Source organism: Geminocystis herdmanii PCC 6308, assembly GCF_000332235.1.
In the GTDB taxonomy this organism is placed as follows: domain Bacteria; phylum Cyanobacteriota; class Cyanobacteriia; order Cyanobacteriales; family Cyanobacteriaceae; genus Geminocystis; species Geminocystis herdmanii.
The window spans coordinates 1,695,573-1,753,243 of record NZ_CM001775.1 but is presented as its reverse complement, the minus strand read 5'-3'; the positions used below and the strand labels follow the sequence as shown (position 1 = coordinate 1,753,243).

The 57,671-nt window shown below is 34.4% G+C and carries 62 protein-coding genes and 1 pseudogene (2 of these 63 cut by a window edge); 29 read left to right on the top strand and 34 right to left on the bottom strand.

Annotation, left to right across the window (positions count from 1 at the left end):
- Positions 1-834 carry the 5' portion of a leucyl aminopeptidase gene (locus SYN6308_RS08825; protein WP_017294075.1) on the bottom strand. The gene continues 639 nt to the left of window position 1, outside the view, so only the first 834 of its 1,473 coding nucleotides appear in the window; the start codon lies at positions 832-834; the stop codon falls past the left edge of the window.
- A gap of 236 nt (positions 835-1,070) precedes the next feature.
- Between SYN6308_RS08825 and SYN6308_RS08820 the strand changes: the two genes are divergently transcribed.
- From SYN6308_RS08820 to SYN6308_RS08790, 7 genes are all read left to right on the top strand, one after another.
- The gene (locus tag SYN6308_RS08820; protein WP_017294074.1) at positions 1,071-1,352 is read left to right on the top strand and encodes a DUF4258 domain-containing protein; all 282 of its coding nucleotides are present in this window, start codon (positions 1,071-1,073) and stop codon (positions 1,350-1,352) included.
- Between the two features lie 14 nt (positions 1,353-1,366).
- On the top strand, positions 1,367-1,597 hold the full coding sequence (locus tag SYN6308_RS08815; RefSeq protein ID WP_017294073.1) for a type II toxin-antitoxin system MqsA family antitoxin: 231 nt from the start codon (positions 1,367-1,369) through the stop codon (positions 1,595-1,597).
- Between the two features lie 210 nt (positions 1,598-1,807).
- A complete protein-coding gene (locus tag SYN6308_RS08810; RefSeq protein WP_017294072.1) occupies positions 1,808-2,446 on the top strand; it encodes a microcompartments protein in 639 nt (212 codons plus the stop codon).
- A 31-nt stretch (positions 2,447-2,477) separates the two neighbouring features.
- Positions 2,478-3,014 carry a pentapeptide repeat-containing protein gene (locus tag SYN6308_RS08805; RefSeq protein WP_040467167.1) on the top strand — a complete coding sequence of 179 codons (537 nt, stop codon included), beginning with the start codon at positions 2,478-2,480 and terminating at the stop codon, positions 3,012-3,014.
- A gap of 59 nt (positions 3,015-3,073) precedes the next feature.
- Positions 3,074-3,766, top strand: coding sequence for a C40 family peptidase (locus SYN6308_RS08800; RefSeq protein ID WP_017294070.1), 693 nt, complete (start codon positions 3,074-3,076; stop codon positions 3,764-3,766).
- A 76-nt stretch (positions 3,767-3,842) separates the two neighbouring features.
- Positions 3,843-4,037: a hypothetical protein gene (locus tag SYN6308_RS08795; protein WP_017294069.1), complete on the top strand. Its 195-nt coding sequence runs from the start codon at positions 3,843-3,845 to the stop codon at positions 4,035-4,037.
- A gap of 681 nt (positions 4,038-4,718) precedes the next feature.
- Positions 4,719-7,673: a glycosyltransferase gene (locus SYN6308_RS08790; RefSeq protein WP_017294068.1), complete on the top strand. Its 2,955-nt coding sequence runs from the start codon at positions 4,719-4,721 to the stop codon at positions 7,671-7,673.
- A gap of 85 nt (positions 7,674-7,758) precedes the next feature.
- On the opposite strand, the gene SYN6308_RS08785 is transcribed toward SYN6308_RS08790, so the two are convergent.
- The gene (locus tag SYN6308_RS08785; RefSeq protein ID WP_017294067.1) at positions 7,759-8,925 is read right to left on the bottom strand and encodes an ABC transporter permease subunit; all 1,167 of its coding nucleotides are present in this window, start codon (positions 8,923-8,925) and stop codon (positions 7,759-7,761) included.
- 268 nt (positions 8,926-9,193) lie between these two features.
- On the opposite strand from SYN6308_RS08785, the gene SYN6308_RS08780 reads away from it, so the two are divergent.
- Complete coding sequence (locus tag SYN6308_RS08780; protein ID WP_017294066.1) at positions 9,194-9,745, top strand: thioredoxin family protein; 552 nt, start codon at positions 9,194-9,196, stop codon at positions 9,743-9,745.
- Positions 9,746-9,794: 49 nt separating this feature from the next.
- Here SYN6308_RS08780 and SYN6308_RS08775 read toward each other — a convergent pair whose 3' ends face one another.
- On the bottom strand, positions 9,795-11,420 hold the full coding sequence (locus tag SYN6308_RS08775) for an MFS transporter (RefSeq protein WP_017294065.1): 1,626 nt from the start codon (positions 11,418-11,420) through the stop codon (positions 9,795-9,797).
- A 313-nt stretch (positions 11,421-11,733) separates the two neighbouring features.
- Between SYN6308_RS08775 and SYN6308_RS08770 the strand changes: the two genes are divergently transcribed.
- Positions 11,734-12,207 carry a TspO/MBR family protein gene (locus SYN6308_RS08770; RefSeq protein WP_017294064.1) on the top strand — a complete coding sequence of 158 codons (474 nt, stop codon included), beginning with the start codon at positions 11,734-11,736 and terminating at the stop codon, positions 12,205-12,207.
- A gap of 35 nt (positions 12,208-12,242) precedes the next feature.
- Here SYN6308_RS08770 and SYN6308_RS25490 read toward each other — a convergent pair whose 3' ends face one another.
- From SYN6308_RS25490 to SYN6308_RS08745, 6 genes are all read right to left on the bottom strand, one after another.
- A complete protein-coding gene (locus SYN6308_RS25490) occupies positions 12,243-12,485 on the bottom strand; it encodes a hypothetical protein (RefSeq protein ID WP_237741273.1) in 243 nt (80 codons plus the stop codon).
- Entirely contained in the window at positions 12,448-13,842 is a 1,395-nt protein-coding gene (locus tag SYN6308_RS22170; protein ID WP_237741272.1) for an Hsp70 family protein, read from the bottom strand. Before SYN6308_RS22170 ends, SYN6308_RS25490 begins: the two co-directional genes overlap by 38 nt.
- A gap of 20 nt (positions 13,843-13,862) precedes the next feature.
- The gene (locus SYN6308_RS08760) at positions 13,863-14,276 is read right to left on the bottom strand and encodes a type II toxin-antitoxin system VapC family toxin (protein ID WP_017294063.1); all 414 of its coding nucleotides are present in this window, start codon (positions 14,274-14,276) and stop codon (positions 13,863-13,865) included.
- Positions 14,273-14,539 carry a hypothetical protein gene (locus SYN6308_RS08755; protein WP_017294062.1) on the bottom strand — a complete coding sequence of 89 codons (267 nt, stop codon included), beginning with the start codon at positions 14,537-14,539 and terminating at the stop codon, positions 14,273-14,275. Before SYN6308_RS08755 ends, SYN6308_RS08760 begins: the two co-directional genes overlap by 4 nt.
- 81 nt (positions 14,540-14,620) lie before the next feature.
- Positions 14,621-15,211: a nucleotide exchange factor GrpE gene (locus SYN6308_RS08750; RefSeq protein ID WP_017294061.1), complete on the bottom strand. Its 591-nt coding sequence runs from the start codon at positions 15,209-15,211 to the stop codon at positions 14,621-14,623.
- 73 nt (positions 15,212-15,284) lie between these two features.
- Positions 15,285-15,503 carry a DUF2997 domain-containing protein gene (locus SYN6308_RS08745; RefSeq protein WP_017294060.1) on the bottom strand — a complete coding sequence of 73 codons (219 nt, stop codon included), beginning with the start codon at positions 15,501-15,503 and terminating at the stop codon, positions 15,285-15,287.
- Between the two features lie 186 nt (positions 15,504-15,689).
- Between SYN6308_RS08745 and SYN6308_RS08740 the strand changes: the two genes are divergently transcribed.
- The gene (locus SYN6308_RS08740) at positions 15,690-15,902 is read left to right on the top strand and encodes a type II toxin-antitoxin system Phd/YefM family antitoxin (protein WP_017294059.1); all 213 of its coding nucleotides are present in this window, start codon (positions 15,690-15,692) and stop codon (positions 15,900-15,902) included.
- Between the two features lie 16 nt (positions 15,903-15,918).
- On the opposite strand, the gene SYN6308_RS08735 is transcribed toward SYN6308_RS08740, so the two are convergent.
- The 4 genes from SYN6308_RS08735 to SYN6308_RS08720 form a co-directional block, all read right to left on the bottom strand.
- Positions 15,919-16,125: a hypothetical protein gene (locus SYN6308_RS08735; protein WP_017294058.1), complete on the bottom strand. Its 207-nt coding sequence runs from the start codon at positions 16,123-16,125 to the stop codon at positions 15,919-15,921.
- A gap of 39 nt (positions 16,126-16,164) precedes the next feature.
- Positions 16,165-17,670 (bottom strand): pentapeptide repeat-containing protein, encoded by a 1,506-nt coding sequence (locus SYN6308_RS23330; protein WP_017294057.1) that lies wholly within the window; start codon positions 17,668-17,670, stop codon positions 16,165-16,167.
- Positions 17,671-17,748: 78 nt separating this feature from the next.
- Positions 17,749-18,123, bottom strand: coding sequence for a DUF1257 domain-containing protein (locus SYN6308_RS08725; protein ID WP_017294056.1), 375 nt, complete (start codon positions 18,121-18,123; stop codon positions 17,749-17,751).
- Between the two features lie 161 nt (positions 18,124-18,284).
- The gene (locus SYN6308_RS08720) at positions 18,285-19,232 is read right to left on the bottom strand and encodes a hypothetical protein (protein WP_017294055.1); all 948 of its coding nucleotides are present in this window, start codon (positions 19,230-19,232) and stop codon (positions 18,285-18,287) included.
- Between the two features lie 133 nt (positions 19,233-19,365).
- Here SYN6308_RS08720 and SYN6308_RS08715 point away from each other — a divergent pair, with 133 nt between their 5' ends.
- Both SYN6308_RS08715 and SYN6308_RS08710 read left to right on the top strand, forming a co-directional pair.
- Entirely contained in the window at positions 19,366-19,617 is a 252-nt protein-coding gene (locus tag SYN6308_RS08715; RefSeq protein ID WP_017294054.1) for a UPF0175 family protein, read from the top strand.
- The gene (locus SYN6308_RS08710) at positions 19,610-20,098 is read left to right on the top strand and encodes a DUF3368 domain-containing protein (protein ID WP_017294053.1); all 489 of its coding nucleotides are present in this window, start codon (positions 19,610-19,612) and stop codon (positions 20,096-20,098) included. Before SYN6308_RS08715 ends, SYN6308_RS08710 begins: the two co-directional genes overlap by 8 nt.
- A gap of 237 nt (positions 20,099-20,335) precedes the next feature.
- Here SYN6308_RS08710 and SYN6308_RS25990 read toward each other — a convergent pair.
- From SYN6308_RS25990 to SYN6308_RS24865, 4 genes and pseudogenes are all read right to left on the bottom strand, one after another.
- A pseudogene (locus SYN6308_RS25990) lies at positions 20,336-21,502 on the bottom strand (ISKra4 family transposase).
- Positions 21,503-21,556: 54 nt separating this feature from the next.
- Positions 21,557-23,182, bottom strand: coding sequence for an AAA family ATPase (locus SYN6308_RS08695; protein WP_017294051.1), 1,626 nt, complete (start codon positions 23,180-23,182; stop codon positions 21,557-21,559).
- 39 nt (positions 23,183-23,221) lie between these two features.
- Entirely contained in the window at positions 23,222-24,547 is a 1,326-nt protein-coding gene (locus SYN6308_RS22150; protein ID WP_017294050.1) for a pentapeptide repeat-containing protein, read from the bottom strand.
- Positions 24,548-24,833: 286 nt separating this feature from the next.
- Positions 24,834-25,001 (bottom strand): hypothetical protein, encoded by a 168-nt coding sequence (locus SYN6308_RS24865; RefSeq protein ID WP_158412751.1) that lies wholly within the window; start codon positions 24,999-25,001, stop codon positions 24,834-24,836.
- Between the two features lie 30 nt (positions 25,002-25,031).
- Here SYN6308_RS24865 and SYN6308_RS08680 point away from each other — a divergent pair, with 30 nt between their 5' ends.
- From SYN6308_RS08680 to SYN6308_RS08655, 6 genes are all read left to right on the top strand, one after another.
- Positions 25,032-25,604 carry a cytochrome b gene (locus tag SYN6308_RS08680; RefSeq protein ID WP_017294048.1) on the top strand — a complete coding sequence of 191 codons (573 nt, stop codon included), beginning with the start codon at positions 25,032-25,034 and terminating at the stop codon, positions 25,602-25,604.
- 73 nt (positions 25,605-25,677) lie between these two features.
- Positions 25,678-25,866, top strand: coding sequence for a type II toxin-antitoxin system HicB family antitoxin (locus SYN6308_RS08675; protein WP_017294047.1), 189 nt, complete (start codon positions 25,678-25,680; stop codon positions 25,864-25,866).
- On the top strand, positions 25,866-26,045 hold the full coding sequence (locus tag SYN6308_RS08670; protein ID WP_017294046.1) for a type II toxin-antitoxin system HicA family toxin: 180 nt from the start codon (positions 25,866-25,868) through the stop codon (positions 26,043-26,045). The genes SYN6308_RS08675 and SYN6308_RS08670 overlap by 1 nt, the downstream gene beginning before the upstream one ends.
- 149 nt (positions 26,046-26,194) lie before the next feature.
- Positions 26,195-27,556 carry a ribosome biogenesis GTPase Der gene (gene der, locus SYN6308_RS08665; protein WP_026101992.1) on the top strand — a complete coding sequence of 454 codons (1,362 nt, stop codon included), beginning with the start codon at positions 26,195-26,197 and terminating at the stop codon, positions 27,554-27,556.
- Positions 27,557-27,779: 223 nt separating this feature from the next.
- Positions 27,780-28,574 (top strand): ABC transporter permease, encoded by a 795-nt coding sequence (locus SYN6308_RS08660; protein ID WP_017294044.1) that lies wholly within the window; start codon positions 27,780-27,782, stop codon positions 28,572-28,574.
- Between the two features lie 87 nt (positions 28,575-28,661).
- Positions 28,662-28,955, top strand: coding sequence for a hypothetical protein (locus tag SYN6308_RS08655; RefSeq protein ID WP_017294043.1), 294 nt, complete (start codon positions 28,662-28,664; stop codon positions 28,953-28,955).
- A gap of 60 nt (positions 28,956-29,015) precedes the next feature.
- On the opposite strand, the gene tsaB is transcribed toward SYN6308_RS08655, so the two are convergent.
- The 4 genes from tsaB to btpA form a co-directional block, all read right to left on the bottom strand.
- The gene (gene tsaB / locus SYN6308_RS08650; RefSeq protein WP_017294042.1) at positions 29,016-29,645 is read right to left on the bottom strand and encodes a tRNA (adenosine(37)-N6)-threonylcarbamoyltransferase complex dimerization subunit type 1 TsaB; all 630 of its coding nucleotides are present in this window, start codon (positions 29,643-29,645) and stop codon (positions 29,016-29,018) included.
- A gap of 21 nt (positions 29,646-29,666) precedes the next feature.
- Positions 29,667-30,488 (bottom strand): hypothetical protein, encoded by an 822-nt coding sequence (locus SYN6308_RS22145; protein WP_017294041.1) that lies wholly within the window; start codon positions 30,486-30,488, stop codon positions 29,667-29,669.
- A 255-nt stretch (positions 30,489-30,743) separates the two neighbouring features.
- A complete protein-coding gene (glmU, locus tag SYN6308_RS08640) occupies positions 30,744-32,090 on the bottom strand; it encodes a bifunctional UDP-N-acetylglucosamine diphosphorylase/glucosamine-1-phosphate N-acetyltransferase GlmU (protein WP_017294040.1) in 1,347 nt (448 codons plus the stop codon).
- A 103-nt stretch (positions 32,091-32,193) separates the two neighbouring features.
- Positions 32,194-33,021, bottom strand: a complete 828-nt coding sequence (btpA, locus tag SYN6308_RS08635; RefSeq protein ID WP_017294039.1) for a photosystem I biogenesis protein BtpA — start codon at positions 33,019-33,021, stop codon at positions 32,194-32,196.
- Positions 33,022-33,285: 264 nt separating this feature from the next.
- On the opposite strand from btpA, the gene SYN6308_RS08630 reads away from it, so the two are divergent.
- On the top strand, positions 33,286-34,128 hold the full coding sequence (locus tag SYN6308_RS08630) for a pentapeptide repeat-containing protein (RefSeq protein ID WP_017294038.1): 843 nt from the start codon (positions 33,286-33,288) through the stop codon (positions 34,126-34,128).
- 81 nt (positions 34,129-34,209) lie between these two features.
- Here the strand turns inward: SYN6308_RS08630 and SYN6308_RS08625 are convergent, their stop codons facing one another.
- From SYN6308_RS08625 to petC, 4 genes are all read right to left on the bottom strand, one after another.
- Entirely contained in the window at positions 34,210-34,599 is a 390-nt protein-coding gene (locus tag SYN6308_RS08625; RefSeq protein ID WP_017294037.1) for a PIN domain-containing protein, read from the bottom strand.
- Positions 34,586-34,831 (bottom strand): AbrB/MazE/SpoVT family DNA-binding domain-containing protein, encoded by a 246-nt coding sequence (locus tag SYN6308_RS08620; RefSeq protein ID WP_017294036.1) that lies wholly within the window; start codon positions 34,829-34,831, stop codon positions 34,586-34,588. Before SYN6308_RS08620 ends, SYN6308_RS08625 begins: the two co-directional genes overlap by 14 nt.
- A 137-nt stretch (positions 34,832-34,968) precedes the next feature.
- Entirely contained in the window at positions 34,969-35,949 is a 981-nt protein-coding gene (gene petA / locus SYN6308_RS08615) for a cytochrome f (RefSeq protein ID WP_017294035.1), read from the bottom strand.
- A gap of 83 nt (positions 35,950-36,032) precedes the next feature.
- On the bottom strand, positions 36,033-36,572 hold the full coding sequence (petC, locus tag SYN6308_RS08610) for a cytochrome b6-f complex iron-sulfur subunit (RefSeq protein WP_017294034.1): 540 nt from the start codon (positions 36,570-36,572) through the stop codon (positions 36,033-36,035).
- A gap of 428 nt (positions 36,573-37,000) precedes the next feature.
- On the opposite strand from petC, the gene SYN6308_RS08605 reads away from it, so the two are divergent.
- The 6 genes from SYN6308_RS08605 (at position 37,001) to SYN6308_RS08580 (ending at position 42,309) form a co-directional block, all read left to right on the top strand.
- Positions 37,001-38,503: a hydroxysqualene dehydroxylase gene (locus SYN6308_RS08605; RefSeq protein ID WP_017294033.1), complete on the top strand. Its 1,503-nt coding sequence runs from the start codon at positions 37,001-37,003 to the stop codon at positions 38,501-38,503.
- A 113-nt stretch (positions 38,504-38,616) separates the two neighbouring features.
- On the top strand, positions 38,617-38,943 hold the full coding sequence (locus SYN6308_RS08600; RefSeq protein ID WP_017294032.1) for a hypothetical protein: 327 nt from the start codon (positions 38,617-38,619) through the stop codon (positions 38,941-38,943).
- Between the two features lie 189 nt (positions 38,944-39,132).
- Positions 39,133-39,795, top strand: a complete 663-nt coding sequence (locus tag SYN6308_RS08595) for a TIGR00266 family protein (protein WP_017294031.1) — start codon at positions 39,133-39,135, stop codon at positions 39,793-39,795.
- Positions 39,796-39,798: 3 nt separating this feature from the next.
- Positions 39,799-40,476 (top strand): TIGR00266 family protein, encoded by a 678-nt coding sequence (locus SYN6308_RS08590; protein WP_017294030.1) that lies wholly within the window; start codon positions 39,799-39,801, stop codon positions 40,474-40,476.
- A gap of 99 nt (positions 40,477-40,575) precedes the next feature.
- Complete coding sequence (locus SYN6308_RS08585; protein WP_017294029.1) at positions 40,576-41,280, top strand: TIGR00266 family protein; 705 nt, start codon at positions 40,576-40,578, stop codon at positions 41,278-41,280.
- Between the two features lie 213 nt (positions 41,281-41,493).
- Positions 41,494-42,309: a M48 family metallopeptidase gene (locus SYN6308_RS08580; RefSeq protein ID WP_017294028.1), complete on the top strand. Its 816-nt coding sequence runs from the start codon at positions 41,494-41,496 to the stop codon at positions 42,307-42,309.
- Between the two features lie 359 nt (positions 42,310-42,668).
- Here the strand turns inward: SYN6308_RS08580 and SYN6308_RS25755 are convergent, their stop codons facing one another.
- The gene (locus SYN6308_RS25755; RefSeq protein ID WP_017294027.1) at positions 42,669-43,421 is read right to left on the bottom strand and encodes a calcium-binding protein; all 753 of its coding nucleotides are present in this window, start codon (positions 43,419-43,421) and stop codon (positions 42,669-42,671) included.
- A complete protein-coding gene (locus tag SYN6308_RS25470) occupies positions 43,381-48,075 on the bottom strand; it encodes a S8 family serine peptidase (RefSeq protein ID WP_017294026.1) in 4,695 nt (1,564 codons plus the stop codon). Before SYN6308_RS25470 ends, SYN6308_RS25755 begins: the two co-directional genes overlap by 41 nt.
- A gap of 644 nt (positions 48,076-48,719) precedes the next feature.
- Between SYN6308_RS25470 and SYN6308_RS08560 the strand changes: the two genes are divergently transcribed.
- Positions 48,720-49,088 carry a GIY-YIG nuclease family protein gene (locus tag SYN6308_RS08560; protein WP_017294025.1) on the top strand — a complete coding sequence of 123 codons (369 nt, stop codon included), beginning with the start codon at positions 48,720-48,722 and terminating at the stop codon, positions 49,086-49,088.
- Positions 49,089-49,095: 7 nt separating this feature from the next.
- Positions 49,096-49,302, top strand: a complete 207-nt coding sequence (locus tag SYN6308_RS08555) for a hypothetical protein (RefSeq protein ID WP_017294024.1) — start codon at positions 49,096-49,098, stop codon at positions 49,300-49,302.
- Positions 49,303-49,400: 98 nt separating this feature from the next.
- Here SYN6308_RS08555 and SYN6308_RS25895 read toward each other — a convergent pair whose 3' ends face one another.
- Both SYN6308_RS25895 and SYN6308_RS08540 read right to left on the bottom strand, forming a co-directional pair.
- Positions 49,401-49,667: a hypothetical protein gene (locus tag SYN6308_RS25895; protein ID WP_017294022.1), complete on the bottom strand. Its 267-nt coding sequence runs from the start codon at positions 49,665-49,667 to the stop codon at positions 49,401-49,403.
- Positions 49,668-49,715: 48 nt separating this feature from the next.
- A complete protein-coding gene (locus SYN6308_RS08540) occupies positions 49,716-50,375 on the bottom strand; it encodes a hypothetical protein (RefSeq protein WP_017294021.1) in 660 nt (219 codons plus the stop codon).
- Between the two features lie 342 nt (positions 50,376-50,717).
- Between SYN6308_RS08540 and SYN6308_RS08535 the strand changes: the two genes are divergently transcribed.
- Both SYN6308_RS08535 and SYN6308_RS08530 read left to right on the top strand, forming a co-directional pair.
- Positions 50,718-51,059 (top strand): hypothetical protein, encoded by a 342-nt coding sequence (locus SYN6308_RS08535; RefSeq protein ID WP_017294020.1) that lies wholly within the window; start codon positions 50,718-50,720, stop codon positions 51,057-51,059.
- Positions 51,056-51,244, top strand: a complete 189-nt coding sequence (locus tag SYN6308_RS08530) for a hypothetical protein (protein ID WP_237741271.1) — start codon at positions 51,056-51,058, stop codon at positions 51,242-51,244. The genes SYN6308_RS08535 and SYN6308_RS08530 overlap by 4 nt, the downstream gene beginning before the upstream one ends.
- A 202-nt stretch (positions 51,245-51,446) precedes the next feature.
- On the opposite strand, the gene SYN6308_RS08525 is transcribed toward SYN6308_RS08530, so the two are convergent.
- The 5 genes from SYN6308_RS08525 to SYN6308_RS08505 form a co-directional block, all read right to left on the bottom strand.
- Positions 51,447-52,418 carry a DUF4351 domain-containing protein gene (locus tag SYN6308_RS08525; protein WP_017294018.1) on the bottom strand — a complete coding sequence of 324 codons (972 nt, stop codon included), beginning with the start codon at positions 52,416-52,418 and terminating at the stop codon, positions 51,447-51,449.
- Positions 52,419-52,490: 72 nt separating this feature from the next.
- Entirely contained in the window at positions 52,491-53,198 is a 708-nt protein-coding gene (locus tag SYN6308_RS08520) for a WecB/TagA/CpsF family glycosyltransferase (RefSeq protein ID WP_017294017.1), read from the bottom strand.
- Between the two features lie 168 nt (positions 53,199-53,366).
- Positions 53,367-55,226, bottom strand: coding sequence for a ribonuclease J (locus tag SYN6308_RS08515; protein ID WP_192816151.1), 1,860 nt, complete (start codon positions 55,224-55,226; stop codon positions 53,367-53,369).
- 474 nt (positions 55,227-55,700) lie between these two features.
- Entirely contained in the window at positions 55,701-56,594 is an 894-nt protein-coding gene (gene dapA / locus SYN6308_RS08510) for a 4-hydroxy-tetrahydrodipicolinate synthase (protein ID WP_017294015.1), read from the bottom strand.
- Between the two features lie 158 nt (positions 56,595-56,752).
- On the bottom strand, positions 56,753-57,671 hold the end of the coding sequence (locus SYN6308_RS08505) for a phosphoketolase family protein (RefSeq protein ID WP_017294014.1). Its footprint extends 1,490 nt past the window's final position; the window shows 919 of its 2,409 coding nt (coding positions 1,491-2,409); the start codon falls outside the window, past its right edge; the stop codon is at positions 56,753-56,755.

Genomic DNA, 57,671 nt, shown 5'->3' with positions numbered 1-57,671 from the left:
AATTCCGCTACCACTAACCTTGAGGTTTAAACCACCAGAATCGAAGGTTAAACCCTTACCAACTATTGCCAATTTGCGTTTAGGAGTGTTTTGAGGTTTATAGACGAGATGGATAAATTTCGGGGGTAAATCGGAGGCTTTGGCTACCCCTAAAAATGCACCCATGCCCAATTTTTCGCAGTCTTCTTGTTCTAAAATGGTTAATTCTAAACCGTATTCTGAGGCTAAATTTTCAGCCATTTCTGCCATAGTAACAGGATTGAGGGCATTAGCAGGAGCGTTGACTAATTCTCTGGCTAAAATGACTCCTGATGCAATTTTTTCCGCTTTTTCGATGGCTTGAGGAGAGGCAGGTAAGTCTAATAATTCTATCGTTTCAAGGGTGATTTTTTGATTTTCTGTGTCGGATTTGAAACGGTTGTCTTGATGTAAAGCTAAAATTACTCCTTCGCTGATGACTTGGGCAAGTATCTCATTATCATAACCATCATGGTTAAGGGCGATCGACAAGGTTTTTAACTTAGCTTGTTTTGCTACCCTAGCGATGCTTCCTCCTGCTTGACGAAAAGAGTCGAGGGTGAGGTCTTCTTCTTTACCTAAACCGACTAAAATAATTTTGCGCAGAGCATTTTTGCCACCTATACGCTCGATCGAAGTAGTACCAGATTTGCCTTTAAACTCAGTTTCAGCAATTAATTCACTAATAGTACCATCTAATTTTTGATCTAATAATTTTAAATCCCCCGTCAATTCTACTTTGTCGGCAAAAAATCCGATGGCTAAAGCGTCACCACTCCAATTCAATTTAGAAATATTGCTAATTTTAATTTCCATAATGCAGTTTAAGCTCAATTAATATAACGTTAAAAATGTCGATTATTTTACTAATTTAGCTTAGATAGGGCATTTTTACTTAGAGTTTGCCCAAAAAGTTAAACGGGGAGGTACTTAGTACAGGAATAATTTGATCAGAAATAATTTATTATACTCAAAGTAAGAGAACAATTTTTCTTTTATTGAACATTATATATCGGGTTTTCTTACCCTTTTATATTGGGAAAAAATTAATCATGTACGAAGAAATTTTAAAGAAAATTAAATCAAAAATTCAAACTTTAGATTATGTTGTTACTATTCATGCTGAAGAAGAAATAAGCAATGATTATTTAAGTATTTATGATGTAGAAAATGGGATTAAAACAGGGAAAATTGTCGAGCGTCAACCTGATAAAATAACAGGAGAGTATAAGTATCGTATTCGTGGTTATAGCCTTGACAATGAAATGATCGAAACTATTGTCAAATTTAGTTTGACAGATAAAATTGTTATCATTACAGTATATGCACTATAAAAAATATTATTATTATGAAATGTGATCTTTGTGATTCAAAAAAAGCTAAAATTCGTTATATTTCTCGCAGTTATGGTAATGATGAAGAACTTTTTGTTATTGAAAATATACCTTTAATAAGTTGTCCAGATTGTGGAGAAAGTTATTTTACGGCTGAAACCATGAAAAAAATTGAGGCTATTAAACAACAGAAAACATCAATCTCTGTTGCTAAAAATATACTTGTAGCAAAATTTGCATCCTAAAATAAATTATAGAAATTTCTATCCTTATGATGCTCATTATTTAACTTTAGCTAATCGTTTTAGTGTGGAATTATGAATTGTCGATTCTCGATTATATAATGCTGTTTCTGATTCTTTACCTTGAGGTGAAGTCTTGCATCAAACTCAGGTACGGTTAAATGGTATAATTTGCCTTTGATTTTATCATTTTACCTCTAAAAATATTCAAACATGAGTGTTGAACTCCGAAGTTACGTTTATTTAGATAGATTACAACCTCAACACGCTTCCTATATTGGTACGGTTGCATTAGGTTTTTTACCATTGCCGGGGGATGCTTCTCTCTGGATTGAGATTTCTCCGGGTATCGAAATTAATCGCATTACCGATATAGCCTTGAAATCTGCTGTCGTACGTCCCGGAGTTCAATTTGTAGAAAGGCTTTATGGTTTGTTAGAGATTCATTCTAGTAATCAAGGGGAAACGAAAACCGCAGGAAAAGCTATTTTAGATGCTTTGGGGGTGAGTGAAAAAGATTGTTTAAAACCTGAAGTAGTCTCTAGTCAAATTATTCGTAATATTGATCCTTATCAAGCACAAATTATTAACCGTAATCGTCGTGGGCAAATGTTGTTAGCGGGGGAGACGTTATACGTTTTAGAAGTAAAACCTGCGGCTTATGCGGCATTGGCTGCCAATGAGGCGGAAAAATCGGCTTTAATTAATATTCTATCAGTTCAAGCGGTGGGGAGTTTTGGTAGGGTATATTTAGGAGGCGCGGAAAGGGATATTAAAGCTGGTGCGGCGGCGGCTTTGGAGGCTATCGCTAATGTGGGGGGAAGGATTTTAGGGGATGAAATTAAAGAGTAATAATTTAATAATTTTTGAGGAGGAGAAATCGATGGATAATCAGGAATACTGGGGAAATTTAATCAAAAATGTGGACAAATGGAATCAATGGCGATTCTATAATCAGGATGTTTCGATCGATCTTTCGGGGATGAGTTTTAGTAGTTATAATCTGGAAGGGATTAATCTAAGTAATTGTAACTTGACGGAGGCGAATTTTATCGGTGCTAATTTACGATTTGCTGATTTAAGCAATGCTGACTTAACGAAAACTAATTTGATTGGTGCTAATTTACGGTTAGCTAATTTAAGAAATGCAATATTACTTAATACTTTTTTAAGTCGATCGAACTTGAGTGAAGCTAATCTTAATCATAGCACGATCGTAGAATCTGATTTAAGTAACGCTATTTTCTACGAAACAGAATTAGGAGAAGCGTTAATATTAAAAAGTAATTTTACGAATGCTCAACTGATTAATACCCATTTAATTAAAGCAAATTTAGTTTTAAATAACTTTGAGAATACTGTTATTAAAAATGCTGATTTTCGTTGGGTAAAAAGTATCAAAAATAATTTGCTGAGTTAAGACTAAAAGTCAATCATTAATTCCTAAGCATTATTACCTCATAAATAACCTTAATAAATATGAATTTAGAGTTTTTACCACCTTCTAAATCTGGAGAATATTTAGCCACAAAAAATATTAATTTATATGCTAAACCAAACAGTGAAGAATTAGCAACCCAAATGGCACAAGGAAGACAGTTAAAAGTGATTTCTTCCTCGATTATTGAAGGCTCGATCGAGATTTGTTTATGTGAAGATAATTACATAGCATGGCTTTCAGTGGAAGATTTAACTTACTTAAAACCAGCGGAAAATCCTTATATTTCTCATGCAATATCAGAAGCAAAAATTGCTGATTTAATACCGCAAATTATTGAATTTACCTATCAGGCAATGAATACTCCTAATTACTATCTTTGGGGAGGTACAGTAGCTCCGAATTACGATTGTTCGGGTTTAATACAATCTGCTTTTGCTAGTGTCGGGGTTTGGATTCCTAGAGACTCTTATCAACAAGAAAACTTTGCTACTAAAATCCCTATTACCGAATTAAAAGCAGGAGATTTAATCTTTTTTGGCAAACAACGAGTTACCCATGTTGCTTTATATTTAGGTGATAATCAATACATTCATAGTTCGGGTAAGGAAATTGGTAATAATGGTATTGCTATTAATTTTATTAAACCAGAGTTTCCTCTCGATGATCAAGTTAGCCGTAATTATTATGCACAATTTTGGAGTTGTGGCAGAATCACTCAGAATCTTACTTAAATCTAAGTTTTGTCATAAAAATTCATATTTAGCGAAAATATGTATTAAAATAGATGAAACCTTAATTTGTTAAGAAATGTTAATTCCGATTCTGATTTTTGATGTTGCTCTTGTAGCTTGGTCATTGCATTTAATGCAACAAGCCTTTGATCATCGTGAATTTTCCTTAATGTTAGCAGGTGCATTAGTTGCTTTGTGTGCGGCGGCGATGATGGTAGTCTATTTTTTAGTCAACAATTGTTTATCTTATTTGGCTCATAGTAGTTTATAGTTGATTTTTTAATCACTTATTTTTTTAATACTATTATTATGAATAACCAATGATTTTCTCCTCATTTAATCATCCAGTTAGTTATAATTAAAGGTTGCTGAAAAAGTTTTCTGATCAAACGAAAGAATAGGCATTAATATTCTTGCTCATAATATTAGGTTATCTCACTTTGATTGTGATAAATTATAGCTTTTTTACTTTGAGTATGATAAATTATGTCTAAAAAAAGGTATTAAGTGAAATGCAAACCATAAATTTATAATAATTGCATTTTTAAAATACTAAAATTATTATATATCAAAGATTTTATTGGTTATTTATTATTAATTTGTCATCACTACTGTAGAAGCAGGGTTTTTTTAAAGTCAGGATAAAATTGTATTTTGTAAGTTCAATTTCCATCAAAAATATCATGGTTTCTAATAATAATTGATTTTCTAATCAGAAAAAATGGCTAGATTTCTTACCAATTATAGTTTTTAATTAAACCAAATTTTGAGAAAGAAAAAACCCTGCGGTAGAAGAGCCTAATATTATTTTAGGGGTAAATATAATGATTAATTATTTAATTAAATTAACCCTTATTCTATTAAATATCTTTAATGTCTATGGTAAAAATTGACTGATTTTTTTCTGTGGTGTTTTTTTAGGTTAAAATAATAAAAAAACTATATTATTTCTATGAAAGTTTTAATTGCTGAATTTGATTTATTTCATAAAATTGGAGGAGGGCAAACTTTTTATTGCCGTCTTATTGAAACGAATCCAGAGATAGAATTTTACTATTTAATTATAGAAGAAAATTTTAAAGTCGATCGACCCAATAATTCTAAAGTTATACCTTATCAGCAACAATATTTAAAGTCAGATTTAAACGGATTATCGACTAATTTACCTTTAGAAAAATTATCTCGTCCTTTTTTAATTGCAAGTAATATTAGTTATTCTTTAAAAGGTTTAGATTTTGACATTATCGACTATCCTGATTATGAACAATACGGACTTTTTTTAGAATCTGCTTTAACTTTTTATCAAGTAAAATTTGAGAAAATTGTTATCTCTTTACATGGTATTGTCTCCCAAAGTTTACACCATGATTGGATGCTCGATCGAACTTATATTAATAATTTAGAATTTGCAGAAAATTTACAATATCAAACTGCAAATATTCGTTATGGTATCAGTAAAAATTATTTAGAATGGTGGCAAAAAAAAAGCAATTTCCCTAATTATTATTTACATCCTTTCTCCTTTCTTAATTTAACTCCCAATATTAATTATATTCCATCAGATTCAAAACCTAGTTTAAACTTTATTGGTAGAAAAGAAAAAGGGAAAGGAGTCGATATTTTTGTTAATTTAGTTAGTTTTTTATCAAAAAATCTCTATAGTGAAGTCAATATAATTGGCGGTAATCCCGAAACCTTAGATGGCAAAACAGGAGAATTTTATTTACAAGAAATGTTAGCCTTACGTTTTAGTCAAATAAATATATTACCTCCTGTTAATCGCTACGCATTACAAGAAAAATTTAATCTCAATGCCGTAACAATTTTACCCTCTCGATTTGATACCTTAAATTTAGTTGCTTTAGAATCATTATTTGCAGGTTGCCCAACTATTATCAGTGAAAAAGCTGGAGTATGCCGTTTTTTAGAAGATAATTTTCCTCAGATACCTTTTATCAAATTAGATATAAATAATTTTTATTCATCCTTACCTGAAATTATCGAACTTCTCAGCAATTATCAAGAATATCGTTTGAATTTAGAAGCAAAAATATCTCTTATTTCTCCAGAATTGATACCAAGAGAATTAACAATTAAAGATATTTATAATCAATGTAGTAATTATGATCAAGAAATAAGAGAAAAAACAAATCAATGGTATCAAGAATTAATTAATTATGCTCATAAAAAACAATATTGGGGTAAACCACAATTTATTCAAATTACTAAAAAAATAGTTAATCCTATAGTTAATCTAGGAAAAAAGCAAATAAGTCAAATAAAAAAGCAAGTAAATAATAGAAAAAATATTGTTACTAATCAATTAATTAAAAGTCTCTTTTTTGCCTCTAAGTGGAAAATAATCGAGAGTTTAACGGAAAATTCAGCTAAGGAAATTGATGATAAAATTCAACAATTAAAAAATTTAAGTCATCCTCTTAAAACTGATACTGAAAATATTAATAAATTTAAAACAGGATATTATATAAATCGTCTGAAAATTTGGCAAGAGATAGCAAGATTAGAAAATATTAGGGGAAATCAGCTATTATCTGCTACTTATCACCTCAGAATTATTCGTCTTCTTAATGAAGATAGATTTAATCAGTTAGAAAATGTTAGTCAAATTTTAGTTAATCATAATTTTCAAGAAGAAGCATCGTTATTAAATCTACTTTATTCTCCCTCTCAAAATTCTCCACAATTAGTTTATGAATATCTATTAAATAATTACCAAAATTTACTTAACTATCAGGAAAAATCCTACGAATTTATTAAGGATTATCGTGAGCAAAAAAATTATCGAGTTTCGGTGATCGTTTCGTTGTACAATGCAGAAAGTAAACTGGAGTGTTTTTTGTCAATTTTAGCTCAACACACGATCTTCCAAAAACAAGACGCTGAAGTTATTTTAATTGATAGTGGCTCACCACAACAGGAATATCAAGTTTTTCAACAACTTTTACCTCATCTGAATATACCGATAGTTTACGTCAGAAGTGAAGCAAGGGAAACTATTCAAAGCGCTTGGAATCGTGGTATTTTACTCTCTCAATCTCCGTACATCACTTTTCTTGGGGTAGATGAGATGATGACTATGGATGCTTTAGAAATTTTAGCACATAAGCTCGATCGAAATCCTGATTTAGATTGGGTTGTGGGGCATAGTTTAGTAACGGAAGTGGATGAGAAGGGAAATTGGATTAAAGACTTGATGACGTATAACCGCCGTGGATTTAGTCAGAATTTAGTTTATCTTGATACTTGCTATTTAACCTATGTGGGGGGTTTATATCGTCGTAATTTGCATAGTCGTTTTGGTTTTTATGATGAGAAATTTCGAGGCGCAGGGGATACAGAATTTAAAAATAGAGTCTTACCTTATATTAATTGTGATTTGGTCGATCGAGTTTTAGGGATTTTTTGGAATTATCCTGACGATCGAACTACCCAAAGTCCATTAGCGGAAATTGAAGATATAAAAGCATGGTATTTATATCGCAGTTTAGGGGGAATAAAATATAGTTTTGCCCATAAAAATACTCAAGAATTAGAACAATTATTATTACATTGTCTTAGTTATCGAAAAAGTTTTTTAAAGGAAAATAGTACCGATTTTACCTTAGCTTATGCTCTCATTTTATGGTTACAAGAAAATCAAGATCGATCGAACTATTTACCATTAGGTGAAGGTATAATTAAAATGCAGAATCAATATCATCAACTAGAATATTTAACCTCTGATTCTTTAATTTATTATCATCTCTGGCAAACAAAACAAATAGCCAAAAAAATCAGTTATTCCCATGAACAAATATTAGAGAAATTAGACACAAATAATAAACTTAATCTCCAGTATCATCTTTTCAACGATAACCGCTATCAACAACACTTTTTATTATGGTGAAAAATTAACAATTAACAACTCCCCAACTCCCCAACTCCCTAATTCCCTAATTCCCTAATTCCCTAATTCCCTAACACCTTAACTCTTACAATTCAGCCATACGCCCCTTCTGAGGGAATATGCCCGAAGGTTTAATTTGTAAAAAGGTAATAATTAAGACAAAAACCAAAACTTTCGCCATACTGGTATTGGCAAAAAAGTTGATAATTTCTAACAACGTACCCCCAGAATCCCCCGACATCAACATTAAAGACAGACTACCAGAACCTACGATATAAGATACGATGCCGATCGAAAGTGCCGCAATAATAGTACCCAGTAGATTACCCACACCTCCTACCACTACCACCATAAAAGCATCTACAATGTAGTTTTGACCAGTGTTAGGACCGACTGAACCTAGTAAGCTAATAGCTACTCCAGCAATACCTGCTAACCCCGAACCAAGGGCAAAGGTAAGTGCATCAACGGTTGCCGTGGGAATCCCTAAACAAGAACTCATGGTACGATTTTGGGTGACAGCTCGTATTTTTAAACCCCAATCTGAGCCGTTTAAAAACCAATAGACTCCTGCGATACATAGTATTGTGAGGATGATAATAAAAACCCTTGCCATAGGAAATTGAAATGCACCCAACGGGATGCCACCTCTTAACCACGCTGGAGCAGTTACATCTACATTTCTCGCACTAAACCACGCTTTTGTTAAGGCTTGATTTTTGGAGTTATTTATTAAAATTCCCGTAATAATTGCGATCGCACTAGCTAAAGGTAAAGTAATGGCAATAAATTTAGGGCGAATTTGTTCCCAATTTCCCTGACGGGATAAAAACCACATTCCGCCAAAAAATAGGAGGGAAAATACTATAATTCCGATAGTCATTGACCAGTTTACACTGCGTACTAATTGCCGTAGAATGAGACTAACCCCCCAAGTTGCCAACAGGGTTTCTAGTGGTCGCCCGTAAAGAAAACGAATTACACCCCGTTCTAAAATTATCCCTGCGATCGCCGCCACCACAAAAGCCACGGGAATAGCGACAATAATATAAAAATTAAACCAAGGATCACCGAAAGCCTTAAAAATATTTTGCACCACAAAAGTTGTATAAGCACCCAACATCATCAATTCACCATGCGCTAAGTTAATCACACCCATTAAACCAAAGACAATAGCTAATCCTAGCGCAGCAATTAACAACACCGACCCGATACTAATACCATTTAAAAATCCTTCTATCAGGGGTAACATTTTTCACTCTAAATTAATTTTCTGGTACATTATCACTATTAATTTAGTTTTTTTTTAGTATCATTCATCACAATTAAGGGGAATGGAGAATGGAGAATTGAAAATTGAAAATTGAGAATTAATTACCCAGTTTAATTTATAGAGATTATCCCTATCGAGGTAACGAAGCAATCTGAAACAAATTTTTCTATTTTGTTAAATCTTCATTCCAAAGCAGATTTTGAGATGGTTATAATGGTTACTTTATGCGTTTATTATTCATCAAATCATGTCAGAAAATAATATCAATCCTCTTAATCGAATCCGCAATATTGTCATTGCCTTAATTGCTGTAACTCTGGGTGTCTTACTAGCTTTAAGCTCTCACACTACGGTTAATGCTGAATCCTTAGAATCTCAGGCACAACAAGCAACTCCTTTAGAAGTCGCCGTGAATAACGGTAAACCTTCCCTTGTGGAATTTTATGCTAATTGGTGTACCAGTTGTCAAGCAATGGCAGGAGATTTAGCTACTTTAAAACAAGAGTACCAACAAGATGTTAATTTCGTCATGCTCAATGTTGATAATAGTAAATGGTTGCCCGAAGTTCTCAACTATGGCGTAGATGGTATTCCTCATTTTATTTTTCTTAACAATCAAGGAAGCGCGATCGCATCTACCATTGGAGAACAACCTTTAAGCATTTTTCAAGAAAATTTACAAGCGCTTATCGTCAATAAACCTTTACCCTATGCCAATAATCGGGGCAATATTTCCTCTTTGAATCCTCAGAATATCATTATAGATGGCAATAACGACAACCCCAGAGATCATGGATAGGGTGATAGGGTGTTAGGCAATTAGGGGGTTAGGGAAAATTTGTTAATTGTTAATTGTTTTTTCTTTCTTGTAATTGTAAACGAATGTTACTATGATATTCTCTCGTAATAGGATAAAAATAAGCTAGGATTATTCCTGCAAATAAAACAACGGCGGGTAACGGTGCAACTACTAGACGAATTGCCCATAATGCACTTTCTGGTTGCACGGGAATTGGTTGCCCTTCTATGGGTTTTATAAATCCTGATGCCTCTAAAGCAATACCTACTAAAAATAGTCCAAAAGCTAAACCAAATTTTTGTAAAAGTACCATAAAACCATAAAAAATTCCTTCTCGTCTTTCTCCTGTATTCAGTTCATCTAAATCAATAACATCTGGTATCATTGACCAAGGAATTAAATAAGCTACTGAGACTCCACAACCTGCTAACATTGCTAAAGCATATAATAAAAATGTTTGTCCCGGTTGTACTAAAAATAAGCCAATTTGAGCAATTATCCAAATAGTTGAACCAAGAAAATAAACGATTTTTTTATCTAATATATTACTAATTTTTTGCCAAACAAATAACATGATTAATGCCGTTCCTTGCACTGCGATCGCAACTCTGGGAAACTCAGCATCAGGTAATCCCATCCAATTTACCACAAAATAAATCAAAATAGATGCGGTTAATTGTACGGCTAACCATGAACATAAATAAATACCAACGACGTAGAGAAAAGGACGATTTTGAAAAACGATTTTTAACTGTTGAATATAAGTAAAATTATTCTCGGTATTTTCTTCACTTTTTCCTAAATGGGGTTGCAATAAATGAGGCTCAGTTTTCGCAATTATTAAACTCCATGCCATGATACCCATAAATAAACCAATTAATAACGCTATTATTGCGTTAAATATATCTTCTCCTGAACTATTATTAATAAGATTCACTAAACCATAAATAATTGATATTGTGGCGATCGAAATAAAAATATAAGCAGTTATTTTACGTTGATTTTTATTTAATAAAGGTTCATAACCTCTTTCTTTAATAATCAAAGGACACCAAAATAATGGTAAAGTCGAAAAAATAGTAGAAATTATTCCTAAAATTAAATATTTTTCTTGATTATTGCCTTGATAAACTTGAAAAATTGCCCCTGCTAAAATCAGAGAAACAATACTTGCACCGATGGAAAAACTAAACCGAAAACTGTTTAAATTTGTGCGCTCATTATAGTCTTGAGTTAACTCTGGAGTTAAGGCTTGATAAGGCAAATTTACCGCCGTATAAAAGACATTAAACACAATCCCTATCATCATATAATAGAGAAATAAAAGATTATTATTTAAAGAAATATCTTCACTAAATTTAGGCACTATCCACTGTAAAAAAAACGTCAATCCAAAGGGTATCGCCGCAAATATCATCCAAGGAATACGCCTCCCCCATTTTGTTTGAGTTCGATCGCTAAAAACCCCGATAATAGGATCATTGATAGCATCCGCAATCTTGCCTACAAATAAAATACTTCCCGCAATGGCAGGGCTTATACCTGCTACATTAGTAAAAAAAGGCATCAAGAAGAATACTAATATATTAGCAGTAAAAGCCGGTCCTATATCCCCTGCACCAAAGGCTAATTTTGTCGTTAAATTAAGTTTTTCTGAGGTTTGATTCGATGTCATGTTGATTCAGTCTGTAAAATTAACAGTATAAGTAATTTAACTTCTAAAACATTAACTTACTGATTTTTTTCTCACGCAAAGACGCAAAGACGCAAAGAAATAAAAGTATTCCTAGGTTTTTCCTCAAAGTTCGCAAAGCCTTCTCAGAAAAAATGCTATAGTCGTAAGGTTATGTTTAATTTTTGAAAATCATTCTTCATTCTTCATTCTTCATTCTTCATTCTTCATTCTTCATTCTTCATTCTTCATTCTTCATTCTTCATTCTTCATTCTTCATTCTTCATTCTTCATTCTTCATTCTTCATTCTTAATGATGATTCCTTCTTGGTTAGTAATTGGTTCGATCGCATTTTTAGTGAGTTTCTTGGTTAATCGTATTCCAACCGATGATTTTCGGTGGTTTTTGCGGTTAAAACGCCCTTCATGGTTAACCTTTGAATTTGCTATACCCTTTATCTGGATTTTCATTTTTGTCTGTCTAATTTTATCTGCCAGTATCATTTGGGATACGGATATAAACATGGACAAAAAAATCGTTTTAATGACTCTATATCTTGCTTTGGAAATAGCGATTTTAGGTTATACGAGGGTAATGTGTGCTTTTCGCAGTTTATTGGTTGGGGTATTCATTGGCGGAGGAGGCTTTTTTCTAGGTTTAATCTTGGCAGGATTAGTGTTTTTTGCCAATAAATCAGCACTATATCTACTCATACCATATCTTTTATGGAGTCCCATCGGCACTTATGTCACTTGGGCGATGATACCTTTAAATCGTGAGGCTATTTGATAATTACAAAAAATAAATATTTGTTTAGCCCTTAGTTAATATAGATGTACGATCGATCTCTTATAGACTAATACTTGTTGAGTCAGAATATCTGTAACAGTAACTAACAACATTCGGTTATCATCTATTTCGAGATGTATTTTTAGACGATCTTTTCCCACAGTGCCAAGGGGATTTAATTGAGCAATACAGGCAGACTTAATAATGTTTCCTTGCCAATCTAATTCATAGGTGAGAGATTTATAGGTATTTTGAGATTTTACTATACCACTGGTCATTTTTTCCTGTATTATCGTAACTAAGTTCAGCTTTGCCCATTTCTACGACTTGCCCAATATCCAAATAAATGGCATCTTGTCCGTTATTAGCACATTGTAAAATTAAGGGGTATTCTAACTCACAAGGATATTGTAAGCCCGATCGAAATAAAGGATTATAGACATATTCTTGGGTTAAAGGATTCCATGTGCGAAGGGCGTAGCTATGATATAAATGATCATCAATGGTTTCTAATGAATTAAGGGTTAAAGCACCATGACAAACAGCTTCAAAAGGCTTATTTATCAACACTTTTTCCCTGCCAAAATAAGAAGTAATTAATTCTCTTACGGGGGCAATTAAACAACTACCGCCGACTAAAACTACTTTTTCAATCTGTTTTTTATTGATGCCCTTACCTATTGACATCTCAATAACTTCATCGAGACAATTTCGTAATTGAGGTAATAATTGTTGAGTTTCTAAGATTTCTGTTAGTTGTTGTCGATCGAACACTATATCATAGGCAATAAAGGTATCTTCATCTAACCAACTTTCCTTTGCTTCCTTAGTCTGAGATAGTTTAATCTTAATACGTTCAGCTATTTCTAATAAATTTTGCCAAGCTACGTTACTTAAATCCTTTTTAGCAATGCCTTGTTTTTTCAAATAATCTTCTATCAACCAAATATCAATATCTTCACCGCCCACATAGGCTTGAGTTTTAGCAATTACCTCCCCTTTTAATTCCTTGAATTGAGAAGAAGATGCGATCGTACGCACTAAACTAAGATCTAATGTACCTCCTCCAAAGTCCACAACTAAAACTAAAGTATTAGGCTTTTTCACAGCATAACCAAAGGCGGCGGCGGTGGATTCATCCACTAACTGCACTTTTTCAATACCTAATGCTGTAGCTACCTCACGACACCAATTCGAGTAACTTTCAAAACCTCCCACTGGCACGGTAAATATTGCTTGAGAGGGGTTTAAATGCTGTAATTTTAGTTGTTGCCAAATTTCTTGTAAAAATATTTTTGCTACTGCTTCACTGGGGTATTCTTTCCCCTCTATTATCCTCGCAGGAGAGCGAAATTCGGCGGCTAAATCTCTTTTAAAGGCTTTAAAAAACCGTTCAGGCTTACTACATCCTAACCGACGAGTGCGTACTTGTTCTCCTAATATAAACTCATGTCCTTCTTTGATAAAGACTAAGCTAGGTATGACAGGGATTTCTGACACTGAGTCGTTATTAAGTTTCATCCGAAATACCTTAGACATCTTCTCAAAACGGAGGGATTTTGCTTCTTTGGTATCGGGTTCGATAATACTAACGACAGTGTTACTTGTGCCAAAATCGATCGCTATAGTAGTCATAAATGATGAGGAATGAGGAATTAAGAATTATTAATAATAATTAATTGAGAGGGTGTTAAAATAGGTAAATTATTGTTAGGAAAATCTTTAATATTTCGAGTAACAATTACATCCAGATTATTAATAATAGCAGAATAATATTGAATATCATCTTCAAAATCTTTATAGCTATTATTTAGTGCTTCAATAATAATAATTTCGTTGATAGGATTAATTTTACAAAGATTAGTTAATCGTTTTAAAAATTGAAATGTCCACTCTTTTCCTTTTTGTTTACGAAGGATATAATAAATATCAGTTAAGGTAGTAGCACTAATAAAACCTTCTATTTTTCCTTGTTCAATTAAATAAAAGATTTCGTCTGCTTCTTCATAAAAAGGCAATCTAATTAAGGCTAAATCTAAAACAATATTGGTATCAATCAGAACTTTCATAAATTATGTTTATCTTTTAAATAATCCCATTTTTTACCATCAACATTAAAATTCTCATCTGTGGGAGATTGATTTTCTAATAAGTCTTTAAAAGTTTGACTACGATGTTTAATAGGTGGAGATTTAATGCTAATTTTTGTGTTGTTTAAATTATCTATTTTTAAGATAACAATTTCCACTTCTCCCGGACTAAGATTAATACTTTCTTCTATAATTAATTGTCCTTTCTGATTAACAATTCCTTTGAGTTTTGTTGCTTCCATTTTCTATAACCTCTACCTAAATTATTTTAATAGTAATTTGTCGCTAATTCGCTAATTTATTCATCATTAAATAAAAGTAAATTAACCTTGTAAATTGGGGGGAAGATTGAGACTTACTTTGGCAGGATAAAGAATATTATCGCCGTCACGATAACCTACAAAACGAATATAAACCGATTCTCCCACTTCAATATCATCACTATCGGCTTGATGAATTTGAGGATTATAATTAACTTCCTCCCAAGGTTTACCGATGGTTTCATAACCCCAATTTTCCAACAAGTTTTCTAGGGATGTAAATAAAGAGATTAAATTTTTTGCGGGTAAATCTGGTTTGATTTTTGCCATTTCACGGGCAGTAGGATAGTTAGTTAATAAAGTCTGTAATTGTTCAAAAACCTCACTCCGAAAATCACTTTTTAACAGGTTCGATTGAGCTTCTAATTCTTCTCGTAATCGTTGACATTGTTTTTGCAAACTAATTATTTCTTCTCTGTTATCATTATTGTTTAAATCATTAAAATTATTCTCTTTTAAAGTATGAGATGGAGATTTTTTTGCAAGGTTAAATTTATTCTCATTTTTCCCAGATGACGAACCAAAAGTTATTAAGAAAAATATACTAATTATTAACCAAAAAACAATGCCTGTTAAAATATCAGAAAAATCCATTATTTGTTATATTTACCCTTAGAAGACTATGAAAATTTTTGACAATTAATACTTTAATATTAGCAGATAAAAACTAATTATTAACAGAGTTCGATCGTTGAATATTATCGGTAGTTAAGATTTCTTCTCCTTCGTAATATTCGGGGAGTAATTCCCTTGATTCGATTTCTCCTAATGCCTCCTCTAATGCTTGGGTGGGTTGCAAACAACTATTACCACTGGCATCAATTACCCTTTCTGTGATTTTACCATCTTTGCCGATTTGATACTCTATCCGTTGATATTCTGCCATAAATCATTTTGTTTTTACTTTTAGACACTCTTAATTATACCTCCTTGTCGTGTTAGAAAAAGTTAGCTATGATGAATATATCTAAAACAATACTGTTGATATTCTGTCATTGCGAGGCATATCAGCAATCTCCTAAATCTTGATTTTTAGTACAAATATGTAAGTCCTATAATATAATAGAAAAAAATGGAAACTATTGAAATAGATCAAGCCGTATTGCACATTAACCAATTACTGGAAATAGTCGCTAAAGGGAAAGATATTATTATTACGAAGAATCATCAACCTATTGTTAAATTAAGCTCAATAAAACAAGTTAAAAAACGTCCTCCATTATTTGGCAGTGATAAAGATATTATTGCTATTAGTGACGATTTTGACGAACCAATTTTTTCTTAGTAGTTCAGTATAAAGGTTATGTTCGATCGCATCTAATATTGTTATATTGCCTGATAATTTTCTCCCTTACTTCTTCAAATTCTCTCCAAATTTGTTGAGCTGTTTTTTTCGGCTCTAATTCAAGTACTTGCAAGGCTTCAGCTATAATTAATTCAGCATTTTCTAATTCTTCTAGGGTAGGCTTGGGATAAGTTTCGTATGTTTGATCTGTTGATATGGTCATAATTGATCTTAATTTTATCTCTTAAATTCCATTATATTGCTAGTTTGATGATTGCTCTGTATCTTTAAAAATACAAACTTTAAGAATTCGTTTTTTATATTTGTTATTGATAATTGTTTTAGCATCAATTAAAGCACCATGAAATTTAGCATAATTTAGATTTGTTGATTCTAAATTAGCACCACATAAATTAGCAGAACTTAAATCGGCATTACTTAAATTAGCATCCCTTAAATCAACCTCAGTTAAATCAGCACCGTTTAAATTAAGATTACTTAAATTAGCACCACTTAAATCTGCTCCTTTTAAATCTCTTGTCTGTTGAGGATTATTGACAATATCCCAAACCAGTTGCCATTTTTCATCTATCCGTGTATCTACACATAACTTAACATCACTTAAATTAACACCTCTTAAATCAGCACCCCTTAAATCAGCATTACCTAAATCAGCATTTCTTAAATCTGCATTTCTTAAATCTGCATTTCTTAAATCTGCATCACCTAAATCTGCATCACTTAAATCTGCCCCTTTTAAATCTTTTGTCTGTTGAGGATTATTGAGAATATTCCAAACCAGTTGCCATTTTTTATCTATTTTCGTATTTTTATCTAAATTAACATCACTTAAATTAAGACCACTTAAATCAACACCACTTAAATCAACACCACTTAAATTAACACCACTGAAACAAGCACCTCTTAAATCAGTATTTCTTAAATTAGCATAGCTTAAATCTGCATCTGTTAACATAGAACAGCTTAAATCCGCCCCTCTCAAATCAACATTACTTAAATCAGTCTTTCTTAATCGGGCGAAAAATAAATCAACACCACTTAAATCCGCATCTCTTAAATTAGCATAGCTTAAATCCGCATCTCTTAAATTAACACAGCTTAAATCAGCACCCCTTAAATCAACACCTATTAAATTAGCACTGCTTAGATCAGCACTTCTTACTCTAGCCAAAGATAGATCAATATCACTTAAATCCTTATTGTGTAATTTAGCACGGCTAAAATTAATACCCCTTAAATGAATAATGCTTAAATTAGCATTTCTTAAATCAGCACCCCTTAAATCAGCATCACTTAAATTAGTATGTCTTAAATCAGCATCTCTTAAATTAGCACCTCTTAAATCAGCACCTCTTAAATCAGCACTGCTTAAATTAGGGATAAAATTAATATTGTTGGCTCGAAAGTGATTCCAAATTTTTATCCCACCAACTTTTAAAATAGTGGCAGGTTGTTGTTCAAAAATTATGTTGATAATAAGCTCTGAATAAGTATGATTTTTTAATAATATTTCTTCAATAAGATTTTCTTTATTTTCACTTTTAAAAACATCAATAATAAATTGTTTTCCTTCTTCTTCATACTGTAGGGCTTCTTCTAATATCCTTGCTTTTTGAGAGGCATCTTCCACTGACTTAAATCGGTTTTTAAGTCCATCAATTCCCCCCATGACTGCACCATACATAGGGGATTGAGATTGTGTGCCGATAACCGCATCGTATTTGCTGGGTTGTTTATTTTCTGACATGGGGTTTGTGTTTTACTTCTCTTTAATTAGAATTATATGAGAATTTGATTTTCAACGAAAATATTTTATAAAATCCTGTTAAACCCACCTACCGACAACAACCCTTAAAGTGCCGTCTTCTAAAGTTTCCTCCTCCTCGATATTGAAACCTTGTTTTTCTACCTCCTCCATTAAAGTATAATGGGCATATTTCTGAGAAATGTCATTAATAAACTTAGTTTGATCAATTTTAGCACCCCAAAAGTCCGCTACTAACTCATAATTATCTCCTTGACGGCGGAAGCCTAAATCATAGCCGTTGTTTTGGCGAATAACGTATTCTGCTTTGGTTTTTATGCCTTGATAGCCTCTGACGTTGGTATTCGTTTCAACGGTATAACCCAACTCTTGTAAGGTTTTATGTAAAATCTCGCCGTTTTTAATTTGAACTTTGATAGTAGTAAAATGTGACATAATTCGATAAATAATTTATTTACTAGGTGGAAACATAGGGTTCGTGTCATGAGGGGCAGTGTTCAAAAAATAAGTACAAACAAATTAGTTTTTAGCCTTGATTGATAAGTTATTTTCAATAAATCGTATGAGAAGCTAATTGTCTGTACTGCAATATATTTTTATTCATACTTGTTAATTGTTAAACTATTTATTGCTTCTTTTGCTATTCTATAAGCATTACTCGCTTCTATCTCTGTAGGTATTTTTCCCGAATGAATAGCATTATTTCTTAAATTTTCAATTCCGTTTTCGTAATCTAATGATGGTGATGGTGATGGAAGAGTATTATTCGTTAATTTTAAAAGCTCTCGCTTTTGTCTTAATCCATTATATTTCTTTAGAATATGAGGTAATATTTCCTCATTAACTTCTAAATCTCTTCTAATTGCATTTGTTATAGAAACTTCTAGGGCTGTCGCACTATCTAATACTGATTTTCTATAATTGTTATTTATTAATTCAGTATTTGCATTTTTTAACAATTGATACTCAAGTATTAATTTTTTATTTAAAGAAGTTACATTTATCACATCTCTAAATTCACTTTCTGTCAAAGCATTTGATGGATGCAGGTTAATTAACACATTAGTATTTTCAAAGTATTCATTAAAACATTTATTATTATTAAATGTAAAGAACTTAAAATTTGAAGCTATCGATGTATTGACTGTTAAATTAGGTGAGTCTATATTATAGTCGTAAGCGAATAAATTCTCTTGAAATCGATTTATCCAATTGTTTATTTCTTGTTGCAACTTTAACTTTTTGTCGTTGGAAAAGTCATCATCAATATTAAGTTCAATTTTTAGAGTTGAAACACCACTATCTCCTATTGGCCAGATAGATGGAGTTCCCCAATCTAACGTTTTATCATAAATATCAAATTCGTTTTTTGGAGGTAGTAATTTTGTATGTAAATAGTTTTTGTTAGTTTTAAAGTTTTCAATTAAAATGGGTGTTAATATATTTCCCTTATATTGACTGATTTGAAAGTCATACTTTTTATTGAGGCAATCAGAAGTAAGATTTAATTCTTTTTTCAATTTAAAGTAGCCAAAAATTTTCATATTTTAAAAAAATGTGTTTAACTATTTCATTACAATTTTTGTTGTAAATTCTGCTTTCATTTTTGGTTGAGATTATTTTAAATAGGTAGTATGAGGAGTAAAATAGAGTGAAAAACATCAAATTTAAAGACAGATGGCACAAATAACGATCGAATATCCCGCAACTTTTCCCGACGCTTTAAATCAAACACCTCAAGAATTTGAACAAGAAGCAAAATGGGCAATGGTAGTAAAACTATTTGAAATGAAACGAATCTCATCAGGAATGGCGGGAATATTATTGGGAGTTGATAGAGTAACATTTCTACTCAAACTAGCTGATTATGGTGTACCAATGATTGACTTAACTTCAGACGAATTATTATCAGATTTAGCCAATGCCTAACACTATTGTTATCAATACTTCTCCCATAATAGCTCTAGTTTCTGCATTGGGAGATTTAGAAATTTTGAGTTATCTTTATCAACAAGTCTTAGTACCCTATGAAGTCTGTCAAGAAATATTAGCAGGGGGTAAAATTGGTTTTGCTATTTCTGCATTTGATAATGATACTTACTTACAAAAACAATCGTCACCTCTCCAGATTTCACCCTTTTTATTAAATTCCTTAGATTTGGGCGAGGCTTCCGTAATTCAACTCGCCTTAGATAAAAAAATTACGACAGTTTGCATTGATGAAGCCATAGGCAGAAGAATAGCAAGACTTAATGGACTTTCTCTTACGGGTTCGATCGGCATACTTCTGAAAGCTAAACAGAAAGGATATAATATTTCTATCCGTAACTGTATCGATAACATGAAAAAATCTCATATTTATTTAAGTCAAAGTCTTATAGATTGTGCCATTGAACAAGCAGGAGAATAATAAAACTGATTTGACTTAGGCATTTGTACCAAAAATCAAGGGTTTTCAGATTCCTCGACAGGCTCGGAATGACAGTTTAAGAAAAACTCGATAGTAATTCGATTTTAACATTTTAACTCTGGGGAGGATCAACATCGAGATATTGATTTGTGCGAATCCCTTTTTGTTGGCGATAAGTTTCTAACTCCCTCTCTAGGGAGCAGGTCAGTTCTGCGAAACAAAAGTACTATTGAGTGCTTAAAGACAATTATTGAGATATGCACATCTATGTTTGAGTACTTGAGAGACATTTTCTTTATTCCATTGTGCACCAGAAATTTTGAGTCGCCGATCTATTTGTTTTACCGTTGACTCCACTGCCCCAGAACCAATGGAACAAATTTGTTCTTCCTGATAATAGCCGTAATTGATGATACGATGTCGGTGAGTCTTGAGATAATTACAGAAATTTTCTGCCTGTTTTTTCTTCATCCCAGATATTAGTGTGATTGTTTCATCTACTTTTCCTCTCCAAAGTAAATTTTCCGCTTCTTTTAATCTTTTTTTACTCCCCCCAACTTTGTTTAAATTTTCCATCAAATGATACCAATCAAGTATACTTGGCGAGGGTATAACTTGAGTTTGGTGAAGGTAGGCAAAAGGCAAGTAGGCAAAAGGCAACTGTACATTTTGCAACATCAGATTATAACCTTGATGAGTATATTTCCCTTTTTTCACCATCTGGATTTAATTGTTTAATGATGTTCCAAATTCCAGAATGTCCATCCCCCAAACAGGTTAACGGTTCTGATAGTTTTTGTTGATTCACCCAATGGATTAATTCTTCATTTTGTGCAAACCACGCTTTTCTTTCTTGTTGATTAACACAAATCGCTTTATAGTCGCGCCAAACACAACTTTCTCCTTTTTCTTCTGTTCTTAATCTTACCTTGCCACCATCGAGACTAATTTCTTCGATTTGTTCTTCCGTAGCTATTTCTGGAAATTGATAACGATGTATAATTCGTTGTTGGGTTCTCCCAGATATTTTCATCCCCGTATAATATTCCACATCCCGAGCCGCATTTTCATAAGAAACATTGGCACTAGCTCTGACACAACATTTTTCTAAATAAGGACTAATTCGTTGATTTGTGTTTAAATTTAATCTGATAGCTTGTTTTTCTGTTATGGGTAATTTACCTAGAATACTTCTGATGTATCTGAGTCGTCCTGATTGAGTTTCGGTGATTTTTTGGATAAAAAAAATCCTATTTGTGGGGTAATATATTCAAGAGTTTGTTGTCTAACAGTTTCTTCGATAACTGCTAAATTATCTAGTTGAGAGGGATCACATTCTTGATAAAGAATACGAGCAATACCTTGAAGATATAAATTTATTTCTGCTTGTTGTTCTGGTGTCATTGTCAAAAAAAAAGGATTATGATTAATTTAATGTAACCTACCTATATTTCTTAGTCAAGTAGTTTTTTTGTTCTGCAAGTTTGACCTGCTCCCCCTCTCTAATTCTAAATCTTGGGAAGCGGTTTTAGCTCCTGTTTTAACTGCCCACAATTTTAACTCCTCAATTTGTCTCATCGCTACCTTAGCTAAGGGTACTGTATCACCACAGGCTCTTAATATATCATCAGTGGTAAAATCTCGACTATTACCCTGACTGACATCCGCAAATGCAAAACTCATACCATCAATGATGCTTTGTTCAATTTCCGCACCACTAAAGTTTTCACTAGCATCCGCTAACATCGATAACTCAAATTCCCTGAGACGATGGGGGCGTAATTTTTGTAAATGCACCTTGAAAATCTCTTGTCTTTCTCGATGGTTAGGTAAATTCAAGAAGAAAATTTCATCAAAACGCCCTTTTCTTAATAATTCCGCAGGTAAAATTTCCACATTATTAGCGGTGGCAACGATAAACACAGGGCTAGTTTTTTCCTGCATCCAAGTAATCAAACTACCAAACACACGGCGAGATGTGCCTGAGTCTCCATCGCTTCCCCCTGAAATATTGCCAAAGGCTTTATCAATTTCATCCATCCACAAAACACAAGGCGACATAGCTTCTGCTAGTTGAATCATTTGTCGGGTTTTACTTTCACTCTCTCCCACAATGCCTCCAAATAATTGTCCGACATCCAGCCTTAACAGGGGTAAACGCCATTCATTGGCGATCGTTTTAGCGGATAATGATTTACCTGTACCTTGAATGCCTACTAATAATAATCCTTTAGGGTTAGGAATACCGTATTGACGGGCTTTTTCTGTAAAGGTATTTTTCTTGATTTGTAGCCACTGTTTGAGTTTATCCAATCCCCCCACATTTTTTAATGATTCATGGGAGGAATAAAATTCTAAGATTCCTGTTTGTCTTATAATTTGTTTCTTTTCTTCTAAAACTAAGGCAATATCGCTCTCGTTTACCTGTTGCTTACTTGCTAAGGCGGAGGCTAAAACTAAGCGAATACGGGTACGACTTAATCCTAAAAAGGCTTTTAAAAGTTGCTCTTTGCCTAATTCCGTTAAGTTGAGTTTTTCTGGTACTACCAAATCTTTAATTAAGTAATCTATTTCCCTAGTATCGGGTAAGGGGAAATCAATCACCGTCATTTCTTCCGATAAATCAGTGGGTACAACGGCAGTATGTCCGGTAATAATAATAGTTTGACGGCGATATTTTAATTCTTTGACAAGGTTTTTGAAAGCTCGAATGATGGGAGCGTTACGTTCGGTTTCAGGGTTTTTGAGGACAAAGTTAATATCTCTGATTACGAATATACAAGGCTTATTAGTATCGGTTTGACTGATGCGCATTAATGCACCCATGAGGGAGTTTTTATCTTTACCGCCATCATCCCAACCGTTAACAATATCCCACATTAATAATTCTCTGGAAGGATGAGATTGATTCGCTACTTGCACTAAAATTTGTTCGACGGGTTCTTCTTCCACCGCCACGATGTAAAGTAAGGGATACCTTGCCCTTAATTTCAAGTCAAGGGATTCGATTAATTTTTGATGGGGATTATTGGTAATGACGGCATCGTGTTTGTCGGGTTGTTTTTTTTGACCAACCATAGTCATAATTTATGTTAATTTGATCTCTTAAATTCCATTATATTGCTAGTTTGATGATTGTTCTGTCTCTTTAAAAATACAAACTTTAAGAACTCGTTTTTTATATTTGTTATTGATAATTGTTTTAGCATCAATTAAAGCACCATGAAATTTAGCATAATTTAGATTTGCAGATTCTAAATTAGCACCACATAAATTAGCATCAATTAATCCAGCATGACTTAAATAAGCACCACTTAAATTAGCATTACTTAAATTAGCACCACTTAAATTAGCATCTTTTAAATCAGCACCACTTAAATCAACACCACTTAAATTAGCACCACTTAAATTAGCATCAGTTAACCAAGTACCACTTAAATCAGCACCAATTAACCAAGCACCAGTTAACCAAGCACCACATAAATTAATATTACTTAGATGTCTTTTTTGTTCTGGATTATTGAGAATATTCCAAACTTGTTGCCATTTTTTATCTATTTTCGTATTTTGATCTAAATCAGCATTCCATAAATTAGCACCCCATAAACTAGCACCACTTAAATTAGCACCGCTTAAATTAGCACCACTTAAATTTGCATCCCATAAATTAGCACCGCTTAAATTAGCACCACTTAAATCAGCATCACTTAAATTAGCATTCCATAACCAAGCACCTCTTAAATCAGCATTACTTAGATCTCTTTTTTGTTGTGGATTATTAAGAATATCCCAGACTTGTTGCCATTTTTCATCTATTTTTGTTTTTTCATCTAAATTAGCACCGTTTAAACGAGCACCACTTAAATTAGCACCTCTTAAATCAGCACCTCTTAAATCAGCATTTTCTAAAATAGCCTTACTTAAATTAGCACCACTTAAATTAGCACCACTTAAATTAGCACGAGTTAAATGAGCATCTCTTAAATCAGCATTACTGAAATTAGCACGAGTTAAATGAGCATCTCTTAAATGGGCATTACTTAAATGGGCATTACTTAAATCAGCGTTACTTAAATTAGCATTACTTAAACTAGCACTTCTTAAATTAGCATGACTTAAATTAGTATCCCTTAAATTAGGGATAAATTTAAGATTCTTTTCTCGTCGAAAATTATTCCAAATTTTTATCCCACCAAGTTTTAAAATAGTAGCAGGTTGTTGTTCAAAAATTATGTTGATGATAAATTCTGAATAAGTGTGATTTTTTAATAATATTTCTTCAATAAGATTTTCTTTATTTTCTCTTTTTAAAACATCAATAATAAATTTTTTACCTTCTTCTTCATACTGTAGGGCTTCTTCTAATATCCTTGCTTTTTGAGAGACATCTTCCACCGACTCAAATCGGTTTTTAAGTCCATCAATTCCTCCCATGACTGCACCATACATAGGGGTTTGAGGTTATGTGCTGATAACGGCATCGTATTTTCCAGCCTGTTTGTTTATTTCTGACATGGTTTTAGGTGGTTGTGAAAATATTTTTTCTATATCAAGAGTAACACAATTTAAGAGAAATAGTACTTGGGCATCAATACTGTTCGGTTAGTCTTTCAAGTTCTTGAGTCTGCCCCCTAAATCCCCCAATTCTGGGGGACTTTCACCCAATCTACTCCCCCAAATTTGGGGGCTGGGGGGCTTATCCGAACAGTATTGACTTGGGCATTTTTACCAAAAATCAAGGGGTTGAGATTCCTCGACAAGCTCGGAATGACAGAATACAATACATTCGATCGAGCAGCGCCACTTTTAGTGATCGAGATTTTAGGATTATGGGGGAGGGTTCGATCGAACTACTGACTTTATTTAGCTTATTATTTTGAGGTAATAATGAAAAATTTGCCATAATTAATAGTATTGTTTTATTGCTCAGATTATGCCCACTACTACTAAGTCCAGAAAAAATTCTGCCTATCAAAATTTAATGTCAATTCATTGGTGGATGTTTTATTGTTACATCATTTTGTTTCTTGGTGGTTTTTTTATGTCTCGTTTGCCCAGAGAAGTTTTTGGGCGTAACCTTCTTTATGATTTCCATAAATCCATAGGTATTTTAACAATGGCATTACTAACTTGGAGAATATTAACTTTATTACAAGTTTGGTGGAAAAAATACACAAAAAAATTACCTAAATATACTCCTCAATGGATACAAAAATTCCTTTTGCATACTTCCCTTTATATTTTTATGTTAGTTATTCCCATAAGTGGCTTTTTTTTCTCTAATTCTTTTAAAAGTAATAATGTGAGGTTTTTTGGAATTACTGTCCCCGATTTGTTCCCCGAAAATAAAGATTTAGTTGATTTGAGTAGAAGTATTCATTTTTGGTTAGCTTATACTTTTTTAGCTTTCATTATTCTACATTCCATAGATCAATTCAAAGTAATCAAAGCCTTTTGGCGACGTATTAGCAAAAAAAAATTAAGACTTAGGGGAAACTTAGCTTAAATTTCTCATCAATCATTCCTGATTGATATAATTGTATGATAATGATTCATAAAAATTAATTGTGGTAAAGTCTATGAAAATAGAATATACATTTTGGCAAGAAAATGATGGTAAATATTTAGGTTATCTAACTGAATATCCAGAACATTGGACACAAGGAGAAACATTAGAAGATTTGGAAGAACATCTTAAGGATTTGTATAAGGATTTTTCTGAAAACTTTATTCCGGGTATTAAAAAAGTGGCATTATTAGAAATTTAATGAAACGAAAAGATTTAATCAGCATTATCGAAAAACATGGGTGTATTTTGATTCGTCATGGAGGAAAACATGATATTTTTCAAAATCCTAATACGGGAATTTCTCAGCCCATTCCAAGACATAGAGAAATTAATGAAAGATTAGCCAAAAAAATAATTAAAGATTTGACTGACAATTAAAGTTCGATCGCGCAGCGCCACTTTTAGTGATCGAGATTTTAGGATTATGGGGGAGGGTTCGATCGAGCTACTGACCTTATTTAGCTTATTATTTTGAGGTAATGATGAAAAATTTGCTATAATGGTAAGGTTATGTTTAATTTTTAAAAATCATGCTCCCTATCGTTGCCATAATAGGCCGTCCGAATGTTGGTAAATCCGCTCTGGTTAATCGTTTATCTGGTGAACAAGATGCGATCGTATATGATGAACCGGGTATAACGCGCGATCGAACTTATCGTCCAGCATTTTGGCAAGATAGAGAATTTCAGATAGTCGATACTGGTGGTTTAGTCTTTGATGATGATACCGAATTTTTACCCTTTATTCGAGAACAAGCTCAAGCCGCCCTCGCTGAAGCCATAGCCGCCATACTTGTCGTAGATGGACAAATGGGATTAACCGCAGGAGATGAAGAAATTGCCGCATGGTTGCGCACTCAAAATGTGCCTACAGTATTAGCCGTCAATAAATGCGAATCAGAAAAACAAGGATTAAGCCAAGCCGCCGAGTTTTGGAATTTAGGCTTAGGTGAGCCTTATCCCCTTTCCGCCATTCATGGTAATGGTACAGCAGAACTATTAAACGATTTAATTCAATATCTCCCCACGATGGATGAGATAGAAGACACCGAAGAAATCAAAGTCGCTATCATTGGACGACCAAATGTAGGTAAATCAAGCCTTTTAAACGCTTTAACAGGGGAAAATAGATCGATCGTCAGTCCTGTTTCTGGTACAACCAGAGATGCTATTGATATGGTAATCGAAAGAAATGGTAAAGCCTATCGTCTTATCGACACCGCAGGTATTAGACGCAAAAAAAATGTCGATTATGGAGCAGAATTTTTCGGCATCAATCGAGCCTTTAAAGCTATTAAACGGGCTGATGTCGTCTTATTTGTCATCGATATTATTGACGGCGTAACCGAACAAGATTTGAAATTAGCAGGTAGAATCATCGAAGAAGGACGCGCCGCCGTTATCATTGCCAATAAATGGGATGCCGTAGAAAAAGATTCCCATACTATCTACGAATACCAGAAAATGCTGGACGATCGACTATTTTTCATGGAATGGGCAGAAAGGGTTTTCGTCTCAGCTATGACAGGTAAAAGAGTAGAAAATATCTTAGACTTAGTGGATAACGCCGCCGAAGGACATAAAAAACGAGTAAGTACTGCGGTAATTAATGAAGTGATAGAAGAAGCCGTAAAATGGCATTCTCCTCCTACCACACGTCAAGGAAAACAAGGGCGCATCTATTACGGTACACAAGTTACCTCCAAACCTCCTACTATTGCTTTATTTGTCAACGATCCCAAACGGTTAGATAATAATTATCGTCGTTATATGGAAAAACAATTCCGTCAACAGCTAGGCTTTAAAGGCACACCCTTAAAACTCCTTTGGCGTGGTAAACGTGTGCGTGAAGGAGAAAACATGGGAGGAACTCGTGCTACAAAAGTATAAATAGAAAATGGATAATTGAGAATGGATAATTGAAAATGATGAATTAAAACCTCCTCAATATCTCACAAATCTAAAGTACTTAGGAGGTTTCCAAGAAAGAATATACCAATATTCTCAATGATTCCCCCTTTTTTTAAGGGGAGTTAGGGGGGATCGATCGGGTATAATTATTGTCAGAAATCACCTTAACAGATTTTTCTCGAATGATAAATAATTATAAATCATGAAAATAATCAATAATATCATAGCTATTTTACAAAAAGAATTACAAGGTTATTTTGCTTCTCCTTTAGCTTTTAGTATTGCAGGAATTTTCTGGTTTATTTCGGGGCTATTTTTTGTGTTTATTCTCTTGAGTGAACAGGGTATTATTCAATCAGTAAATGCTCAAGAACAAATGGGTTCTCAAGTACCTATTGATGTGGTTTATGAGTTCATGCAAATATTTTTTGGGGTGATTGGCTCATTAACTATTTTCATTTTACCCGTGTTATCTATGGGGTTATATGCAGAAGAAAGAAAACGAGGCACGATCGAACTTTTAGCGACTTCTCCTATATTTAATTGGGTGGTAGCTGTGGGTAAATTACTGGGAGTTTTAGCCTTTTTTATTACGATGATTATGCCTATTTTACTCTATGAGGCGATCGCATTTCAAGGAGCAACTCCTCCTGTTAATCCTCAAGTTGTACTATTAGCACATCTAGGCTTAATTTTAATGGCGGCTTCTATTTTATCTTTAGGAATGTTTATTTCTTCTTTGACCGATAGCACAATTTTTTCAGCTATTATGACTTTTACCCTAGTAATTTTTATCTCTATTTTAGATGGTATGGGTAATTTAGTTGGAGGACAATTAGGGGAAATAATTGCTAACTTTTCTCTGTTAAAAAACTATGAAAATTTTGTCAAGGGTATTTTTGAAACTAGCACTTTAATCGTCTTTTTTACCTATATTATTTTAGGCTTATTTTTAACTTCTCAGTCGATCGAAACTTTAAGATTTAGCCGTAAATAATAAAAATATAATAAAATATTTATATAGGTTCGTAGTGAGGGCTTTAGCCCTTATATTCATAAACAACTTTAGCAATTATTGAAACTCATGTCAAATTCAGAATATAACAATAATCGTAAAAAATTAGAGGAATTAGAGGCAGAAATTTTAAATTCTACCCCCATTAAAACTAAAACTTTTGGCAGTATAGTTGCTTCTGTTAAAAATTGGTTTTTTACCTTACCCACAGCAGGAAAAGTTATTGTGGGAGTGTTGGGTTTAATGATTGCTTTTTCTCTTTTAAGAACGGTTTTATCGATCGTACAATTAGCGTTTAGTTTAACAATTTTAGCTGGTATTTTTTATATTGTTTTTCAATTTATTGTTAAGCCAAAAAATTAAAATCTGTTCTCCTAATTCCTCTCTCCTTAATCACTAAAATCATGAGATAATCTGTCATCATTAGTTATAAAAAGGAGTTAAATTTTGCCAATTATTTAAACTATAATCATGATTATTAGTCATTTTAATAGTAGCAATTTCTAATAAACTTTTTGTCGTAAAAGCTAATTTATCAGGGGTAATAATATGATGAAAATTATTACCATATTTATCTTGATAATCTTTAATAATTATTTGCCATTCTTCTGTTTTATAAGTTTGATCGATCGAAATATTTAATAGACACATTTTTTCATTAATAAATTGATAAATTCCCCCGAAAATTTCTTCAGTATTTGCCTTCATTTCTACAGCGAAAAATCCACTATTTAAGATTTTTTTTCCGTGATACCAAGCTAAAGATTCTAAGGTAGAAATGCCAAAAATAGGTATATCTAATTGTTGAGCAATAGTTTTGCCTGTGACAATACCTATTCGAGTACTGGTGAAACTACCCGGTCCTTTTGCTACGGCAATAAAATCTAAATCTTGCCATTGCATTGGAGGTAAAAATTCCCCTAATTTTTCTTGTAAATTATTAGCTAAATCTCGCCCTAAATCCCATGATTGAAAACGATATAATCCTTCTGGATTAATAATAGCAATTCCTAATTCTCCTGTGGTGGTATGTAAAGCTAATCCTTGATTCATTCTGATATGGTAACTTGGTTTTTATTCGTTTGAGGTTGTGTCATCATCCGTCAAAGGATTTGAGGGAGTGTTGCTATTTGGATTGTCAACTTTTTTTAGTAATTCTTGATATTGTTCATTTAATTGTTTCAAATCTTTTTTTAATATTTCTACTTCTAATTGTCTATTGGTATCTAAAGTTTCTTGAGCTTTTATCTCCTGTAATAACTGATTATATAACAATATTTGTTCATCTTTTAAATTTCCTATTTCATTAACTAATTCATTTTTAATACTATCTATTTTTTGATCATTTTTAGAGAATAAATTCAAAGAAAGATTATTTAAAATTAGAAATCCTGTTAATGAACCAACGGTTAATAAACCTAATGCTCCTAATCCCCATAATTGATATTTATAAGTAATAATTAGTTTATCTAATTGAGCTAATAAATTTAAGGATTCTTGATCATCTGGTTGAATTTCTAAACACTGTTTTACTCTGATTCTAATTTGTTCTTCATCTTGAGAATTATGTTTATCTTTCCATCTTCCTAAATAACACGTTATCAGTAAATGCAACATCGGTAAATTAAAAGGATTAAAAGCTAATGCCTCTTGTAATTCTACGATCGCATCATCCCAATGACGTAGATTTGAGTACCCTTGAGCGCGAATAAAATGGGCTTGAGATTGTCTTTGTGCTGATTGGATTTCTTCATCGGAAATACCTAATTCTGAAGCAATTTTTAATAAGTCTTGATTTGTAGGAATTTTTTGTCCTAATTGGCTTAATTCTGTTACTCTTTGAATATAAAGTTCGATGGCATCGTTAGGATTTGTCGGATTATTTGATTCAGCCATAATTGAAAATTTTTTATGGGGATAAAGACATCTATAATAATTTTAACAAAATGTCAAAAAGAATTTTTTATTCCGATAAAAGTTATGAGCTTTATAAATTATCGATAATGTGATGTAAGGAAATATGGTTATTTGAGGTAATTAAGAATAAATAGGGTTTGCCTCATAGTCTTTATCGATATAGAAAATTTTTGATACTATTTGGCAGGGGAAATAGGGAGAAAGTAATTTGATAATCCCCTAATTTCCCAATAATTAAGGCTTTTTCCAACCTTCAATATTTTTTTGTTTCCCTCGTGCGATGGCTAGTGAATCATTAGGGACATCATGGGTAATTACAGAACCAGCCCCCACAGTGACATCTTCTCCGATGGTGACGGGGGCAACAAATACACTATTTGAGCCTGTTTTTGTTCGATCGCCGATGATGGTAGGATGTTTTTTGACTCCATCATAGTTAGCGGTAATTGTACCTGCACCGATATTGACTTGATTGCCTAAAGTTGCATCGCCAATGTAGGATAAATGGGCGATATTGGTTTTATTGCCGATCGAGCTTTTCTTAATTTCAACAAAGTTACCGACTCGACAATTTTCTCCTAATTCTACTCCGCCCCGTAAATGCGCATAGGGACCTATTCTAGTATTAGCGGAAATTTTGCTATCACTGATGACAGAATATAAAACGGTGGTATTATCTTCAATGATACTATTTTCGATGAGACATCCGGGTCCAATTTTACAGTTTGCACCAATAATTGTATTGCCTCTGATATGGGTTTGAGGCTCGATCGTAACATCTATTCCTAGTTGCACTGTTTCATCGATCGTAATACTATCAGGATCAATCATGGTGACTCCTGCTTTCATCCACCCTTCTTTTACCCTTGCTTGTAAAACATCATAGGCGACGGCTAATTGACATCGATCGTTGATTCCGCTAATCTCTGAATGATCATGAACATCTAAAGCCATGACTGGATTAAGAAAATCCACCACTTCCGTTAAGTAATATTCTTGTTGATCATTATTCGTGGTTAATTGAGGTAAGGCTTCCTTTAAACACTGCCAATTAAAACAGTAAACTCCTGCATTGATGCGATGATTTTGTTTTTGGGCGCTATTGCAGTCTCTATCTTCGACAATTTGAGTCACCAAGTTATTACCATCGCAAAAAACTCTCCCGTAACCCTGAGGATTTTTTAAATTAGCGGTTAATAATGTGGTAGCGTTTTTGTTTTTTTGATGAGTGTTAACTAATTCTTCAACGGTTTCGGGACGCAAAAGGGGAACATCTCCATTTAAAACGAGCAAATCTCCTGTAAAATCTTTTAAATGGGGTAATAATTGCATAATAGCGTGACCTGTGCCTAATTGTTCGGTTTGTTGCACAAATTCTACATTTTCCAGATGATTAAGGGCATTTTCGATTTTATCCCCTTCATAACCAATAATGACAAGAGTTCGATGGGGCTTAACTATCTTACAAGATTCGATCGCCCTTTCTACAAGACTTTTACTTCCTAGGGGGTGTAAAACTTTCGGAAGTTTTGATTTCATTCGAGTACCTTTTCCGGCGGCAAGAATTGCAACTGCTAACATGGGATGATTTGATTTTCGTTCATGTTTGAGTATATCAGGAGTTAGGCTCAATTTATGAAATAAGGGTTAAAACCCTCACTAGGAACTATTTTTTTGAATAAATTTAGATATTTTTAGGGTTATTGTTGATAATTAAAGGAGTTTGCATTGCTTCCATAAATTGGGATACTCTGGTGGGATCGATCGTCTCATCTATTTTACCATGACGTTTGAGGGAACTAGATACAATCACCCCGTCAGCAAAAGTCATCAAATCGGCTATATTCTCAGGGGTTGCACCACTTCCAATTAAAACAGGTGTACCGTTAGTGACAGTTTGGGCTAATTCTAAGTCTTCTTTATAAGGGGGTAAACCAGTAGCCCAACCTGATAAAATTACCGCATCGGCTAAACCTCTTTCTATAGTATCTTTCACGGCAGTAGTTAAATCTATTTTCCCTAACGGACTAGCGTGTTTCACTAAAACATCGGCAAAAATGGCTATATCTTCCCCTAATTCTCGGCGATATTTCTGGATTTCGTGGGCTTTTCCTTCAATAAATCCTTGATCTGTTGCCATTACTCCTGTATAGACGTTTACCCTAATAAAACTTGCCCCGACACAACTGGCAATGGCTAATCCTGCTTTGGCATCGTTTCTGAGAACATTGAGCCCTATGGGTAACATAACTAAATTCATGATTCGATCGACAATTAAAGTCATGGCGCTAATAGTGGCAGGATCAACGTTATCCTTAGTAAAAGGAGCATCAAAAAAATTTTCAATAATAATCCCATCAACCCCTCCCGCCGCCAAAGCAGTGGCTTCCTGTTCGGCTCTTTCCATCACTGCTTTTAGGTTTCCACCCCATCGAGCTGAAGTTGGTAAGGGTAATAAATGAACAACACCAATCACGGGATTTTTTTTCCCAAAAATTTTTTCAGTTATCATAAAAAGTTAGTATATATATATTCTCTGTTTTGAGAGAATTTACAGTCAAAATATTAGATTAGTTAAGTTTATGGCGCAAATTTTATCAAAAATTATCTAATCAGCAAACTCTTATTTTAATGGATAATGGGGAATTGAGAATTGAGAATTGAGAATTGAGAATGGAAAATTGATAATTGTGGATACTGTTATTAACAGGTGCGTAGCGTAGCGAGGAAACTTTATGATATATTGATTTTCACAACTCATGTAAGCTCACTAATAATGTCAGAGGAAAAGCAACCCGAACCGTCTTTCTTATTGAAACTGGTTAAACGTTTTCAAAATACTTTATCTTCTTTCATTAATACGATCGCCGAGGCAATTACTTCTTCTGTGCATATTCCTGAAGTCGCTATCGGTCCGATCGTGGGTGCTTTAATTAGTGCGACGACAACCCTTGTGATCGGATTTTTAACTATCTCTAACATATTCAGTGAGCAGTTTCTGTATCGACCGCTACAAATACAGGATAGTAATGCTAATTATACCTTAGAATTAGAGCGTTATCGTCAGACAATTTTAACGGATTATTTAACTCAAACAACCCAATTAACTTTGGATAATCCTCTGTGGAAATTACAACAAAATCCCTATTTATTAAGGGCAATAACTCAGACAGTTTTAGATGAAATTGATGGGGAAAGAAAGCGTTATATTATTATGTTTTTACAGGACACAAATTTATTAACCTTTAATGATAAAGTTAGTTCTCCTCCCCTGTTAAAAAATGCTAATTTAACGGAAGCAAAATTAAATAATTTAGATTTATCTGGGGCTAATTTTTCCGATACTGATTTAACTAAAGCTAATTTTAATCAAGCTAATTTACATAAAGCTAATTTTGCTCATGCTAAATTAAATAATGCTTCTTTAACTAATGCTGATTTGAGGGGTGTTAATTTGACGAATACTGATTTAACAATGACTAATTTTACTAATGCTTGTGCGGATCAATTTACTTTATTTGATGATAAGTTCGATCGAGCTAAAGCAAAAATACGTTTAATTTCTTCTTTTGATAATTGTCCTATTATTCCTATAGAAAAAGAAGTCAAAAATAAGTAATTGATGATGATTTTAGTTCCTAGAAAGATCGATATTAGCCCTGTAATGAATTACACTTTGGGAAAAAAATATTGTTAACTATCATTCAAAACAATTAAAACCTTTTTCCGATTTTAATTTCTGATCAAATGTGGCTGTGATTGTGCAATCAAATTGTTGAGCAATTGCTCCAATTAAATAATCATAAAAATCAGCTTTTCCCTGTTTAAAACGCTGTAAAGATTGATAAATTACAGAACGATTTTCCCATGCAAAAGTCGGACATTGCAACATTATTTCTAAAACATTACTAATATTTTCCCTCGTAAATTGATAGGATTTACTCCGCAAAACCCAAATTACTTCACACAAAACTACATTATAAATAAAACATATTTCTCCACTCTCTATGATCTCAACAGCTTGTTTCCATTGTTTGTCATCATCTTGTGTGAGATAACGAACTAAAATATTTGTATCAAGTCCAATCACAAGCACCCTCAACGATAGCTTCTTCCATGTCGCCTAAAGTAACAGAAATCATGCCCTTTTTATGTAAAATACCTGATAATTTTTGCACTGGAATATTAAGAGGAATCAGTTTGACTGCTCCATTTTCATCCACAATAAAATCAACTTTACTACCAGTATCTAACTTTAGATAATCTCTAATTTCTTTAGGAATAGTGATTTGTCCTTTACTTGTTAATGTTGTGTTCGCCATTGCTTTAAATCCTTACTTACATATCTTACTCAATCATAAAGCAAATTAATAGAGATCGATCGAATCTTAGATTTGAGAAAAATTGAGCAAAAAAAGGGTTGAATAATATTCAACCCCTACGAATTTTTGACCTTAAATTAGAAATACATTCCAGCTTCTTGTACTTTCTCGATTTGTTTTTTCTTGAGTACTAAGAGAATCTGAGATAACATGATTCCAGCGATAAACACTAATAACCAAAGAATACGAGCAGGACTTTGTAAAACAACTTCGGTGTCTTTTTGTCCAAAACCGCCTACGTTGGGATCATTGGTTAAGGCTTCAGCAGTGGCTACTTGTTGACCTTCAGTGACAATTATGCTAGGACCCGCAGGAATCTCTACACTAGAGGAGTTGCCGTCTTCGCTAGTAATGGTAACGGTATAGCTACCGCCTTCTACTTCATTAATGGCGGTGATTGTACCTGCTACGGGAGCTTTGAATACATTATTATTACTAGGTTGACCTGTAGGATAAAGTTGTCCTCTGCCTCGGTTTGCCCCTAAGTGAACGGAATATTTACCAAAGTGAATATTAGGATTGGTAGCAGGATCAGGGGATAATACAGGAAATACGATTTCTTCGTAAGTATCACCGGGTAAAGGACCTACAAGTACCCAATTATCGTGTTCTTTGTTATAGGTTTGGAAGTAAGCACCGTTGACTTTTTCTTTCATTTCTTCAGAAATACGATCGTCGGGGGCAAGTTGGAAACCTTCAGGTAACATTAATACTGCACCTACGTTTAAACCGCCTTTGCTACCATCTCCTAATACTTGTTGTTGAGAATGATCATAAGGAATTTTCACCACGGCTTCAAAAACGGTGTTAGGTAATACTGCCGCAGGAATTTCTACTTCCGCAGGTTTAGCGGCAAGGTGACAGTTAGCGCATACAATACGACCAGTTGCTTCTCTGGGGGTTACGGGAGCGGTTTCTTGCGCCCAAAAAGGATAAGCGTTGGCACTTTGAGGTAATAATAAGTCACTAGCTAGGAATAAACAAACACTTACGATCGAAACTAAGACAATTTTGTTTATGTTTTTTACCATACTAGCCAAAAAAGAATGATCTCTCATTGATATTTTTTTACAGTTATTGAATTTTATCTAAATCAGTTACAAAAAAAACTGTTATGTAGTTAATTGTTAAAGGTCAATTGTTATGCCCACCAAGGATTTGAACCGTCTCGGAAGTCGGTTTCTTCCCAATCGGTTAAAACTACTTTATCATCGGTTACATCAGCATGAACTAAGGCAAGAGAAAGAGGAGCGGGTCCTCGTACTACTTTACCTTCGTTGTTATATTGTGAACCGTGACAAGGACAAATAAATTTATCTTCCGAAGCATTCCAAGGCACAACACAACCTAAGTGAGTACATACGGCGTTAATACCATAGGACTCGATCGCTTTATCTTCTGTGACAACTAGATAGGTAGGATCACCTTTTAAACCTTGGGCTAAAGTGCGATCGCCGGGTTGATGATTAGCTAAAAAAGCACTAGCAACAATATCACTACCTAGTTTGTCTTTAGCAGTAACACCACCAGCACCACCACCAGAAGATTTAGGAATGAAATAGCTTACCACAGGATATAAAGCTCCTGCGGCTACGCCTGTAATAGTGCCAAAAGTCAGTAAATTCATAAACTGACGGCGCCCCATATCGGGTACATCAGCATTTCCTGCAAATTGAGTCATAACTAAATTAGATTATGTGATTGATTACTTTGGTTATAGTGTGAGAATCAACGAAAAACCTTTATGCTAAATTAAGGTTTGTTAAAGTCATTCTCTAATTATTACAAAAAATGAACCGTTTGCAGAATCAATCAATTATTTTTTGTTAATTTTCCTCTGAATTTTATGGCTCTTCTACAGTAGTTATAATAAATTACTAGAAAATAATCTCTTAAAACTTTAATATATATAGTTTTGAGAATTTTAAAAATGCAATTGTTATAAATTAAATTTATAGTTTTAATTTAACCTAACACCTATCACCCTTTCTGCAACCTTTTTTTATACATAATTTATCCTATTCAAAGTCGAAGAGCTATAAATACTTTTTAAGCAGACTCTAATTTACTGATAAAATGTAATAATTCTTAATATTTTTAGCAATTATAATGTCCGATAAAAAGAAAATCGTTGTCATTGGTGCAGGTTGGGCAGGTTTAGGGGCGACTTATCACCTCGTCAAACAGGGTTATGATGTGACTTTACTGGAAGCGTCTGGCTATGGGGGAGGATTGGTGGCTGGTTGGAAAACCCCTCAAGGCAGAAGTGTGGAAGCAGGAATACATGGTTTTTGGTATCCCTATGAAAATATTTTTCGTTTAGTGAGGGAGTTAAAATTACATCCTTTTACCCCCTACACTCGCTCCAATCAATATTCTCCCTACGGTTTAGAAACTTCTTCCCCTATTTTTCAAGAAAAGCCTCTTTTACCGACACCTTTAGGCACTTTTCTCTATCCTGATTTTTACCGTCTTCCTTGGCTCGATCGAGCTTCTGCGTTACCCTTAATGTATGCTTTAATCGATTTTGACAATTCTGAGGAAGCATGGGAAAGATACGACAAAGTAACCGCTAGGGAGTTATTTAAACAATACGGAGTATCGGAAAGACTCTATAAAGACTCCTTTGAACCGATGTTGTTAGTAGGTTTGTTCGCCCCCGGTGAACAATGCAGTGCGGCGGCGGCTTTGGGAATGCTATATTATTTTATCCTTGCCCATCAACCGAATTTTGATGTTATGTGGTGTCGTGGCACAGTGGGAGAAATGATTTTTCAACCTTGGATTGAGAAAATAGAGGAGTTGGGAGGAAAGGTTTTAACAAATAAACGAGTCACGGATATTGTTATCGATACCGAAGGAAAAGCCACCGCCGTTGTGTGTGGTGAGGAGGTTTTTGAAGCGGAAGCGGTGATTTCAGGGGTTAGCATCTCAGGGATTAAGAAAATTGTCAGTAATAGCCCCAATTTGAGCAAATATCAGGAATTTCGTAATTTACAGAATTTGAGATCGATCGATGTGTTAGCCGTTAGACTATGGTTTGATAGACGGATTAATATCCCCTTGTCTTCCAATGCCTGTTTTGGTTTTGATGCTACCACTGGATGGACATTTTTTGATCTCAATACCTTACATGACAAATATAAAGACGAAGAAGGAAGCGTTATCGAGGTTGATTTTTACCATGCCAATCAACTGCTATCCATGAGTGACGAGAGAATCCTTCAAAAAGTACATCAAGACTTAACCACTTGTATTGGTGACTTTGCCAGTGCGGAGATTATCGACTATTCTATAGTAAGAGTACCTCAAGGAGTTACCCACTTTGCGCCCGGAAGTTATCAACACCTGTTGAAAGTGAATACCAGTATCCCTAATTTATTCATGGCTGGTGACTGGATCATAACAGATCACGGTTCATGGTCACAGGAAAAAGCCCTAGTCACTGGTTTAGAATCTGCCAATGAAACGATAAAATATTTTAATATGGGAAAACAAGCTAATATTATTCCAGTGGAAAAAGATGAACCTCATATCGAAATAGGTCGTATAATTAACAAAAATATTCGTACTTTAAGTAAAGGTTTTTTACCTGATTTTTGGCTACCCTAATTAATGAGTAATGAGTAAAAAGTAAAAAGTAAGAAGTTAATTAATAAAATTATTTGTTTTTAATTCTTAATTCTCAATTCTCAATTCTCAATTCTACATTCTTAATTCATATTATGTTTAGTAAAAATAATCCCGAAAAACAAGCAAATACACCCCAAATTGAAGATTTAGTGATGAATAATAACCCTGAATATTTAACTCCTGAATTGCCGATCGAGCAACAATCAATGGTCAAATTAGTGGAGAAAATTAGCGGTATTTTATCCCCCTATTTTATCGTTATTGTGGGCTTATATTTATATGATAATAACTTCTTGTTTGGCTCAATTTTAATCTTAGTGGGGATACTTTCTTTACTCAAAGTTTCCTATGAGGATATTTGGGAATGGATAGAAAAAATTAGGAGTCTTTTTAATCAAAATAATACCCTTAATAAATAAGGGAAAATTGAGAATAGAAAATTAGTGATTTAGACTTAATTAATGATTGATATTTTAACAAATAAGATTAATATAAAAATAATAATCGATCGATAAAAAAATACTACTATTAAAACATTTTTCTTACACTGTTTTCTTAACTAAAATAACGATTAAGATGAAACTATTATTTAAGCTATGGTTTAAATTATGAAATATGATATTCGCTATCGCCCCGCTTTTGCTGCTATTTTTGTAACCTTAGAACCAAAAGAAAGAATTACCGCCGAAGCTGGTGCTATGGTTAGCATGGATGCAGGTATAACCATGACAACGGAATTTTCTGGGGGTTTAATTCCTGCTTTGATGCGCAAATTTTTTGGGGGGGAATCCTTATTTGTTAATGTCTTTCATAATAAAACCAATCGCCCCTTAAATCTTGTATTAACTCAATCCGTAATTGGGGATGTGGAAGCCTTAAAATTAGAAGGTAAAAGCATTTGTTTAGAAGCTGGAGCATATATTGCCCATGCAGGAGGCGTTAAAATGGGGGTTAAATGGGCTGGTTTTGCCAGTTGGTTTGCAGGGGAGGGCTTATTTAAACTGCAATTTAGCGGTAAAGGTAGAGTCTTATTTGGAGGCTATGGCGGTATTACCCATAAAGAAATTAACGGGGAGTTTATCGTTGATAGTAGTCATCTTCTTGGTTATGACTCTAATATCAAACTAAATGTCGGTTTATCTGGAGGGTTATTGTCTTCTGTTACCTCTGGGGAAGGTTTTGTTACTAGATTGAAAGGTAGAGGCACTGTTTTGATTCAATCTCGCAGTGTCAGTGGTTTAGTCGGTTTTTTACGTCCTAAAGTAAGATAATTTATGGATATACAAATTTTACAACAACCCGATAGCTCGATCGCCAAAATAACCATGAATGCCCAAGAAGAATTAATCGCTGAAGCGGGTACAATGGTTGCTATGAGCGATTTTATCAACGTTAGCACTACTTTAAGACAAGGAAAAGGAGGGGGAATATTAGGCGGTTTAAAAAGAATGATGGCAGGAGAATCATTATTTTTAAGCGTTTTTCGTTGCTATCAACCTAACGGCGAAATTTTTTTAGCACCTCGTTTTATCGGTGATATTATTGTTTATGAAATGACTGGTAATAAGTTAGTAGTTCAATCAGGTTCTTACTTAGCTTGTGCTTCTGGAGTTGATATAGACTTAGGATTTCAAGGCTTAAAATCTCTCTTTTCAGGGGAATCAGTTTTTTGGTTAAGTATCACAGGATTTGGTGCTGTAATTCTTAGCTCTTTCGGAGGTATTTATGAAATAGATGTTGATGGTGAATACATTGTTGACACAGGGCATATTGTTGCTTTTGAGAAAACTTTAGATTTTAAAATAGGTAAAGCTGGAAGTAGTTTTCTTGGTTCATTTCTAGGCGGAGAAGGGTTAGTTTGTCGTTTTTTTGGTAAAGGAAAAGTATTTTGTCAAACCCATAATCCGGGTAGTTTTGGCAGTTTAATTGGCTCACAATTACCACCACGATAATGGAGAATTAAGAATTAAGAATTAAGAATTAAGAATTAAGAATTAACAACCTAAAACCTAGTTATCTTATTATTTATTATTTTCAAATAGGATTATTATATGCTTAATAAATCGGAAATAAAGTATCGAATTGAACATAATCCAGCTTATGGTTTTTTGATTTTAGAGCTTCAAGCAAATCAAACAGTAATTGTTGAAGCAGGGGGCATGGCTGCCATGGATACCTCTATCGAAATGAAGTCAAAAATGCGGGGTGGTTTGGGCAAAAGTGTTTCAAGAATGTTTGGAGGTGAATCTTTATTTTTAAGTGAATTTACGGCTAAAAAAACTAAGGGAGAATTGTATATATCTCCCGGTGAACCGGGGGATATAAGCTATTATTATTTAAACGGAAATTGTGGTTTAATGGTGCAATCTTCGGGTTTTGTTGCCTGTAGTCCTTCGATCGAAATTGACACTAAATTTCAAGGTTTTAAAGGGTTTTTTAGTGGAGAATCTTTATTCTTATTAAAAGCAACAGGAATCGGTGATTTTTGGTTTAGTTCCTATGGTGCTATCATCGAAATAGAGGTTAAAGGAAACTATATTGTCGATACTGGTTATATTGTCGCTTTTGAAGATACCCTTAATTATAATGTAGAGATGATGGGGGGGTTATCTTTTCGTAGTTTGAAAACAGGAATTTTGGGGGGTGAGGGTTTAGTTTGTCGTTTTAGTGGTAACGGAAAGCTATGGTTACAATCTCGTAATTTGTATTCTTTACTTAATTTTCTTAATCCTTTTCGCCCTGTTAAAGGTGATTAATTAACTATAATTTTTATCATAAATATTAGGTTCTTCTACTTTGAGTATGATAAATTGTTGATGAAGATAGGGAAAAGGGAAGAGGGAAAAGTAAATTTTTAATAATAAATTATAAATTTTTTATTTTTATTTTGCTATAAATATTATTTAATAAAAGTTATAGCACTTATTTTCTATTAATTTATCATAACTACTGTAGAAGAGCCAAATATTATGCATTATTCTTCACCTATAAGTAATAAAAATCCTGAAGTAAATAATCGACAGTTATTAATAATAATAGCTTTATTTATCGGGTTAATAATCTCTATTATCTTAGGTTTATTTGTATTAATTAATCAGATAGTTAATGTCATTCCCGTTAGAGTAGAGCAGAAAATTGGAGCGTTAATTACGGAAGAGTTTAAGCAAAAAAGTAACTCATCTTCTACACAAATTCAACTTAACAAAATAGTTGATAATTTAGAAAATTTATTACCTGATGAGAATGTTTCTAAAAGAGATTATCAGGTTTTATATATTCCTGAAGATACTGTTAATGCTTTGGCAATTCCGGGAGATACTATTATTATTTATGAAGGGTTATTAAAAGAAGTAAAATCACAAAATGAATTAGTGATGATTTTAAGTCACGAAATAGGGCATTTTGCTAATCGAGATCATCTGAGAAGTTTAGGTAATATTTTACTATTAAGAATAGTCATTAATTCTCTTTTTGGTGGTGTAGAAATTTTACAATCAGGAGCAGATATTGCTAATATTTTAGCTCATGCTCAATATTCTCAAAGTCAGGAAAGTAAAGCCGATGAATTTGGTTTGAATTTATTAAATAAATATTATGGTCATGTAGCAGGGGCTACAGATTTTTTCGATCGTTTAAGTGAGGAAAATAAACAGCAGAAAATTACTGACTTTTTAGCTACTCATCCTCATCCAGAAAAGAGAGTTAAACACTTGGAAAAGTTAATAAAAAAGAACAATTATAGTCTAGGAAAAAAACAAGATTTATTTTTCAAAATTCAAGAGTGATAAAATCATAATTAATATTAATTTTCATTCTGAGTTTATCGAAAAATTTTTGAGAGACTTCACTTATTATATTATCCTCAGTATGACTTTTTTATTTTTTATAACTATAAAAATGTTTTTTGGAAATGGCTAATAGTTCAATTAATGATATATCATCTTCCCATCTCGGTACATAAGTCATTAATAAAACGATCGATCGACTACCCAATTTAATGCCTAAATCAATACTGTTTTAAATAAATTATATTGACGATGGACTTAAAGACGCTTTGAACCCCAAGTAGGATTTTATTAAACCCTACCCTTCAATCTCTGATATTTTGAACATCGAAATATCAGAGATTAGTGATTTATCCTCGTTAGATTACGACAATATCAGCATTAGTCATGGCTAAACCAGAATTTAAAGTGGCAATTGGTACTGCAGAAGTCGGACCACTACCATCTGCATCGAAGAATAAACCACCATTACTGTTATTGTAGAAGAAACGATGAGCGGAAGTAGTAGCAGATGAGCCAATGGTAAACTGAGTTGATAATAAGGTCCCAACTGTTAAACCAAAGCCACTACCTAAAACTTGGAGGGTGTCATCTGTGACATTAAAGTCGGTAATTCGATCGTTCCCTTCACTGGGAGAATTAAAGCGGAAAAAGTCATTACCAGAGCCTCCAGTCAGGGTATCATTACCAGTACCACCGATAAGGGTATCATTGCCTCCCCCCCCCGTTAGGGTATCGTTACCTGCTCCTCCTGTCAGAATATTATTACCACTATTACCCCTGATGACATTATTCAAGGTATTACCCGTACCACTAATATTAGCAGTGCCTGTTAAAGTGAGGTTTTCTAAGTTTGCTCCCAGTGTGTAGGTAATGGAACTATTGACGGTGTCAATTCCTTGGTTGGCTAACTCGATAATGACATCGCTTGGATTGTCCACACCGTAAAGATCATCCCCGGTCCCCCCTACCATACTATCAGCACCGGTACCACCGGATAAGGTATCGTTACCTGCACCACCAATAAGGGTATCATTACCATCACCACCATTAAGGCGATTGTTACCACTATTACCCCTGATGACATTGTTTAAAGGTATTACCCGTACCACTAATATTAGCAGTGCCTGTTAAAGTGAGGTTTTCTAAGTTTGCTCCCAGTGTGTAGGTAATGGAACTATTGACGGTGTCAATTCCTTGGTTGGCTAACTCGATAATGACATCGCTTGGATTGTCCACACCGTAAAGATCATCCCCCGGCCCTCCTACCATACTATCAGCACCGGTGCCACCGGATAAGGTATCGTTACCTGCACCACCAATAAGGGTATCATTACCATCACCACCATTAAGGCGATTGTTACCACTATTACCCCTGATGACATTATTCAAGGTGTTACCCGTACCACTAATATTAGCAGTGCCTGTTAAAGTGAGGTTTTCTAAGTTTGCTCCCAGTGTGTAGGTAATGGAACTATTGACGGTGTCAATTCCTTGGTTGGCTAACTCGATAATGACATCGCTTGGATTGTCCACACCGTAAAGATCATCCCCCGGCCCTCCTACCATACTATCAGCACCGGTGCCACCGGATAAGGTATCGTTACCTGCACCACCAATAAGGGTATCATTACCATCACCACCATTAAGGCGATTATTGCCACTATTACCTGTCATGCGGTTATTTCCTGCATTGCCCGTACCGTTGATATTACCAGTACCAGTAAGAGTAAGGTTTTCTACACCTGCTGGAAGAGTTGTCGTGGTATTGGAGCTAAGAGTATCAGTAATGGTAACGGTACTCGTAGCAGAAACAATCACGCCATTAGTCGGATTAGAGAGTGTCACAGTAAAGGTTTCATCAGGTTCATTGATATTATCATTAAGAATCGGAACGTTAATTACTTTACTGGTTTCTCCGGGGGTGAAAGTCAGTGTTCCCGTTGTGTTAGTGTAATCTGAACCTGCGATCGCACTACCATTGGCGGTAGCATATTGAACGGTGACAGTTTGACTACTAGCTTGAGATAAGATAACGGTAATCGTAACGTTTTGGGGATTAGTCATTCCCTCTACAACGGTTTGATTGCCTCCGATGTTGATATCAACTAAAGGAATCTGTTGATTGCCAAAGTTAATTCCTTGTACCGTTTGCCCTGCCGTTACTTGTACAGCATGAGTACCGGGTACGGGAGTGGAGTAAATTAGAGCATTGTAGGCATTTAAGCGTCCACCCGTTAAATTTGTTCCTGCTAAATTGGCTTTAAGATCAACTCCTGAAAGAATTGCCGCTTTAACTTCCTCATCGGTTAAGTCTGGATTGTTTGCCAAAAGTAAGGCAGCGACACCGGCTACATGGGGACTTGCCATGGAAGTTCCACTGATACTGCCATAAGTATTATTTGGAAATGTGCTGTAGATGTTAACACCGGGAGCGGCTAAGTCAACAGTGGTAGCTCCGTAGTTAGAAAACGATGCTAATTGATCATTGTGATCAGTAGCGGCTACGGAAATAATGTTGTCTAAATTATAAGTAGCTGGATAAGAAGCAAAGGCATCATTATTGTTACCGTCATTACCCGCTGATGCTACGAAAAGTTGTCCTGCATTACCTGCCGCACTGATAGCGTCATATAACCCTTGGGAATAACCACCGCCTCCCCAACTGTTATTCGTGAGGTTTACTCCCATCATGGTGGCATAATTGATTGCCAGAATGGCATTAAAAGTACTCCCATTTCCATAGTCATCAAGGAATTTAAGTGCCATGAGTTGGACATTCCAGTTCACTCCAGCGACACCAACACCATTATTACCTCGACCGCCGATCGTCCCAGCTACATGAGTACCATGACCAGGGTTATCTCCCCTGGGAACATCCATAGGATCGCTATCATTATAGGCAAAGTCATAACCATAGACATCATCAATATAACCATTTCCATCGTTATCAATACCATCATTAGGAATTTCCCCCGGATTAGTCCACATATTATTGATTAAATCGGGATGGGTGTAGTCGATACCCGTGTCAATTACACCAACAATAACATTGGAACTGCCAGTAGTAATGTCCCATGCTTCAGGTGCATCAATATCAGCATCTACAGTACCGCCCGTTTGTCCCGTGTTATGCAATCCCCATAATTGACTATAACTAGGGTCATTAGGGGTAGCTTGAGTGCTGATGTCATTAATGGAAATAGTATAGTTAGGTTCGATATATTCTACGAGGTTGGAATCACCATACAGAGCAATCGCTTCTGCTACACTCATGTTTTTGATCGACCATAATTGAATGCCTAAGTTAGCGACAGACTTAACTACTTTCGCTCCTAAACTGCCTTGAAGAGTGTTAATTTCTGCGGTGGAAATTCCGTCTTTCAACTTGATAATCAATTCTCCTGATTGATAATCAGCATTTAGATTTGGAGATGGAGGTTTTGTAATAGGGGAAGTGTCGATCGAGGGGTTGGAATTGACAAAAGGTACAGAAGAACTGGAGACGATCGAATTAGGATTGAATTGATCGGGATAGGTTTGTTGCCAACCACTGGGGATTACTTCCGCTACCACATAACTTCCGGGAGCTAAATCTTCAAAGAGATAGTTACCGTTGGCATCAGTAACAGTTGTTATTTCACCCTGATCAAATTGACCGTTGCGATTTTGATCGAGATAAACTTGCCAATTAGGTAAGGGATTTTCTCCACTATCCCAAGTGCCATTGCCGTTGACATCGTCCCAGATTGAACCCTCAATTCCACCGACATTCGATTGCCAGTCCAAGTTTAAAGTGATATTCCCCGTATTAGAACTCCAACCATCTACCGCAATTTGGTACTCTACTCCTTGTTGGGCTACAAAACTGACTAAACTATTTGTTCCATCACCACCGTCATCATCTTGTTGAATAACGGTTAAATTATTGACGGTAGAACCAGTAAACGCTGATAGATAGGTATCGAAGCCACTGCCATTAGTATCAATCGTCACTATTCCTGTGTTCGGGGCAGTCCAACTCCACCATACAGAGTTAATGTCACCTGACTGAGCAGGTTCGCCTACTTCTCCCGTTGCACCAACGTTACTTCCTGTTACTGTGGTATTGGGTACACTACCTAAATCGATTCGATCGACGAAGTTATCATTATTGTTGGTAATAGAAGGATTAATGACAATAGAATACTGTCCTAAACTACCATAATTGGTGTAACCCGTACCAAGAGGATCACCTTTTCCCGTACCCTGAATCGCTAAATAATAAGTACCACTTGCTAAAGTTGTGTTAATACTTGCGGATAATAAATCTGCGGGATTTGATGATGTAATCAATGTCCCGGAAGAATTGTACAGTTGTGCCAAAATATCTAAATTCGGTCCTCGTGTAAAAGGATTCACCGTCAAGGTAATTGGTCCTGTACCAGTGGTAAAACTATAATAGTCAACGTCTGTGTTGCGTTCAATAATACCACTCCCCGTAATAGAAGTACCGGAAAGAATCAATGGAGTGGCTGTAGCAATGGTATTTCCCGCATCATCGGTGCGATAGCCAAAACCATTTTGGGTGGTAATAATGGACAAATCATCTTCTGTATTATTGGCTGATAAATATTCACCTTTGCTCCATTGAGTTAAGTTTTGATAATATCCAGCTCCCATAATCGAAGCCCAACCTGTCTCTCCACTGCCATGGCCGTAGTAGTATTCTTCTGATGGAGTGATACGTCCATCATGATAGAGTCCTAAAGTATGTCCTACTTCGTGAGTTATTGCCTCTGCTGTAAATTTTTCATCTCCATTAGCTAATTGTGAAGTGAAAACAAAGGTAGGGGTATCAGTACTCCAGTTAAACGAATCAATATAGGCAACGCCTCCTGCTCCATTTCCATACCAATCGTAACTGCTACCGCCAATGGCGACTCGAACTCCCCAGCGAGTATCACCACTACCACTTTTAATTAAATCATTAATATTGGGTTCTTGGGTTGTAACATTGACATTAAAGGGAATAAAATCTTCTGCCACTCTTTGCCAAATATACTGAATTCTTTCTAGTTCAGCATTGCTAAAGCTATTCGGATTACCGTCAATGTCAAAAGCAGGAGTAGTAATATTTGCTCCTCCCGCAAAATATGTATTCCAATATGTGCCAGAAGTTGTATGCCCCGTGAAGTCTAAGTAAATGGTATAATTAGCAGTGGGTAAACTATTAAGGGTAAAAGTTTGAGATAAATCTAAGGTAGGGGATATAGTTGTTGATTGATATACATCCTTAATTCGTTGAGGATCAACGGGGGGAAGAAAACAAGAAGCACATTGACAGATGAGGGGATGAAAATTGACTTCAGAGTTAAAAAATTCTAAACCTTTATTTAAGGATATTAAGGGCGATTTTTCAGGTGGAGAAACAGGAATATCGTCATTGTCTTCATTAATTTCGGGATCAGTAATACTTACAGTTTCATTCTCTGATTGATTAGTTTTAATAGTTGTAAAGTATATATCTTGATCTTCCAATTCTTGAAGGTTTTTAAATTTTGTTTTCTCTATTTTGTCTGACGATAATTTAATGTCAACTGTTAAGTCTGACTCTGGTGACAAACTAGGGGACGGAACGATCGAACCTTCAATATTATTGTCTAATACAAGATTTAAACTGGTGTCAACATTCCTGAATAGTTCAACGTTCCATAAATCTTCCTTGACAAGTCCAATGACATCTGAGTAAAGTGGATTTTCGGAGCGATGGGATTGAGTGTTCATAGATTGAGGAAAAAAGATTAAATAAAGGACTTATCTATATAGCTTTTTCATAATTCTGCGGTGCGGACAAAAAATCAAGTTTCCTTGTATAACTGGAATTTAGACGGTTGAGCTTACGCATTCCCACCGATATACTGACCCTATGAATTCAGATAATTGCTATATGCAACAATATAACAGGTTAATTATCGTAATGCCCACATTTGTAAAGATTTATGTATTAAAATATCTATAACGCTAATTATAGACATTGTATTGCAACTATTATTACAAAATTAATTGTATATAGGTAATAAGTTTAAATCGATCGAGTTTTGGGGAAAGTTCGGGCGCGCAGCGTGCCTTTGGCATCGAGTTTGTGGGGAGTTCGATCGAGTTTAGGGGAAGTTCGATCGAGGTTATAGGGTTCGATCGAGTTTGGGAGTTCGATCGAGTTTGGGGAGGGTTCGATCGAGTTTAGAGGAGTTCGAGAGTTCGATCGAGTTTAGGGGAGTTCGATCGAGGTTGTGGGAGGTTCGATCATCATTAATGATTTAATAATGTTTTCTAATACTTAGTCTGGGGAGATGGGGTTGGTGGTGGGTTACGATACAATATAATATTTTGTTTTGATAGAGTTGATATTAACACAGCTAAAAAAAGAAATGGAAAATAATGAAACAAAAGCTCAAGCTCGACAAATTCTTGATACAATTGCCTTAACTCCTTTTGAACAATGCCTACCTTTAACTCGTGACTTTAAAGCTATTCCGTCTCGCCCTGGTATATATGCAATTATTCATCAGAAAGAAGGATTACTTTATATCGGTAAAACCCAAAATTTACGCAGACGCTTTCAAGGTGGACATAAGGCTTTTTTATGGGCTTGGTTAGATAAATATAAAGATGAAGAAGTCCGTATAGTTTTACAATCTATTCCTTATTGGCAAAATCCTGCGTTATTATTAGAATTGGAGGCAATTATTCTTAGAGCAACTGAACCTCCTTATAATGTAAAAATTCCCACTGAATAGTAAAATTATGCAAACTCAACTTTTAGAAAAACTTTCTCCCTCTGATGCCCAAATAATCTTAGAATGTTTACCTGAAAGAATTAAAATAGCTTTTATTAATCACGCAACTGAAATTCAATATCCCGTTGAAGCAGTACTTGAAATGGCAATTGTAAGTTTTCTTGATACAGAAGCATTAAGTTTTGTTGATTGCAAACCCGGACGTGGACAATAAACAATGGGTGATTATATTTGGACAATAGAGGGTTCGATCGATTGGGGAGTTTGGGGAGGTTCGATCGATTTTAGAGGGAGTTCGATCGCACTATAAAATTAGCTTAAACTGTTAATTAACTGCTCAAATTCTTCGAGAGATTTAACACTAATTGTTGATAAATGCAACTGTTTTAACAAAGCTAAATCATCAATATTGTTGAGGGAATCTTCTATACTTTTAGGTACAGAATTAAATCGCAGTTGGAGTAAATCAAGGATATTTTCTTGATAGGTTTCTTTCGCTCCTTTTTGTTTACCAATTTCTTGACCAATTTCTTGACCTTTTGCTAAAGCACGTCTTTCAATATTTGTTAATAAAGGCATTTTTCTTTCCTCCTCATATTGTGTTAATTTGTTTTCAAATTTAAGTTGTCAATCTTCCGATAATGTCATCATTAAATCAATGACTTTATACAAATCGGTTATTTCTTTTCTGTTATAACCTTTTTCATAAAGTAAACGGGATAAATTCCATTTCCACTGTTCCCTTTCTGTTAAATTACTGGTAGTAGCCTTCGTTTTTAAGTGAGCCATTACCACCATAGCAAATATGTTATTATTTTGCTTTAATTCTTCCCATTGATAATCTTGTAATTTAATGATCGAAAATTCGAGTTTTAATTTACTTTTTCCTAATCCGTATTCATAAGAATTAGGTCGCCATTTTTTACTATCATCTCCTAGTATAGCTAAACTAATTACTGGTTTATTATACAGGTCAAAAGCTCGATAATTATAGATAAACATTCGTTGGGTAAATTCTTTATCATACTGACTTTGCACCTCAATATGGACTAATAACCACACTTCTTGATTGTCTAATAACCATACCTGAAATAGTTTATCGGCATGACGAGTTTCTGTTTCGGCGGATGCGGTAATTTGTTCTAACTCTTTATCAAGAGGTATTGGTATTTTTTCCCAGTTAATTTGGCGGTGAATATCGGGATAGAAGAAGATTAAAAATGATTCAAAATAATCTCCTATAACTTCTTTCCATGATTCATCATAATTTGCGGTTATTTCTGGCATTGAAATAGTGTTTATTTGACTTTTCTACATAATTTTAACTCTAATTTTTAGCTTTTTGTCAAGGAGTAAAAAGATTGCTTCGTTTCCTCGCAATGACAGAGAGTTCGATCGAGTTTTTGGGATTGTGGGGAGTTCGATCAAGTTGGAGATTGCTTCGTACCTCCCAATGACAGAATGAAAGGAAGTTCGATCGATTTTATAGGTAACAGAGGGGGTTCGATCGTTTCAGTAAAAATATTCAAAATCAAGTTAGGCAAAAGGTAAATAATTGTTGATCTCAAATTGTTAGAGTAATGTTTTATAATTAAAAAAAATCAATTGATTGCAAGGAGTTTTGTATTTTTGGCTAAATTATCTCCTGAAGTATTAACTACTATTTTTAGTTTACAAAGACGGCTAATAGAACTTATTGCCGAAACAAAAATAACTGAATTTAGTCTTTTTGAACGCTATGGCGAAACAGAAGAAACATTACCCGAATTAGAGCAAATTCAGAATTGTTTCGAGCGATTAAAAAACCCTTACTCTCGTCTTCATACCTTAACCCTTAGAATTTCTGAATATTATCCAGTAGCTCCTTCTGCTATCCTAGAATTGTTAAGTGAAACTATCGAACAAGCTCAACTATCAGCCGATGTCGTCGGAGCAAGTCTATCCGAAACTCAAAAAAATTGGAGATTATGATGAACAACCTATATTATATTCCTGATCTAAAAGCAAGAACTAAAAGCGTAGCTAAATGGCGAGAAGCTTGTCGTAAATTGGATTTAGTTACCTTAAAATTTGATGAATTAATTGCCATGATTGAAGTCGATTTACGTCATCAAAGTTTGGAGAGACTTCAAAATCAAATTGAACTAAAAGATTAGATTTCCCAGCGATCGAGTTTGGGGGTTCGGGCGCGCAGCGTGCCTTTGGCATCGAGTTTTGGGGGAGGTTCGATCGTGTTTGGATGTGTTGGGTTACACTTCGTTAACCCAACCTACAGTGTTGATTATGATTAGTTCGATCGAGTTTAAGACTTAAAAAAGTAGCTATATTTCAAGCTACTGATTTTTTTAGAGATAAAAATTAGAACTTACTTAACCATTGTTGTAAATCGTCGATCGAATCCATATCAAATAAATCCTCTGCTAATGTTTCTAAATCATCAATATTTAAGGCTTTTACTTGAGTTTGTAACTGAGTATTGATTGTTCCCAATTTCTTGGTTAATTGACGAATAATTAATTCTTTATCTCGATCGATCCTTTGCTGTAAACCTCTTTGTAAACCTTTTTCTAAACCTCTTTCTTCCGCCATTTGCTCAAAAGGGCTAACTAAGGGCATAATTTTTTCCTCCTCGTATTTAATAATTTTTTTGTTCAAATCTTGCTGTAACAATGATGGTAAAGTCATCATTGCATCGATAAATTTAAACAGTTTTACTATTTCTAATTTACTGTATTCTTTATCGTATAAACTTCTGATTAAATACCATTTCCATTGTTCTCTTTCTGTTAAATTACTGGTGGTTATTTTGGTTTTTAAATGTGCCATTACTAGCATCGCAAAAGGGTTTAAATTTGCTTCTAATTCATCCCATTTTTCTTGATAATCTAATAATTTTATCGTGGGAAAATTCAGATTCAGTTGACATCCTCCTAAATCATAACCATAATTGGAAGGTCGCCATTTTTCTTTTTCATCCCCTAGTATAGCAAGGCTAATTACTGGTTTTCGATACAAGTCAAAAGCACGATAATGATAAATAAACATTCTTTGATTAAAGTCACTATCATATTGACTTTGTACTTCGATGTGAACTAAAATCCATACTTCTTGTTCATCTTTCAAACATACTTGAAACAGTTTATCCACCAATCTTTTACTATCCGAAGAATCGGCGGTGATTTTCTGTAATTCTTTATCTAAAGATGTTATCGGTTTTAACCAGTCAATGAGATTATATACTTCTGGAAAAAAGAAGTCTAAAAAATGATTGAAGTAATCTCCGATGGCCTCCTTCCAAGGTTCATCATAATTAGCGTTTATTTCTGTCATTAATTGAATTGATTGTCAAACTTTCAGATCACTTAGAATATACGTTTATTGTCTATTTTTGCCTAACTCTCCTTAAAAAATTGCTTTGAGGAGAAATTGAGGTAATGCTAACATTCGTTTCCACCGTTGAGGTTCTTGATATAATCGGTATAGCCATTCTAAATGATTATCGCAGAAAAATTTAGGCGCTCTTTCTTTGACTCCACTCCACACATCAAAACTACCGCCAACTCCAATCCATACCGCATTCGGTGCAAGATAGCGATGATTTTGAATCCATAATTCCTGCCTTGGTACTCCTAACCCTACTAATATTAGTTTAGGTTGTATTTGTTCGATCGAGTCACACCATAATTTCAAATCTGACTCAGAAAGATAACCATGATTATAGATAATATTGGCATGGGGCAACTTTTCGAGCCAAACTTGTGCGGCTTTTTCCGTAACTCCGGGGGCACCTCCATAAAAACAGATAGGATAATCTTTTCCTCGTTTACCTAACTTTTCTATCATAGAAGCGGATAATTCTATTCCTGCGATTCTTTGTTGGGTTTGTCCTCTACGTTTTAAATAGAATATCACCCCTGAACCATCAGGGACAACTAAATCCGCTTTTTTGATAGCCTTAGCTAAATCTGGGTTTTTTTGCGCCATCATTGCCATTTCTGAATTCATAGTGACAACATGGGTAAACTTACCATTATCAATACGATTTATCAGCCAATTTTCGTAATTATCGCTTAAATGAACAGGTAAGTCAAAAATTGCGGAAGTCTTCATAAATAACTACAGAGTTTAACTAAGAATTAGAAATTAAAAATCAGGAATGAGGAAGGGTTGAATATTATTCAACCCCTACAAACTTACTCAAAATCTTTTCAATAATTTTCCTTTTTTTAAAGGGATTCAAGGTAATTCTATTTGTTATGGTGATAAATAGTATTACGATTAAACTGAAACAGTGGTTTTACGACGACGGCGGGTAAATTTTCCGTCGGTTTCTTCCATGTCGGAGTCTTCCTCAACATTAATACCGTTTCCGTTTCCGTTTCCATTGCCGTTAGTGGTAACGATTTTTGGACTGTTTTCTTGTACCTGTAACATAAAAATAACTAAAGGTTCACTTTGTAATTCTCGTTGAATTAAGCGCTCTAAGTTAGCTTCCACATCAATGCGAATGCTAGTCCAGTTTACTTGATCATCACCATTTAACAATAGATTACTTTTGAGTCGATCGACAATAGTTCTGTCAATGGTACGAATAATCATACGTTCGAGGCTTGAAACTTCAATCTTACACACAACCCCTCGTAAATGAATTTGAGGTTCGGTTAATAAACGTCCTTGATCATCTATACTAGCGGCAATGGTAATGACTCCATCTTCTGCTAATTTTTGACGCTCTTCCATGACGTTATCATGAACTACTCCTGCGGTGTCAACTAACTGAATACCAGATGGTACTTTTTCCGCTTTACGAATACTATCACTGGTTAGCTCGATCGTGTCTCCGTTTTGAATAATTACGATATTTTCCGCAGGAATACCGACACTTTGAGCGGTTTTCGAGTGTTGTACTAACATTCGATGTTCACCGTGTACAGGTACAAAAAACTTAGGTTTTGCTAAGGATAACATCAATTTTTGATCTTCTTGACAACCATGGCCTGAAACGTGTACGTTAGCTTGTTTGCCATAAACTACACTTGCTCCTTGCATCATCAATCGATCGATGGTGTTAACCACTGCGATCGTATTACCCGGAATAGGATTAGCAGAGAAGATGATAGTATCACCCTTACGGATTCTAACTTGACGATGTTCACCCTTAGAAATACGAGTCATGGCGGCGAATTTTTCCCCTTGTGAACCCGTACAGATAATCAACACCTCGTTTTCTGGTAAACTGCTAAGGTTGCGCAACGGCACGAATAAATTATCAGGTACTTTAATATAACCCAAGTTCCGCGCATGGGCGATGACATTTAACATCGATCGACCGACTACGCCAACTTTTCTGTTATATTGCATCGCCAACTCTAATAACATATTAATGCGATGTACGGAAGTGGAAAAAGTCGTCACCATTAAACGCCCTTGCGCTTGGTTGAAAACCTTTTCTAAACCGGGGTAAACTGATCTTTCAGAAGGTGTAAACCCCGGTACTTCTGAATTAGTGGAATCCCCTAATAAACATAATATGCCTTCTTCTCCCAATTGGGCTAAACGATGAAAATCGAAATATTCTCCATCCACGGGAGTATGATCTATTTTATAATCTCCCGTATGAATTAACACACCGATGGGGGTATGAATGGCGAGGGTAAAACTATCGGCGATGGAGTGAGTATTGCGAATAAACTCAACTTTAAAATGTTTGCCAATTTTGACAACTTCCCTCGGTGTAACACTTTTGATAATAGTTCGATCGTACAACCCTACTTCCTCTAACTTATCCCGTAACAGAGACATAGCCAAACGAGGGCCATAAATAATCGGTGTGTCAATCTGTTTGAGGTGATAAGGAATACCTCCCACATGATCTTCATGTCCATGAGTTACAACCATAGCTTTAATCTTATCTTGATTTTCCTTCAGATAGGTCATATCAGGTAAAACAACATTAATACCGTGCATACCATCCGTAGGAAAACCGATACCTGCATCTACTAAAATAATTTCGTCTTCATACTCATAGATACAAGTATTTTTACCAATTTCATGCAATCCCCCTAGAGGAATTACTTTTAAAGTTGGCTTATTATTATTGTTATTGCGAGATGGAAGAATTATTGCAGGTTTTTCCATAGCGGTGGTTTTTCTTTTTCTAGCTTGAATTTGATACATATTTATTCCTATTTTTGACTAAGTTTTGACAATTTAAAGAAAAAGTTTGGTTATATATTTTTAGGGATTAATTTTTCACGCAAAGACGCAAAGACGCAAAGGATTTTGTCCTGATTTCTCCTAATTTTTATATATTTACCTTCATTTTTTTTCCTTCAAAATAGAATCTCTCCTATTCACGAATCAATCAATTATTGATTTACCTTAGCAATCCTAAATCATTCATGAGAGTTGATTTATTTATATCAAAGTGTTCAAATCTTTTAAAACTTGACACCTTAATAGGGTTGCTCTATTTCTATTAACATCATGTTAAATACATGAATTATTCCCTCCTCAAAAACATAAATTTATTCTCTCTCTTTCATTAACTGAAAAACTTTTTTATAATTTTTAAATAGTAACAATTAGCTAATTATTTTAAGATTTTACTATTTATAATAACTCTAAACTTTGTAAAACTTTTTCTACTTCTTGTTGTTGATTCGGCAGTAGAGAAGTTAAAGGCAATCTGACACCCCCGACATCCCAACCTTGTAATTGTAGGGCATATTTAACAGGAATCGGGTTAGTATTGCAAAAAATAACTTTAAATAAACTATATAATTTTTGTTGAATTTTCTGAGCTAACAAATTATTACCTTCTTCGTATGCTTTAATCATAGTTTGCATTTGATTTCCCACTAAATGACTAGCTACACTTACCACTCCAACGCTTCCTACTGTCATCATAGGTAAGGTTAAAAAGTCTTCTCCTGAATAAATTAAAAAATCTGAAGGAGCAAGTATTCTTATTTTAGCAGTTTGTTCCAAATCTGCACTAGCTTCTTTTACCGCTACGATATTATCCAAATCTTGAGCTAATTTTGCTGTAGTTTCCGCTTCTAAATTTTTACCTGTCCTCCCCGGTATATTATACAACATCATCGGCACATCAGGACAAGATTGCGCGATCGAGCTAAAGTGTTGATATAAGCCTTCTTGGGGCGGTTTATTATAATAAGGCACAACTTGCAAACTGCCGTCAATACCTATTTTACTCGCTTTTTGAGTGTCTTTAATGGCTTTAGCCGTAGAATTTGAACCAGTACCCATGACAATCTTAGCACGATCGCCCACCGCCTTTTTAACAACTTTGAGTAACTCATATTTTTCATCGTCTTCCAAAGAAGGAGATTCCCCCGTAGTGCCACAAATAACTAAGCCGTCACTACCATTATTCACTAAATGATCAGCTAATTTTTCTGCAACATCATAATTTATTGACAAATCCTCCTTAAAGGGTGTCACCATTGCGGTTAAAACTCTACCAAAAATATAATCACTCATTATTATTATCAATCAACGGAAGGGTTAGGTAAGGGAACAAGCCCATAGTTTAAATTATTATACATTAAACTGACATTCCACAGAGCAAAGCCAAAAGAAAACTGATTTTAATTATACAATTAAACTTAATACTTAATACTTAATACTTAATACTTAGTTTAGCCTTCCCATTTCCAATGATTCATTTCTGTTTTATCGATACCGTGGGTATGGGCGTAATTTAAGTTATCAATAATCTCATTTTTCATACGTTCTTTTAAGTATGCCGCACGAGAGCCTAATTTGGGTACTCTATCGATCACATCAATTACAAGGTTAAATCGATCGATCTGGTTTTTGATAGCCAATTCAAGGGGGGTGTTAATATTACCTTCCTCTTTATAACCTCTCACATGGAGTCGATCGTTATGAATATGACGATAAGCTAATTTATGAATTAACCAAGGATAGCCATGGAAATTGAAAATAATGGGCTTGTCTTCCGTAAATAAAGTGTTGAAATCACGGCGAGATAAACCGTGGGGGTGTTCGGTATCATCTTGTAATTTAAAGATGTCCACCACATTGATAAAGCGCACTTTTAATTCAGGACATTCACGGCGTAAAATTTGGGTAGCGGCTAAAGATTCTTTGGTAGGCACATCACCGCAGGAAGCCATAATTACATCTGGTTCGTCGGGAGAAACACCTTGATCATCATTACTCGCCCATTCCCAAATACCGATACCTTTGGTACAGTGTTTCACTGCTTCGTCGATCGTCAAATATTGCAAATGTTTTTGTTTATCCGCAACGATAACGTTAACATAATCCTTACTGCGTAAACAGTGATCAATCACACTTAATAAACAGTTCGCATCAGGGGGAAAATAAACACGGGTTACATCTGCACTTTTATTAGTGACTAAATCCACAAAACCCGGATCTTGATGAGAAAAACCGTTGTGATCTTGTCTCCATACAGTAGAAGATAAAAGAATATTTAAAGAAGAAACGGGAGCCCGCCAAGGCACATGATTTTTACAAATATCTAACCATTTTGCGTGTTGGTTAAACATGGAGTCGATAACGTGGGCA

Bases quoted from the DNA above. Each gene is read 5' to 3' on its own strand.
- SYN6308_RS08785 (WP_017294067.1), bottom strand. From the start codon at position 8,925: ATGTTACCCCTGATAGAAGGATTTTTAAATGGTATTAGTATCGGGTCG.
- SYN6308_RS08800 (WP_017294070.1), top strand. From the start codon at position 3,074: ATGAATTTAGAGTTTTTACCACCTTCTAAATCTGGAGAATATTTAGCC.
- SYN6308_RS08820 (WP_017294074.1), top strand. From the start codon at position 1,071: ATGTACGAAGAAATTTTAAAGAAAATTAAATCAAAAATTCAAACTTTA.
- SYN6308_RS25895 (WP_017294022.1), bottom strand. From the start codon at position 49,667: ATGCCTTTATTAACAAATATTGAAAGACGTGCTTTAGCAAAAGGTCAA.
- SYN6308_RS08525 (WP_017294018.1), bottom strand. From the start codon at position 52,418: ATGACAGAAATAAACGCTAATTATGATGAACCTTGGAAGGAGGCCATC.
- SYN6308_RS08630 (WP_017294038.1), top strand. From the start codon at position 33,286: ATGTCAGAGGAAAAGCAACCCGAACCGTCTTTCTTATTGAAACTGGTT.
- SYN6308_RS08600 (WP_017294032.1), top strand. From the start codon at position 38,617: ATGTTTAGTAAAAATAATCCCGAAAAACAAGCAAATACACCCCAAATT.
- SYN6308_RS22170 (WP_237741272.1), bottom strand. From the start codon at position 13,842: ATGACTACTATAGCGATCGATTTTGGCACAAGTAACACTGTCGTTAGT.
- SYN6308_RS08670 (WP_017294046.1), top strand. From the start codon at position 25,866: ATGAAACGAAAAGATTTAATCAGCATTATCGAAAAACATGGGTGTATT.
- petA (WP_017294035.1), bottom strand. From the start codon at position 35,949: ATGAGAGATCATTCTTTTTTGGCTAGTATGGTAAAAAACATAAACAAA.
- SYN6308_RS08780 (WP_017294066.1), top strand. From the start codon at position 9,194: ATGTCAGAAAATAATATCAATCCTCTTAATCGAATCCGCAATATTGTC.
- SYN6308_RS08655 (WP_017294043.1), top strand. From the start codon at position 28,662: ATGTCAAATTCAGAATATAACAATAATCGTAAAAAATTAGAGGAATTA.
- SYN6308_RS08560 (WP_017294025.1), top strand. From the start codon at position 48,720: ATGGAAAATAATGAAACAAAAGCTCAAGCTCGACAAATTCTTGATACA.
- SYN6308_RS08725 (WP_017294056.1), bottom strand. From the start codon at position 18,123: ATGTCACATTTTACTACTATCAAAGTTCAAATTAAAAACGGCGAGATT.
- SYN6308_RS08710 (WP_017294053.1), top strand. From the start codon at position 19,610: ATGCCTAACACTATTGTTATCAATACTTCTCCCATAATAGCTCTAGTT.
- SYN6308_RS08660 (WP_017294044.1), top strand. From the start codon at position 27,780: ATGAAAATAATCAATAATATCATAGCTATTTTACAAAAAGAATTACAA.
- SYN6308_RS08745 (WP_017294060.1), bottom strand. From the start codon at position 15,503: ATGGCAGAATATCAACGGATAGAGTATCAAATCGGCAAAGATGGTAAA.
- SYN6308_RS08810 (WP_017294072.1), top strand. From the start codon at position 1,808: ATGAGTGTTGAACTCCGAAGTTACGTTTATTTAGATAGATTACAACCT.
- SYN6308_RS08720 (WP_017294055.1), bottom strand. From the start codon at position 19,232: ATGAAAATTTTTGGCTACTTTAAATTGAAAAAAGAATTAAATCTTACT.
- SYN6308_RS08555 (WP_017294024.1), top strand. From the start codon at position 49,096: ATGCAAACTCAACTTTTAGAAAAACTTTCTCCCTCTGATGCCCAAATA.
- SYN6308_RS25470 (WP_017294026.1), bottom strand. From the start codon at position 48,075: ATGAACACTCAATCCCATCGCTCCGAAAATCCACTTTACTCAGATGTC.
- SYN6308_RS08520 (WP_017294017.1), bottom strand. From the start codon at position 53,198: ATGAAGACTTCCGCAATTTTTGACTTACCTGTTCATTTAAGCGATAAT.
- btpA (WP_017294039.1), bottom strand. From the start codon at position 33,021: ATGATAACTGAAAAAATTTTTGGGAAAAAAAATCCCGTGATTGGTGTT.
- SYN6308_RS08770 (WP_017294064.1), top strand. From the start codon at position 11,734: ATGATTCCTTCTTGGTTAGTAATTGGTTCGATCGCATTTTTAGTGAGT.
- SYN6308_RS08530 (WP_237741271.1), top strand. From the start codon at position 51,056: ATGATGAACAACCTATATTATATTCCTGATCTAAAAGCAAGAACTAAA.
- SYN6308_RS08775 (WP_017294065.1), bottom strand. From the start codon at position 11,420: ATGACATCGAATCAAACCTCAGAAAAACTTAATTTAACGACAAAATTA.
- SYN6308_RS25490 (WP_237741273.1), bottom strand. From the start codon at position 12,485: ATGACCAGTGGTATAGTAAAATCTCAAAATACCTATAAATCTCTCACC.
- tsaB (WP_017294042.1), bottom strand. From the start codon at position 29,645: ATGAATCAAGGATTAGCTTTACATACCACCACAGGAGAATTAGGAATT.
- SYN6308_RS08695 (WP_017294051.1), bottom strand. From the start codon at position 23,182: ATGACTATGGTTGGTCAAAAAAAACAACCCGACAAACACGATGCCGTC.
- SYN6308_RS08755 (WP_017294062.1), bottom strand. From the start codon at position 14,539: ATGGAAGCAACAAAACTCAAAGGAATTGTTAATCAGAAAGGACAATTA.
- glmU (WP_017294040.1), bottom strand. From the start codon at position 32,090: ATGTTAGCAGTTGCAATTCTTGCCGCCGGAAAAGGTACTCGAATGAAA.
- SYN6308_RS22150 (WP_017294050.1), bottom strand. From the start codon at position 24,547: ATGTATGGTGCAGTCATGGGAGGAATTGATGGACTTAAAAACCGATTT.
- SYN6308_RS08580 (WP_017294028.1), top strand. From the start codon at position 41,494: ATGCATTATTCTTCACCTATAAGTAATAAAAATCCTGAAGTAAATAAT.
- SYN6308_RS08590 (WP_017294030.1), top strand. From the start codon at position 39,799: ATGGATATACAAATTTTACAACAACCCGATAGCTCGATCGCCAAAATA.
- SYN6308_RS23330 (WP_017294057.1), bottom strand. From the start codon at position 17,670: ATGTCAGAAAATAAACAACCCAGCAAATACGATGCGGTTATCGGCACA.
- SYN6308_RS08540 (WP_017294021.1), bottom strand. From the start codon at position 50,375: ATGCCAGAAATAACCGCAAATTATGATGAATCATGGAAAGAAGTTATA.
- SYN6308_RS08750 (WP_017294061.1), bottom strand. From the start codon at position 15,211: ATGGATTTTTCTGATATTTTAACAGGCATTGTTTTTTGGTTAATAATT.
- SYN6308_RS08740 (WP_017294059.1), top strand. From the start codon at position 15,690: ATGGAAACTATTGAAATAGATCAAGCCGTATTGCACATTAACCAATTA.
- SYN6308_RS08680 (WP_017294048.1), top strand. From the start codon at position 25,032: ATGCCCACTACTACTAAGTCCAGAAAAAATTCTGCCTATCAAAATTTA.
- SYN6308_RS08515 (WP_192816151.1), bottom strand. From the start codon at position 55,226: ATGGAAAAACCTGCAATAATTCTTCCATCTCGCAATAACAATAATAAT.
- SYN6308_RS08620 (WP_017294036.1), bottom strand. From the start codon at position 34,831: ATGGCGAACACAACATTAACAAGTAAAGGACAAATCACTATTCCTAAA.
- SYN6308_RS08585 (WP_017294029.1), top strand. From the start codon at position 40,576: ATGCTTAATAAATCGGAAATAAAGTATCGAATTGAACATAATCCAGCT.
- SYN6308_RS08735 (WP_017294058.1), bottom strand. From the start codon at position 16,125: ATGACCATATCAACAGATCAAACATACGAAACTTATCCCAAGCCTACC.
- SYN6308_RS08805 (WP_040467167.1), top strand. From the start codon at position 2,478: ATGGATAATCAGGAATACTGGGGAAATTTAATCAAAAATGTGGACAAA.
- SYN6308_RS08715 (WP_017294054.1), top strand. From the start codon at position 19,366: ATGGCACAAATAACGATCGAATATCCCGCAACTTTTCCCGACGCTTTA.
- SYN6308_RS22145 (WP_017294041.1), bottom strand. From the start codon at position 30,488: ATGGCTGAATCAAATAATCCGACAAATCCTAACGATGCCATCGAACTT.
- SYN6308_RS08795 (WP_017294069.1), top strand. From the start codon at position 3,843: ATGTTAATTCCGATTCTGATTTTTGATGTTGCTCTTGTAGCTTGGTCA.
- SYN6308_RS24865 (WP_158412751.1), bottom strand. From the start codon at position 25,001: ATGGCAAATTTTTCATTATTACCTCAAAATAATAAGCTAAATAAAGTC.
- SYN6308_RS08595 (WP_017294031.1), top strand. From the start codon at position 39,133: ATGAAATATGATATTCGCTATCGCCCCGCTTTTGCTGCTATTTTTGTA.
- SYN6308_RS08790 (WP_017294068.1), top strand. From the start codon at position 4,719: ATGAAAGTTTTAATTGCTGAATTTGATTTATTTCATAAAATTGGAGGA.
- SYN6308_RS08760 (WP_017294063.1), bottom strand. From the start codon at position 14,276: ATGAAAGTTCTGATTGATACCAATATTGTTTTAGATTTAGCCTTAATT.
- SYN6308_RS08815 (WP_017294073.1), top strand. From the start codon at position 1,367: ATGAAATGTGATCTTTGTGATTCAAAAAAAGCTAAAATTCGTTATATT.
- SYN6308_RS08605 (WP_017294033.1), top strand. From the start codon at position 37,001: ATGTCCGATAAAAAGAAAATCGTTGTCATTGGTGCAGGTTGGGCAGGT.
- SYN6308_RS08675 (WP_017294047.1), top strand. From the start codon at position 25,678: ATGAAAATAGAATATACATTTTGGCAAGAAAATGATGGTAAATATTTA.
- dapA (WP_017294015.1), bottom strand. From the start codon at position 56,594: ATGAGTGATTATATTTTTGGTAGAGTTTTAACCGCAATGGTGACACCC.
- petC (WP_017294034.1), bottom strand. From the start codon at position 36,572: ATGACTCAATTTGCAGGAAATGCTGATGTACCCGATATGGGGCGCCGT.